General features: G+C 68.3%; 57 protein-coding genes and 1 tRNA gene (1 of these 58 only partly in view). 18 read left to right on the top strand and 40 right to left on the bottom strand.

Annotated features, from left to right (window positions below):
• Nucleotides 1–411 carry the start of a flavodoxin-dependent (E)-4-hydroxy-3-methylbut-2-enyl-diphosphate synthase gene (gene ispG, locus ACIOTO_RS17160; protein WP_181156187.1) on the bottom strand. The gene continues 741 nt to the left of window position 1, outside the view, so 411 of the gene's 1,152 nt are visible here — the first part of the coding sequence; its start codon is at nt 409–411; its stop codon lies beyond the left edge, outside the window.
• 60 nt (nt 412–471) lie between these two features.
• Between ispG and ACIOTO_RS17155 the strand changes: the two genes are divergently transcribed.
• Nucleotides 472–1,098: a pyroglutamyl-peptidase I gene (locus tag ACIOTO_RS17155; RefSeq protein ID WP_400858706.1), complete on the top strand. Its 627-nt coding sequence runs from the start codon at nt 472–474 to the stop codon at nt 1,096–1,098.
• A 171-nt stretch (nt 1,099–1,269) separates the two neighbouring features.
• Nucleotides 1,270–3,153, top strand: a complete 1,884-nt coding sequence (locus tag ACIOTO_RS17150; protein WP_400858705.1) for a chorismate-binding protein — start codon at nt 1,270–1,272, stop codon at nt 3,151–3,153.
• A gap of 26 nt (nt 3,154–3,179) precedes the next feature.
• On the opposite strand, the gene ACIOTO_RS17145 is transcribed toward ACIOTO_RS17150, so the two are convergent.
• The gene (locus ACIOTO_RS17145) at nt 3,180–4,493 is read right to left on the bottom strand and encodes a M50 family metallopeptidase (protein ID WP_400858704.1); all 1,314 of its coding nucleotides are present in this window, start codon (nt 4,491–4,493) and stop codon (nt 3,180–3,182) included.
• Between the two features lie 65 nt (nt 4,494–4,558).
• Here ACIOTO_RS17145 and ACIOTO_RS17140 point away from each other — a divergent pair, with 65 nt between their 5' ends.
• The 3 genes from ACIOTO_RS17140 (at nt 4,559) to ACIOTO_RS17130 (ending at nt 7,646) form a co-directional block, all read left to right on the top strand.
• The gene (locus ACIOTO_RS17140; RefSeq protein WP_400858703.1) at nt 4,559–5,143 is read left to right on the top strand and encodes a hypothetical protein; all 585 of its coding nucleotides are present in this window, start codon (nt 4,559–4,561) and stop codon (nt 5,141–5,143) included.
• A 109-nt stretch (nt 5,144–5,252) separates the two neighbouring features.
• A complete protein-coding gene (locus tag ACIOTO_RS17135) occupies nt 5,253–5,930 on the top strand; it encodes a YcnI family protein (RefSeq protein ID WP_400858702.1) in 678 nt (225 codons plus the stop codon).
• A 93-nt stretch (nt 5,931–6,023) separates the two neighbouring features.
• Nucleotides 6,024–7,646 carry a Mur ligase family protein gene (locus tag ACIOTO_RS17130; RefSeq protein ID WP_400858701.1) on the top strand — a complete coding sequence of 541 codons (1,623 nt, stop codon included), beginning with the start codon at nt 6,024–6,026 and terminating at the stop codon, nt 7,644–7,646.
• Nucleotides 7,647–7,685: 39 nt separating this feature from the next.
• Here ACIOTO_RS17130 and dxr read toward each other — a convergent pair whose 3' ends face one another.
• The 4 genes from dxr to ACIOTO_RS17110 all read right to left on the bottom strand — a co-directional run bounded on the left by dxr (nt 7,686) and on the right by ACIOTO_RS17110 (nt 10,600).
• Nucleotides 7,686–8,768: a 1-deoxy-D-xylulose-5-phosphate reductoisomerase gene (gene dxr / locus ACIOTO_RS17125; RefSeq protein ID WP_400858700.1), complete on the bottom strand. Its 1,083-nt coding sequence runs from the start codon at nt 8,766–8,768 to the stop codon at nt 7,686–7,688.
• A 37-nt stretch (nt 8,769–8,805) separates the two neighbouring features.
• Nucleotides 8,806–8,973 (bottom strand): FKBP-type peptidyl-prolyl cis-trans isomerase, encoded by a 168-nt coding sequence (locus ACIOTO_RS17120; RefSeq protein WP_400858699.1) that lies wholly within the window; start codon nt 8,971–8,973, stop codon nt 8,806–8,808.
• A gap of 229 nt (nt 8,974–9,202) precedes the next feature.
• Nucleotides 9,203–9,451, bottom strand: coding sequence for a hypothetical protein (locus ACIOTO_RS17115; RefSeq protein WP_136025635.1), 249 nt, complete (start codon nt 9,449–9,451; stop codon nt 9,203–9,205).
• A gap of 192 nt (nt 9,452–9,643) precedes the next feature.
• Nucleotides 9,644–10,600 carry an FKBP-type peptidyl-prolyl cis-trans isomerase gene (locus ACIOTO_RS17110; protein ID WP_400858697.1) on the bottom strand — a complete coding sequence of 319 codons (957 nt, stop codon included), beginning with the start codon at nt 10,598–10,600 and terminating at the stop codon, nt 9,644–9,646.
• A 123-nt stretch (nt 10,601–10,723) separates the two neighbouring features.
• Between ACIOTO_RS17110 and ACIOTO_RS17105 the strand changes: the two genes are divergently transcribed.
• Nucleotides 10,724–11,524, top strand: coding sequence for a 1-acyl-sn-glycerol-3-phosphate acyltransferase (locus ACIOTO_RS17105; protein WP_029261851.1), 801 nt, complete (start codon nt 10,724–10,726; stop codon nt 11,522–11,524).
• A gap of 18 nt (nt 11,525–11,542) precedes the next feature.
• Here ACIOTO_RS17105 and ACIOTO_RS17100 read toward each other — a convergent pair whose 3' ends face one another.
• Nucleotides 11,543–12,037, bottom strand: coding sequence for an OsmC family protein (locus ACIOTO_RS17100; RefSeq protein ID WP_029261852.1), 495 nt, complete (start codon nt 12,035–12,037; stop codon nt 11,543–11,545).
• Between the two features lie 67 nt (nt 12,038–12,104).
• Between ACIOTO_RS17100 and ACIOTO_RS17095 the strand changes: the two genes are divergently transcribed.
• On the top strand, nt 12,105–13,100 hold the full coding sequence (locus ACIOTO_RS17095) for an asparaginase (protein WP_400858696.1): 996 nt from the start codon (nt 12,105–12,107) through the stop codon (nt 13,098–13,100).
• 50 nt (nt 13,101–13,150) lie between these two features.
• On the opposite strand, the gene ACIOTO_RS17090 is transcribed toward ACIOTO_RS17095, so the two are convergent.
• The 17 genes from ACIOTO_RS17090 to prmC all read right to left on the bottom strand — a co-directional run bounded on the left by ACIOTO_RS17090 (nt 13,151) and on the right by prmC (nt 29,870).
• Nucleotides 13,151–15,889, bottom strand: a complete 2,739-nt coding sequence (locus ACIOTO_RS17090; protein ID WP_400858695.1) for an FtsK/SpoIIIE domain-containing protein — start codon at nt 15,887–15,889, stop codon at nt 13,151–13,153.
• A gap of 57 nt (nt 15,890–15,946) precedes the next feature.
• Nucleotides 15,947–16,744 (bottom strand): PP2C family serine/threonine-protein phosphatase, encoded by a 798-nt coding sequence (locus ACIOTO_RS17085; RefSeq protein WP_105709735.1) that lies wholly within the window; start codon nt 16,742–16,744, stop codon nt 15,947–15,949.
• 81 nt (nt 16,745–16,825) lie between these two features.
• Nucleotides 16,826–17,809 (bottom strand): aldo/keto reductase, encoded by a 984-nt coding sequence (locus tag ACIOTO_RS17080; RefSeq protein ID WP_400858694.1) that lies wholly within the window; start codon nt 17,807–17,809, stop codon nt 16,826–16,828.
• Between the two features lie 89 nt (nt 17,810–17,898).
• A complete protein-coding gene (locus tag ACIOTO_RS17075) occupies nt 17,899–18,681 on the bottom strand; it encodes a large exoprotein (RefSeq protein WP_400858693.1) in 783 nt (260 codons plus the stop codon).
• Nucleotides 18,682–18,794: 113 nt separating this feature from the next.
• Entirely contained in the window at nt 18,795–19,541 is a 747-nt protein-coding gene (locus ACIOTO_RS17070; RefSeq protein WP_400858692.1) for a YaaA family protein, read from the bottom strand.
• 75 nt (nt 19,542–19,616) lie between these two features.
• Nucleotides 19,617–19,877, bottom strand: a complete 261-nt coding sequence (locus ACIOTO_RS17065) for a F0F1 ATP synthase subunit epsilon (protein WP_017830988.1) — start codon at nt 19,875–19,877, stop codon at nt 19,617–19,619.
• Nucleotides 19,878–19,879: 2 nt separating this feature from the next.
• Entirely contained in the window at nt 19,880–21,334 is a 1,455-nt protein-coding gene (atpD, locus tag ACIOTO_RS17060; RefSeq protein ID WP_017830989.1) for a F0F1 ATP synthase subunit beta, read from the bottom strand.
• A 21-nt stretch (nt 21,335–21,355) separates the two neighbouring features.
• Nucleotides 21,356–22,252 (bottom strand): F0F1 ATP synthase subunit gamma, encoded by an 897-nt coding sequence (locus ACIOTO_RS17055; protein ID WP_029261860.1) that lies wholly within the window; start codon nt 22,250–22,252, stop codon nt 21,356–21,358.
• 19 nt (nt 22,253–22,271) lie between these two features.
• The gene (gene atpA, locus ACIOTO_RS17050) at nt 22,272–23,912 is read right to left on the bottom strand and encodes a F0F1 ATP synthase subunit alpha (protein WP_029261861.1); all 1,641 of its coding nucleotides are present in this window, start codon (nt 23,910–23,912) and stop codon (nt 22,272–22,274) included.
• A gap of 47 nt (nt 23,913–23,959) precedes the next feature.
• Nucleotides 23,960–24,751: a F0F1 ATP synthase subunit delta gene (locus tag ACIOTO_RS17045; RefSeq protein ID WP_400858691.1), complete on the bottom strand. Its 792-nt coding sequence runs from the start codon at nt 24,749–24,751 to the stop codon at nt 23,960–23,962.
• On the bottom strand, nt 24,751–25,305 hold the full coding sequence (locus tag ACIOTO_RS17040) for a F0F1 ATP synthase subunit B (protein ID WP_029261863.1): 555 nt from the start codon (nt 25,303–25,305) through the stop codon (nt 24,751–24,753). The genes ACIOTO_RS17045 and ACIOTO_RS17040 overlap by 1 nt, the downstream gene beginning before the upstream one ends.
• Before the next feature lie 27 nt (nt 25,306–25,332).
• Nucleotides 25,333–25,569, bottom strand: coding sequence for an ATP synthase F0 subunit C (atpE, locus tag ACIOTO_RS17035; protein WP_017830994.1), 237 nt, complete (start codon nt 25,567–25,569; stop codon nt 25,333–25,335).
• Nucleotides 25,570–25,612: 43 nt separating this feature from the next.
• Nucleotides 25,613–26,332 (bottom strand): F0F1 ATP synthase subunit A, encoded by a 720-nt coding sequence (gene atpB / locus ACIOTO_RS17030; RefSeq protein ID WP_258134098.1) that lies wholly within the window; start codon nt 26,330–26,332, stop codon nt 25,613–25,615.
• Nucleotides 26,333–26,541: 209 nt separating this feature from the next.
• On the bottom strand, nt 26,542–27,060 hold the full coding sequence (locus ACIOTO_RS17025) for a hypothetical protein (protein WP_029261865.1): 519 nt from the start codon (nt 27,058–27,060) through the stop codon (nt 26,542–26,544).
• Nucleotides 27,060–28,229 (bottom strand): MraY family glycosyltransferase, encoded by a 1,170-nt coding sequence (locus tag ACIOTO_RS17020; RefSeq protein ID WP_029261866.1) that lies wholly within the window; start codon nt 28,227–28,229, stop codon nt 27,060–27,062. The genes ACIOTO_RS17025 and ACIOTO_RS17020 overlap by 1 nt, the downstream gene beginning before the upstream one ends.
• Nucleotides 28,226–28,957 (bottom strand): L-threonylcarbamoyladenylate synthase, encoded by a 732-nt coding sequence (locus tag ACIOTO_RS17015; RefSeq protein WP_400858690.1) that lies wholly within the window; start codon nt 28,955–28,957, stop codon nt 28,226–28,228. Before ACIOTO_RS17015 ends, ACIOTO_RS17020 begins: the two co-directional genes overlap by 4 nt.
• A gap of 52 nt (nt 28,958–29,009) precedes the next feature.
• Nucleotides 29,010–29,870 (bottom strand): peptide chain release factor N(5)-glutamine methyltransferase, encoded by an 861-nt coding sequence (gene prmC, locus ACIOTO_RS17010; protein ID WP_029261868.1) that lies wholly within the window; start codon nt 29,868–29,870, stop codon nt 29,010–29,012.
• Nucleotides 29,871–29,970: 100 nt separating this feature from the next.
• On the opposite strand from prmC, the gene cysK reads away from it, so the two are divergent.
• Both cysK and epsC read left to right on the top strand, forming a co-directional pair.
• Complete coding sequence (gene cysK, locus ACIOTO_RS17005) at nt 29,971–30,909, top strand: cysteine synthase A (protein ID WP_029261869.1); 939 nt, start codon at nt 29,971–29,973, stop codon at nt 30,907–30,909.
• A gap of 7 nt (nt 30,910–30,916) precedes the next feature.
• Complete coding sequence (gene epsC / locus ACIOTO_RS17000; protein WP_029261870.1) at nt 30,917–31,486, top strand: serine O-acetyltransferase EpsC; 570 nt, start codon at nt 30,917–30,919, stop codon at nt 31,484–31,486.
• Nucleotides 31,487–31,507: 21 nt separating this feature from the next.
• Here epsC and ACIOTO_RS16995 read toward each other — a convergent pair whose 3' ends face one another.
• The 6 genes from ACIOTO_RS16995 to lysA form a co-directional block, all read right to left on the bottom strand.
• Nucleotides 31,508–31,915: a hypothetical protein gene (locus ACIOTO_RS16995; RefSeq protein WP_400858689.1), complete on the bottom strand. Its 408-nt coding sequence runs from the start codon at nt 31,913–31,915 to the stop codon at nt 31,508–31,510.
• 28 nt (nt 31,916–31,943) lie between these two features.
• Entirely contained in the window at nt 31,944–33,023 is a 1,080-nt protein-coding gene (gene prfA, locus ACIOTO_RS16990) for a peptide chain release factor 1 (RefSeq protein WP_029261872.1), read from the bottom strand.
• Between the two features lie 11 nt (nt 33,024–33,034).
• Nucleotides 33,035–35,041, bottom strand: a complete 2,007-nt coding sequence (rho, locus tag ACIOTO_RS16985) for a transcription termination factor Rho (protein WP_400858688.1) — start codon at nt 35,039–35,041, stop codon at nt 33,035–33,037.
• Between the two features lie 143 nt (nt 35,042–35,184).
• Nucleotides 35,185–36,147 carry a homoserine kinase gene (thrB, locus tag ACIOTO_RS16980; protein WP_400858687.1) on the bottom strand — a complete coding sequence of 321 codons (963 nt, stop codon included), beginning with the start codon at nt 36,145–36,147 and terminating at the stop codon, nt 35,185–35,187.
• A gap of 2 nt (nt 36,148–36,149) precedes the next feature.
• Nucleotides 36,150–37,454: a homoserine dehydrogenase gene (locus ACIOTO_RS16975; RefSeq protein ID WP_105709726.1), complete on the bottom strand. Its 1,305-nt coding sequence runs from the start codon at nt 37,452–37,454 to the stop codon at nt 36,150–36,152.
• Between the two features lie 21 nt (nt 37,455–37,475).
• A complete protein-coding gene (lysA, locus tag ACIOTO_RS16970) occupies nt 37,476–38,894 on the bottom strand; it encodes a diaminopimelate decarboxylase (RefSeq protein ID WP_105709725.1) in 1,419 nt (472 codons plus the stop codon).
• A 148-nt stretch (nt 38,895–39,042) separates the two neighbouring features.
• Between lysA and ACIOTO_RS16965 the strand changes: the two genes are divergently transcribed.
• The 4 genes from ACIOTO_RS16965 to ACIOTO_RS16950 are packed head-to-tail and all read left to right on the top strand — an operon-like array spanning nt 39,043 to nt 42,341.
• A complete protein-coding gene (locus ACIOTO_RS16965) occupies nt 39,043–40,089 on the top strand; it encodes a YihY/virulence factor BrkB family protein (RefSeq protein WP_105709724.1) in 1,047 nt (348 codons plus the stop codon).
• A gap of 56 nt (nt 40,090–40,145) precedes the next feature.
• Nucleotides 40,146–41,045, top strand: coding sequence for an alpha/beta fold hydrolase (locus ACIOTO_RS16960; RefSeq protein ID WP_400858686.1), 900 nt, complete (start codon nt 40,146–40,148; stop codon nt 41,043–41,045).
• A complete protein-coding gene (locus ACIOTO_RS16955; RefSeq protein WP_262000760.1) occupies nt 41,023–41,607 on the top strand; it encodes a TetR/AcrR family transcriptional regulator in 585 nt (194 codons plus the stop codon). The genes ACIOTO_RS16960 and ACIOTO_RS16955 overlap by 23 nt, the downstream gene beginning before the upstream one ends.
• Nucleotides 41,604–42,341, top strand: a complete 738-nt coding sequence (locus ACIOTO_RS16950) for an alpha/beta fold hydrolase (protein ID WP_400858685.1) — start codon at nt 41,604–41,606, stop codon at nt 42,339–42,341. The genes ACIOTO_RS16955 and ACIOTO_RS16950 overlap by 4 nt, the downstream gene beginning before the upstream one ends.
• A gap of 19 nt (nt 42,342–42,360) precedes the next feature.
• On the opposite strand, the gene ACIOTO_RS16945 is transcribed toward ACIOTO_RS16950, so the two are convergent.
• Together ACIOTO_RS16945 and argS are read right to left on the bottom strand one after the other, a co-directional pair.
• Nucleotides 42,361–43,209: a DUF2993 domain-containing protein gene (locus ACIOTO_RS16945; RefSeq protein WP_372467083.1), complete on the bottom strand. Its 849-nt coding sequence runs from the start codon at nt 43,207–43,209 to the stop codon at nt 42,361–42,363.
• A gap of 40 nt (nt 43,210–43,249) precedes the next feature.
• Nucleotides 43,250–44,914 carry an arginine--tRNA ligase gene (argS, locus tag ACIOTO_RS16940; RefSeq protein ID WP_400858684.1) on the bottom strand — a complete coding sequence of 555 codons (1,665 nt, stop codon included), beginning with the start codon at nt 44,912–44,914 and terminating at the stop codon, nt 43,250–43,252.
• Nucleotides 44,915–45,006: 92 nt separating this feature from the next.
• Here argS and ACIOTO_RS16935 point away from each other — a divergent pair, with 92 nt between their 5' ends.
• A complete protein-coding gene (locus ACIOTO_RS16935; protein WP_262000756.1) occupies nt 45,007–45,822 on the top strand; it encodes an SGNH/GDSL hydrolase family protein in 816 nt (271 codons plus the stop codon).
• A gap of 16 nt (nt 45,823–45,838) precedes the next feature.
• Nucleotides 45,839–45,911, top strand: a tRNA-Arg gene (locus ACIOTO_RS16930).
• A gap of 101 nt (nt 45,912–46,012) precedes the next feature.
• On the opposite strand, the gene ACIOTO_RS16925 is transcribed toward ACIOTO_RS16930, so the two are convergent.
• The 3 genes from ACIOTO_RS16925 to ACIOTO_RS16915 all read right to left on the bottom strand — a co-directional run bounded on the left by ACIOTO_RS16925 (nt 46,013) and on the right by ACIOTO_RS16915 (nt 47,130).
• Complete coding sequence (locus ACIOTO_RS16925; RefSeq protein ID WP_081860039.1) at nt 46,013–46,312, bottom strand: DUF2188 domain-containing protein; 300 nt, start codon at nt 46,310–46,312, stop codon at nt 46,013–46,015.
• The gene (locus ACIOTO_RS16920; protein ID WP_105709719.1) at nt 46,312–46,644 is read right to left on the bottom strand and encodes a sugar ABC transporter ATPase; all 333 of its coding nucleotides are present in this window, start codon (nt 46,642–46,644) and stop codon (nt 46,312–46,314) included. The genes ACIOTO_RS16925 and ACIOTO_RS16920 overlap by 1 nt, the downstream gene beginning before the upstream one ends.
• Nucleotides 46,645–46,785: 141 nt before the next feature.
• Entirely contained in the window at nt 46,786–47,130 is a 345-nt protein-coding gene (locus ACIOTO_RS16915) for a hypothetical protein (RefSeq protein WP_400858683.1), read from the bottom strand.
• 277 nt (nt 47,131–47,407) lie between these two features.
• On the opposite strand from ACIOTO_RS16915, the gene ACIOTO_RS16910 reads away from it, so the two are divergent.
• On the top strand, nt 47,408–48,361 hold the full coding sequence (locus ACIOTO_RS16910) for an HAD family hydrolase (protein WP_400858682.1): 954 nt from the start codon (nt 47,408–47,410) through the stop codon (nt 48,359–48,361).
• A gap of 56 nt (nt 48,362–48,417) precedes the next feature.
• On the opposite strand, the gene ACIOTO_RS16905 is transcribed toward ACIOTO_RS16910, so the two are convergent.
• Genes ACIOTO_RS16905 through ACIOTO_RS16895 form a run of 3 tightly spaced genes read right to left on the bottom strand, consistent with a single transcriptional unit; the run spans nt 48,418 to nt 50,644 of the window.
• Entirely contained in the window at nt 48,418–49,803 is a 1,386-nt protein-coding gene (locus ACIOTO_RS16905) for a hypothetical protein (RefSeq protein WP_400858680.1), read from the bottom strand.
• Nucleotides 49,804–49,860: 57 nt separating this feature from the next.
• A complete protein-coding gene (locus ACIOTO_RS16900; protein WP_400858679.1) occupies nt 49,861–50,208 on the bottom strand; it encodes an SHOCT domain-containing protein in 348 nt (115 codons plus the stop codon).
• 1 nt (nt 50,209) lies between these two features.
• Nucleotides 50,210–50,644 carry a DUF6325 family protein gene (locus ACIOTO_RS16895; RefSeq protein ID WP_400858678.1) on the bottom strand — a complete coding sequence of 145 codons (435 nt, stop codon included), beginning with the start codon at nt 50,642–50,644 and terminating at the stop codon, nt 50,210–50,212.
• Nucleotides 50,645–50,871: 227 nt separating this feature from the next.
• Between ACIOTO_RS16895 and ACIOTO_RS16890 the strand changes: the two genes are divergently transcribed.
• Both ACIOTO_RS16890 and ACIOTO_RS16885 read left to right on the top strand, forming a co-directional pair.
• Nucleotides 50,872–51,258, top strand: a complete 387-nt coding sequence (locus ACIOTO_RS16890; RefSeq protein ID WP_029261891.1) for an SHOCT domain-containing protein — start codon at nt 50,872–50,874, stop codon at nt 51,256–51,258.
• A 22-nt stretch (nt 51,259–51,280) separates the two neighbouring features.
• Nucleotides 51,281–51,706 carry a DUF6325 family protein gene (locus tag ACIOTO_RS16885; RefSeq protein WP_400858854.1) on the top strand — a complete coding sequence of 142 codons (426 nt, stop codon included), beginning with the start codon at nt 51,281–51,283 and terminating at the stop codon, nt 51,704–51,706.
• Nucleotides 51,707–51,737: 31 nt separating this feature from the next.
• Here the strand turns inward: ACIOTO_RS16885 and ACIOTO_RS16880 are convergent, their stop codons facing one another.
• Entirely contained in the window at nt 51,738–54,194 is a 2,457-nt protein-coding gene (locus ACIOTO_RS16880; protein WP_400858677.1) for a LuxR C-terminal-related transcriptional regulator, read from the bottom strand.
• A 148-nt stretch (nt 54,195–54,342) separates the two neighbouring features.
• Nucleotides 54,343–55,410 (bottom strand): DUF998 domain-containing protein, encoded by a 1,068-nt coding sequence (locus ACIOTO_RS16875; protein WP_400858676.1) that lies wholly within the window; start codon nt 55,408–55,410, stop codon nt 54,343–54,345.
• Nucleotides 55,411–55,542 lie beyond the last annotated feature (132 nt).

Below are 55,542 nucleotides of genomic sequence, written 5' to 3'. Positions count from 1 at the left end.
GGCTTTGGCGGCTGCCGCGATCTTGCCGACGTTGCCGTCGAACTCCCGGATGTTTCCCGGGTTTACACGAACGGCGCCACAACCGGCGTCGATCGCGGTGTAGATGTAGCGCGGCTGGAAGTGGATGTCGGCGATCACCGGGATCTGGCTCTTCATCGCGATGATCTTCAGGGCGTCCGCATCGTCTTGGTGCGGCACGGCGACACGAACGATCTCGCAGCCCGATGCCGTGAGTTCGGCGATCTGCTGCAGCGTCCCGTTGATGTCGGTCGTCTTCGTGGTCGTCATCGACTGCACGCTGACGGGAGCGTTGCCGCCCACGAGCACCTTGCCCACTTTGATCTGCCGAGACTTCCGGCGGGGGGCGAGGACTTCGGGGATCTTCGGCATTCCGAGGTTCACTGCTGGCACCCCTCAAGCCTACGCCGCCAGGATGCAAGTGGGCTGGACGGACGCACCTACGCTGGACCCATGGCGCTCATTCTTCTGACGGGCTTCGAGCCCTTCGACGGCGCATCCCGCAACCCGTCGGCCGATGCCGTGCACGCGGTCGCCGCCGACTACGACGGTCCGCACGAGCTCGTCGTCGCGACACTGCCCGTCGCTTTCGAGTCATCCGCGCGACGCCTCCGCGCGGTGATCGACCGGCACTCCCCCGACGCCGTCATCGCCACCGGGCTCGCCGGCGGGCGTCCGCAGATCGCGGTCGAGCGCATCGGCGTGAACCTGATGGACGCGCGCATCCCCGACAACGACGGCGCCCAGCCCGTCGATGCCGCCTGCGAACCCGATGGTCCCGCGGCCCGCTTCGCGACCCTTCCGGTCAAGCACCTGGTCCGGACTCTCACCGCGCACGGGCTGCCGGCGCAGCTCTCCCTGTCGGCGGGTTCCTACGTGTGCAATCACGTGCTCTACACCGCACTGGGCGCTGTCTCGGCCGACACCGTCGCAGGGTTCGTGCATCTTCCGTGGTCGACGAGCACCGCACCGGCGGAGGCTCCGCATCTCCCCGACGAGGTGTTGGCGCGTGCGGTGCGCCTCGTCGTGGATCATGCCCTCGACGCGGAGCTCGAGGAGCCCGGCGGAAGCATCTGGTGACGTCACCGCACCGAACCCGGCACCGGCGATGTGGTAGTTTCGGCCCCATGCTCGCGAACTTCACCTGGTGGCCCGCCTTCTAGGCGGTGTGTTCGCGTTCCCACGAATCCAGACCGCCTCCCGGGCGGTTTTTTCGTTGCGCCGAGCCGGAGCCTTGCACAGGAGACATCGATGACCCTCTCACGACTCGCCGAGCTCAGCGCCGACCCGGCAGCATCCTTCGTCCTGATCGCCCGCGACGGTGCCGACACCGTCGAACTGCTCAGCGGCGATGTGGTGGATGTCGAGCTGCTCGCCGACATCCCGCTCACGATCGACGGCGCCCCCCGCGAGATCTTCGCGATGGTCCCCTATCGTCAGGTGCGCGAACGCGGATTCGTCGCCCAGGACGACGGCGCTCCGCTGCGATGCGTCATCGTCGACGAGCATCTCCACCTGGCGACCTCGGAGCTGCTCGCGGCGCTCCCGACGGATCCCGTCCCCCTGCACGACGACGGGTTCGACATCGCGGATGCGGAGTATGCGGCGATCGTCGAGAAGGTCATCGCGGAGGAGATCGGTCGCGGCGAGGGCGCGAACTTCGTCATCCGGCGCGACTTCACCGCGGACATCGACATGGACGACCGGACGGCGGCGCTGACCTGGTTCCGCGCCCTGCTCACGCACGAACGCGGCGCGTACTGGACGTTCGCCGTCTTCACCCCCGGCCACATCGCCGTCGGCGCGAGCCCCGAGGCGCATGTCGTCGCCCGCGAGGGCGTCGTCACGATGAATCCGATCTCCGGGACGTTCCGTCACCCCGCAGGCGGGGCCACCAAAGAGACCCTGATCGACTTCCTCGCCTCCACCAAGGAGACCGAGGAGCTGTTCATGGTCGTGGATGAAGAGCTGAAGATGATGAGTGCCGTGTGCTCCGACGGTGGACGGATCACCGGTCCGCACCTGAAGGAGATGTCGCGACTCACGCACACCGAGTACATGCTGCGCGGACGCAGCACCCTGGACCCGCGCGACATCCTGCGCGAGACGATGTTCGCACCGACCGTGACCGGGTCCCCGATGCAGAACGCCTGCGCCGTGATCCGACGCCACGAACGGAAGCCTCGCGGATACTACTCGGGCGTCGCCGCACTGTTCACCCCGAACGCGGACGGCGGACACGACCTCGATGCGCCGATCCTGATCCGCACCGTGTACCTGCAGGACGGCGCGCTCAGTGTGCCCGTCGGTGCCACCCTGGTTCGTCACTCCGATCCGCAGGGAGAGGTCTCCGAGACCCATGGAAAGGCCGCAGGGGTGCTGGGTGCGATCGGTGCCATCGACCGGGACCGCGTGGCCGAGGCGCGCAGCGATGCCGATGCGCCGGCCGAGGAGCGTGCTCTCGCCGATGATCCCCAGGTCGCCGCGCTGCTCTCTTCACGCAATGCGCGCCTGGCCGAATTCTGGCTGAACCCGCAGGGCGAGGAGTTCACCGGCCCGTTCGTCGGACGCACCGCACTGGTCGTGGACGCGGAAGACCGGTTCACGACCATGCTCGCCCATCAGCTCCGTCACCTCGGTCTCACCGTGACCATCGCCGGATGGAGCGAGGTGCAGGATGCCGACCTCGATGCCGCCGACCTCGTCGTCGCGGGCCCGGGCCCCGGGGACCCCCGGGATCTGGAGAACCCCCGGATCGCCCGGATGCGCGAGGTGGTCGCCCGTCGCCTCGATGCAGGAGCCCCGTTGCTGGCGGTGTGCCTCAGCCACCAGATCCTCGCCGACCGACTCGGGGTGGCGCTGACCCCGCTCGACGCCCCGCATCAGGGCCTGCAGAAGTCCGTCCCGGTGTTCGAGGAGAATGCCTCGATCGGCTTCTACAACACGTTCACCGCACGCGTCCTCCCCGAGACGACGACGGTCGGGCCGGCAGAGGTCTCGGCCGATGCCGCCTCCGGCGACGTGTTCGCTCTCCGCGGTGCCCACTTCGCATCCGTCCAGGGACACCTCGAGTCGATCCTCTCGCGCGACGGCATCCGTACGCTCGAGCGCCTCGTGTCGCACGCATTCGCCTGAGCGCGCTCGGCGCCACCCCGGGAAGGTCAGCCGAGGAGACTCACCGGATTGAAGAGATCGGCGATCAGGAGCAGTGCGCCCATCGCGATCAGCAGTACCGCGACCACGACCGTCAGCGGGACGAGTTTCGTCGCATCGACGGGTGCAGGCGGCGGTCGGCGGAAGATCTTCGCCCACGCGCGCTTGATACCGTCCCAGAGAGCGACGACGATGTGACCGCCATCGAGCGGAAGCAGTGGGATGAGGTTGAACACGAAGAGGGCGATGTTCAGTGATCCCAGCAACTGGAGCAGGATCGCGAATCGATTGAGGATGGGCGCATCCGTCGCCGCCACCTCGCCGGCGAGCCGGCCGACGCCGACCACGCTCAGCGGTCCGTTCGGATCACGCTCGCCTCCGGTGACCAGGGAGACGCCGATGTCCCAGAGGCGAACCGGGAGCGTCACGATCAGCGAGGCGACCCTGCCGACGTTGTCGACGGCCATCTGCGGTCCCGCGCTCAGCGGTTGCTGCACGTAGCCCATCTGCGAGCCCATGCCGACGTAGCCGACCTCCTTGACCACGGGCTCACCGGAGTCGTCGAGGACGGGCTGTCCTGCCGCATCCGTGATCGTGCGCTCCGCAGCGATCGGCGTGATGCTCAAGGTCTGTTCGGCACCGTCGCGGAGCACCACCATGTCAAGGGTCTCGCCGGGAGCCGCCTGGACGATCGCCGTCGCTTCGGCGAAGTTGGACACGGGCTGCCCATCGACCGAGACGATCACGTCGCCCGGCTCGATCCCCGCTTCGGCCGCCGGGGACTCCGGATCCTCCGGAGTGCATTCGGTCTGGGTCGAGCCCGCCGGCACCACGCATTCCGTGACCGAAGCGATCGTGGTCGTGCCCTGCTGCAGGCCGATTCCGGAGAGCAGGATCGTGAAGATCACGGTCGCGAGCAGCAGGTTCATCACCGGCCCGCCGAGCATCACGATCACGCGCTTCCACACGGGCAGGCGGTAGAAGACGCGATCCTCGGCCCCTTCGGCGATGGTCTCGTCGTTCGCGGATCGGGCGTCCTGGATGAGCGATCGGAATACACCGGACGCGGGTCCCGAGCTCTTCGAGGGCGGGTACATCCCGGACATCGAGATGAAGCCACCCAGCGGCAGCATCTTGAATCCGTACTCGGTCTCGCCGATGCGCTTCGACCACAGGCGCGGTCCGAAACCGATCATGTACTGGCCGACGCGCACGCCGAAGAGCTTCGCGGGGACGAGATGGCCGACCTCGTGCAGACCGATCGAAAGGCCGAGGCCGATCAGCATGAAGAGGATGCCGCCCAGATAGAGCAGGAATTCCACGTGCCAACGCTACTGCCCCCAGCTAGGAATCCGCCCGACGACGCGGGCGCGGCTAGGGTGGAACCGTGAATGCCCGGCAGCTGCGACTCGTACGCGCCGCCGCCGTCTCATCCGTCGCGACACTGCTCGCCGCGCTCTCGCACACGTTCGGCGGCGGTGCCGCACCGCATCCGCTGCTGATCCTCGCGGTCGCGACCCTGCTCACACCGTTCTCGGCCCTGCTCGTGGGGACCAGACAGTCACGCGGTCGCGTGGCATCCGCCGTCTTCGTCGCGCAGGCCGCGTTTCATCTGCTGTTCCAGGCGCTGGGAGCGCCGACCGGCGCCGACGCGCTCGGCGGCGTCGGCCACGCCCACCACCTGAATCTCGATCTGCTCGGGCCCGCGACATCGGAGACATCCCTCAGCACGACGATGCTGCTCGCGCACCTCGCCGCCGCCGTGCTCACCACTGTGCTGGTCTGGCACAGCGAGACACTCCTGAGGAGCATCGTGCGGTGGGTCGAGGCGATGTTCCGGCGCGCCGCCGCAACTGCGCCCGCACAACACCGCCGACCGCCCCGCCTGCGCTCCACTCTCCTGCCTTCCTTCGATGCCGCCGTCGCGGCTGCTGTGCCCCGACGCGGGCCTCCTGCGCTCTTCCGCGACTGATCCACACGGATCCGTCGCACCGGAGTCGGCCGCCGTCCTGGCGGAACAACCCCCTCGCCGGGTGCGCCGTCGTCGCGCGCCCGCTTTTTCGAGCACCAGGAGATTCTTCATGTCCCGTACCACCCGTACCCGCACCCACCGCGCAGCCCTCGCCACCGCCGGCATCCTCGGTGGCGCCGTCCTCGCCCTCGCCGTCCCGACGATGGCGGGCGCGCACGTCGGCGTCAGCCCCGATGAACTCGCCGCCGGAGACCATGGCGTGCTCACCTTCTCGTTCTCGCACGGATGCGACAACTCCCCCACCACGGCCCTCCGCATCACGATGCCGGACGGACTCGCCTCCGTGGCGCCGACGATGGACGGTGACTGGAACATCGAGGTCGAGCGCGGTGACGACGGCCTCGTGAGCGCAGTCACCTACACCGCGCTGACGCCCGTACCGAACGATCTCCGCGGGGCGGTGAGCATGTCCGTCGGGCTCGACGAGAGCACTCCGGAGACGCTGGCCTTCCCCGTCGTGCAGGAGTGCGTCGACGGCGCGACCGAGTGGACCCAGCTCGCCGAGAAGGGAGAGGACCCCCACAGCCTGGACGCACCGGCACCGGTGGTCTCCGTCACAGACGCCGCGACCGACGGCCACGGTGATCATGGCTCCGCTGGATCGGCAGACGAGGCAGCGGCGACGACGACGACCGATCCGCTGGGGATCGCGCTCGGAGCCGGCGGACTCGTCGCCGGGATCGCCGCACTGATCGTCGCCGTCCTCGCCTACCGCCGCCGCGCCTGACGCCGTCCGACTCCTTGCGCACCCCCACGCGGGCGCGCAAGGAGTCGTGCCGCAGAGGTGTTCACCGTGCCGTCGTGAGATCATGGATCCGACATGTCGATTGAACAACAACCGAGCCTGCCTCCCGTGCTCCGCCCCGCGAACCCGCCCCGGCGTGAGCTGTCCGAACTCGCTTCCCGTTTCGCCCGCAGTGTGCGCGGCGACATCGACGGGATCGCCCTCTCCGGCATCACCCTCGCCACCGCGGATCTTCGCCCGGGCGAGGCCTTCGTCGCGATCAGGGGCGTCAACAGGCACGGTGCGGATTTCGCCGTCGCCGCTGCCGAGAAGGGCGCGGTCGCCGTCATCACCGACGAGCCCGGCGCTGCGATCGCCGAAGCTGCGGGGCTGCCGATCCTCGTGGTCGACGACCCGAGGGCGGTCCTCGGCGACCTGAGCGCCTGGGTGTACGGCACCGGCGCAGATGACCCGCTTCCGCTGCTGTTCGCCACGACGGGAACGAACGGGAAGACCAGCGTCTCCCACCTGCTCGAGGGCATCCTCGACCAGATCGGTGTCGTCACGGGGCTCTCATCGACCGCCGAACGTCACATCGCCGGTGAGGTCATCGTCTCGCGGCTGACGACCCCCGAGGCCTCCGAGATGCACGCACTCCTGGCCCTGATGCGCGAGCGCCAGGTCGAGGCCGTGGCGGTCGAGGTCAGCGCTCAGGCTCTGTCGCGCCACCGTGTCGACGGCATCCGATTCGACGTCGCCGGCTTCACCAACCTCAGCCACGACCACCTCGACGACTACGCCGACATGGAGGAGTACTTCGAGGCGAAGCTCCCGCTCTTCCGGCCGGACCGCGCCAAGCGCGGCGTCATCTGCCTCGATTCGCCGTCCGGCGCGATCGTGGTCGACCGCTCCGAGATCCCCGTCGTGACGGTGGGGACGCCCTCGATCGCCGACGACCCCGAGGCGGCGGCCGCCGCGGACTGGGTCGTCGTCATCGACGACGAGCGTGCGGCGGGCACCACTTTCACGATGACCGGCCCCGCAGGCTCCCTCACGACCACGGTCCCGGTGATCGGCCCGCACATGGCCGCGAACGCCGCGCTCGCGATCGTGATGCTCCTCGAGGGCGGCTACGACTGGCAGCGCATCGTCGATGCTCTCGCCCGCGATGAAGGCATCCGCGCCTATCTCCCCGGCCGTACCCAGCTGGTGTCCGGGGAACGCGGGCCTGCGGTGTTCGTCGACTTTGGCCACTCCCCCGACGCGTTCGAGAAGACGCTCGCCGCCGTGCGCCGCGTGACACCGGGCAAGGTGCTGATGCTCTTCGGCGCCGACGGCGACCGTGATGCGAGCAAGCGGTTCGACATGGCGCGCACCGCGGTCGAGGGCAGTGACATCCTCGTCGTCACCGACCATCACCCGCGCTTCGAGGATCCGGCCTCCATCCGGGCGACGCTGATCGAAGGTGCACGCAAGGCGCGACCGGATGCTGAGATCCACGAGGCCTCGCCGCCCGAGAACGCGATCATCACCGCGGTCGCGCTCGTGGGCGACGGCGACGCGATCCTCTGGGCAGGCCCGGGCCACCAGGACTACCGCGACATCCGCGGGGTGCGCACGCCGTACTCGGCGCGCGAGCTGGCACGCAGGGCTCTGCGCGCCGCAGGCTGGCCGGTTCCCGAACCCCGCTGGCCCGTTCCCTACGCCGACGAGGACTGACCCGGGAGCCGGGGCGGCAGACGTCGCTCCGGGTTCGGCTCAGCTCGCCGCGATCATCCGGTCCGCGGTCGCGCGCGCCCAGGCTTCGGCTGCGGCGAGCGTCTCCACGGTGAGCACGTCGGGTGCATCATGGGCGTCGAGGACACGCGCGATCGTGTCGACGATGCCCAGGAACGACAGCCGACCCTCGTGGAACGCGTTCACCGCCTGCTCGTTCGCCGCGTTGTAGACAGCGGGGAAAGTACCGCCCGCGCGGCCGACGGCCTTCGCGAGTGCGACCGAGGGGAAGGCCTCGCCGTCGAGCGGCTCGAACGTCCACGACGACGCCGTGGTCCAATCGAGCGGTCGTCCGACGCCTCCGACGCGGTGCGGCCAGTCCAGCCCGAGTGAGATCGGGAGTCGCATGTCGGGCGGTGAGGCCTGGGCGATCGTGGAGCCGTCGATGAACTCGACCATCGAGTGCACGATGGACTGCGGATGCACGACCACCTCGATGTCGTCGTAGGCGACATCGAACAGGAGGTGCGCCTCGATGACCTCGAGCCCCTTGTTCACGAGCGTGGCCGAGTTCGTCGTGACCATGCGTCCCATGTCCCATGTCGGGTGCGCGAGGGCCTCCGCGGGGGTCACATCGGACAGTTCTGCACGCGTACGACCGCGGAACGGGCCACCGGATGCCGTCACCACGAGGCGACGCACCTCGGCGTGGGTGCCGGCGAGCAAGGCTTGCGCCAGCGCCGAGTGCTCGGAGTCCACCGGGACGATCTGTCCGGGTGCGGCGGCGGCGAGTACCAGATCGCCGCCGACGATCAGCGACTCCTTGTTCGCCAGGGCCAGCGTGCGTCCTGCCTTCAGCGCCGCGAGAGTCGAGCCGAGTCCGATCGAGCCGGTGATGGCGTTGAGCACGACATCGGCCTCGACATCGCGGACGAGCTGCTCGGCCTCGTCCGCACCGAGCGCCGTGTCCTCGACCTGGAACTGCGCGGCCTGCTCACCCAGCATCTCGGCGTTCGAGCCGGCGGCGAGGCCGACCAGTTCGAACCGACGAGGATTGGCGCGGATGACATCCAACGCCTGGGTGCCGATGGAGCCGGTGGAGCCGAGGACGATGATGCGACGCATGACGCCAGCCTAGGACACGTCCTCGTCGCCGCCGTGACTACTGCTGGACAGGCGTGGTGGCGAGGATGTCGACGACGAAGACGAGGCTCTCCTTCTGGAGCTCGTGACCCTCGCTGGCACCGTAGCCGTCCGACGGCGGCATCACGACGACGACCTGAGAGCCGACCTTCTGACCTTCGAGCGCCTTCTGGAAGCCCGCGACCACACCCTTTGTCCTCGAACGTCGCGGCCTGGCCTACCGCGCTGCCCCATGGGGTGCACCACACGCCAACGCGGGGTGTCGCGCTCCGCACCGTCGTGAGCAAGCGACAAACTCGTAGGTGCGCGGGCAGCAGACGGCTCTAGTTCAGCGGTCGGCAATTCTGATGAAGCGGGAATCGCGAACTAGGAACGTCAGTGAGACAAGGTCGAACCCTGCCTCACGCGCGTAGGGGCTACTTCGTTTCGTACCAAAAGCTCCACGGCGAGTCGAACACGCCGTTGAAGGTGCAACGACTCGCGACGTTGTACCCCTGCACCTTCAGAGTCGCCTTGCCGATATTGCACTCAAACTCGGTCTTATAGAACGCTGAGGACTCGCGGATCGTGCCCGCCTGCGCGGCGGCAGGTACCGCGATGATCGCTCCTGCAAGCAACAAAGAAATACCGAAAGCACCCACGAGCCCCGCGCTCTTCTTGCTCATCCGCGACATGTTGAACTCCCTCAATCCAGGAATATACAGTATGTCCAAGGGTAGCATGTTAGATGACAGGTGACCTCCGGGGGTCGACAAAAGCGACAGCTTCCCGACGAATGACCTCGCCTCCGTGTTTCATCCCAAGGATGCAATGGCCGGGCCATCTCGGCGGCTCGCGGTTAAGCCAACCGCACCCGCCTACTGCTGGACAGGGGTGGTGGCGAGGATATCGACGACGAAGACGAGGCTCTCCTTCTGGAGCTCGTGTCCCTCGGTCGCACCGTAGCCGTCCGACGGCGGCATCACGACGACGACCTGAGAGCCGACCTTCTGTCCCTCGAGCGCCTTCTGGAAGCCCGCGACCACACCCGTGGTCTGGAACTGCGTCGGGGCGGCGTCGCGGCTCCAGCTGGAATCGAACTCCTTGCCGTCCGACCACTTGACGCCGAGGTACTGAACAACCACGAGGTCACCGGAGCCCACTGTGGCCCCATCACCTTGCTTGAGGACGGCGACGTTCGTCTCGGTCGGTGCGTCCCCGTCCGGGATCTTGACGGAGGGCTTGCCGTTGTCATCGAGCTTGACGGTCGGCATGCCCGGGGTCGGGTCGACGTCCTTGCCGGTCGCCACCTCGGGGAGCTGCTCGACAGCCTCGGCGTACACGACTTTGGCGGTACCACCCTCTCCGAAGACCTTTCCGGGAAGCGCGAGAACCACCTGAGTACCAAGCGGCTGGCACTCGAGGGCTGCGATGAACAGTGACGCACTGTTCTGGTCGAGCAGGACGGAGGCTTCTCCTCCCTCGCTGCGAGCGGAAGAGTCGACGACCTCGCCCGTCGCCGCATCGACGATCTGGAACTTCACACCCACGAGGTCGTTCGCGACGACCTCGTCACCATCTCCCTCGGAGATGATGGTGCGCTCGACGTCAGCGAAAGGCGCGTCCGCGGGCACGGTGACCTTCGCGTCGAGGCCCTTTCCCTCGACGACGACCGCGTCAGACGTCTCGCCCGGCTGCGCGTCCAGCAAGCACTCACTCGACGCGGTCGGGCTCGGCGTACCGGAGCTCGACGGCGCGGAACTGCCGGAGCAGCCTGCGAGCAGCAGAGTCGCCGCGGCGACGGTGGACAGAACGATGAGCGGACGCTTGCGCACAGTGAGACCTCGGGATCGCGGGTGGGAACCTCCATCCTGCCGTATAGCCCTTTGCCCCCGCTGGGAGGCACGGCGCGACTCTTCATTCCCACGCCGGCATGGATCCGGGAGTAACCTGCTCTGATGACCTCTGAGCAGTCCGTCGAGCCCGAATCCTCGTCAGAAGAGGAATCCTCGTCGTCAGATGAGACTGCCAAGCCCCGTCACGCCGGGTTCGCCTACACACTCGGACGCAGTCTCATCACTCCGCTGGCGCGGCTCGTGTACCGGCCGAAGATCGAGGGCCGCGAGAACGTTCCTCTGACCGGGCCCGTCATCTTCGCCAGCAACCACCTGTCATTCATCGACTCGATCGCGATCCCGGTCGCCGCACCCCGGCCCGTGCACTTCCTCGCGAAGTCGACCTACTTCGAAGGCACCGGCTTCCAGGGCTGGATGAGCAAGACCTTCTTCGAGTCGATCGGTGCCATCCCCGTGCGCCGCGGTGCCGGCCAAGCGGCTCTGGATGCTCTCGACCTGCAGCGTCAGCTCCTCGACGAGGGACTCGCCGTCGCGCTCTACCCGGAGGGCACGCGCTCCACCGATGGCCGCCTCTACAAGGGGCGTACCGGGGTCGCGTTCCTCGCGCTCCAGACGGGCGCCCCCGTCGTGCCGGTCGGGCTGATCGGGACGGACAAGGTGATGCCGGTCGGGGCGAAGATGCCTACGCTCTCCGAGCGCATCACGGTGCGATTCGGGGCGCCACTCGATCTGTCACCGCACGGACCTGCGACCAGCGGGCGTGCGCGGCGCCTGGCGACGGATGAGATCATGGCTGCGATCCACGCTCTGTCCGGTCAGGAACTCGCCGGAGCGTACAACGAGGCTCCTGCGCAGGGCACGATCGAGAAGATCAAGCAGGCGCTCCCGCACGAGCGTCGCTGACACCCGTGCCGCGCTGACTCACTCGACGGCGCGAACGGTCGCCTCGTGGCGCACCGGGAAGTTCATCGAGTTCGCGATGAAGCACCATTCGTTCGCCTGCGCGTGGGCCCGCTCGGCCGCCTCGATCATCGACGCGTCCGCCACGACGACCTCGGGCCGCAGCATCACCTCGACGAATGCCCCGCCGCCCTTGCCGTCTTCGCGCATCATCCCGCTCGCGTCGTCGCGGTAGGAGACGACGACCACCCCGGCCGTCACGCACGCGTGCAGGTACGAGAGCAGGTGGCACTCGGAGAGTGAGGCGAGCAGGAGGTCTTCCGGATTCCACCGCGAGGGATCGCCGCGGAACGGCTTGTCCGCCGATGCGAGCAGCTCCGGCTTGCCGTCGACTTCGATGGTGACTTCGCGGCGGTAGTCCCGGTAGCCGGAGGTACCCGTACCGGTGTTTCCGGTCCAGACCGAGGTGAGCGCGTAGTGATGTTCGCCGAGGGCGCGGGGGGTCGACTCTGCCATGTCTTCAGTCTGCCAGGGGCCGCCGACCCGAGGTGAGCGATGGCGTGCCCGGCGCTAGAGTTGACGGGTGCTGGAGACTCTCACCGTTCAGGATTCCGTGGAACTCGCCGTCGTCGAACGGAGTGGATTCGTCGAATCGCGTCACGCCGGCGCAGCGATCGTGCTCTCTTCCGATGGTGACATCGTCGCCCGCCACGGCAACCCCGACGCGTTGATCCTGCCCCGCTCGAGCCTCAAGCCCCTGCAGGCGGTGGCCTGCATCACAGCAGGTGCGGTGCTCGAGGGCGAACAGCTCGCGATCTCCACGGCGAGCCATGTCGGCACCGACCGGCACGCCTCCGTCGTTCGCGACATCCTCACCGAAGGCGGGCTGACCGAGGACGACCTGGCGTGCCCGGCGTCCTGGCCGAGTGATTCGGCGACGCGCGATGACCTCGTCCGCGAGCACGGTGAGCCGACGCGCGTGCGGATGAACTGCTCCGGAAAGCATGCCGCGATGCTGCGTGCGTGCGTGGCGACCGGTTGGCCGACCACCGGCTATCTCGACCCAGCGCATCCGCTGCAGGTGCACATTCGCGACGTCGTCGAGCGTCTCACGGGCGAGAAGGTCGCCCACACGGCGATCGACGGGTGCGGGGCGCCGGTCCACGCGATGACGCTCACCGCCCTCGCGCGGGGCATCCACCGCATCGGCACCGCCTCCGACCGCTCGCCCTTCGCCCTTCATCGCGTCGCCGGTTCGTTGGTGCGGGCGGTGCGAGAGAGCCCGTGGACGATCGAAGGACCGGGCCGCCCCGACACGATCGCGATCGAGAAACTCGGAGTCTTCACCAAGCACGGCGCCGAAGGCGTCATGGTGATGGTCGCCCCGAACGGCACGACCGTCGCATTGAAGATGCTGGACGGCGCGACGCGCGCGTCGACGATCGTGGCGGCGACGCTCCTCGAGCGCGCAGGGGGCCTGAGCAGCGCTGAGGTCGCGACGCTGTCGGAGGCACTCCCCCTCACGGTTTCGGGCGGCGGCTCGATCGTCGGCGCGATCCGTCCCGGCGCCGGTATCTGACGCACCCGTCATTACCGAGCCGAGCCGAGCCCAGCCGAGACTCTCACTGCTCATCGCGGCGACAGTGCAGGAAGGACGACGCGACGCGGCGCTCCGGCACCACGGACGGACCAGGCTCGGCCGGCGTGGGTGCGCGCGTACGGCGGGAGTTCCCGCACGCCCGCGAGCTGACGGAGATCGGACTGCTGCTCGGCACGGATCAGCACTTCGCCCTCCCCTCGGATGCGCTGCCACAACGGCCAGTTGCGCTGCCACACCTCCGCGTCCCCCACGACGAGGCAGGGACGGTCGCGCTGTGTCGGCTCCACCCCGGCAGCGATGACCTCGCACCCCGGATGCGCCGCACGCAGCATCTCTACGACCGAAGCAGCTCCGGCGGTCACGACGGCGGTGATCGCGCACGACGGCGCCCAGGCCGGAGGCGTGACGGGAGCAGCGGGAACCTCCGCGTGTTCCGGGACCCATGCCAGCTGCACCTCGCGGTCGCCGATGTGGGCACGGCCGGGAGAGCGGTCGCGGATGTATGACGAGGCCTCTCCCCCGGCCGCGAGATGCTCCACTCGGCTCGGCATCCGAAGCAGCGCTCGTCGCGGCAGAGCATCGATCAGTCGTCCCAGCGGGCCCGCCGCCCTTGTCGCCGCCAGCACGAAGGTGGTCTCCCCGCGGCCGCGGAGAAGCTGCTCCCACCGTTGCGTGTATTGCTGACCGTACTCGGGGGGAAGAGTCGAGAGCACCCCGTCGATGTCGTCGCCGAGGACGAGCGACGGCATCCGTTCACTCCCCACGGCCCACGCCGTGAGGAGGTCCCACGCCGCCTCGGGGTCGTTCGGCACCCACGCGGCATCAGGCCACTGCGCAGCCAGGGCCCGCAAAGCGGTGGAGCGACCCGACCCCGGCGCCCCCAGCAGCACGATTCCTCGATCCTGCCCACAGCGCAAAAGCTCGAGTGGCTGAGTTTGGCGGGCGGGTTCGTCGGCTCGCCCGAGCACGATGGCATCCGGACCCAGCGCGGCAGAAGCGACGAGGTCCGCGAGCGGGATCCGTGTGGGAAGCGCGGCGAGCCACGGGCTGCGGGGCGGATCGGCCGCCGCCCACCGCAGCCCCACCGCTCGCAGATCCGCGGGACTCGTCAGCGCGATGCGGATCGCCGACGGCTCGGGGTCGGCCGGACGGCGCACGAGAGCGAGGCCCCGCGACTCCCCTCCGCCGGGGAGTTCCGCCGCGGCGTCCGTTCCGATCATGCGCCTGCTGTCCGCGGCATCCCCGACCCGCAGACTGACTCGGAGCGGACAGTTGGCCGCCAGCGCATCCCTCACGACTCCGGCAGCGCGTTGTGTGCCGAGGATGAGGTGCATGCCCAGCGCCCGCCCCCGTGCAGCGACGTCGGTGAAGACAGCCCCCAGGTCGGGATGCTCCGCCAGCAGCGCCGCGAATTCATCGACGACGATGACCAACCGTGGCATCCCCACCTCTCGAACGTCCCGAGCACCGGCTTCGGCGAGAACGCCTTCCCGGCGGCGAAGCTCGGCGGTCAGACTGGAGACGCCTCGCCGGGCACCGCCCTCATCGAGATCCGTGATGACCGCTGCGACCTGCCGCAACCCGCGCAACGGCTCGAATGCGGTCCCCCCTTTGAAGTCCGCGAGCACGAACGTCACTCGGTCCGGCCCGTAGACCGCGGAGATGGCGGTGACCCAGCTGACCAGAAGCTCGCTCTTGCCGGTGCCCGTCGTTCCCGTCACGATGGCGTGAGGACCGTCTTCGACGATGTCGACGACCAGCTGTCCGTGCTCGTTCCGACCGATGGCGGCGGCCAGACCGCCGCCTGGTCGTGGCTGCTCCAGCTCGTGCAGAACGACGGAGTCGGGAAGCACATCGATCTCGCCGGCCGCCGACGCATGCTCGCGAGCGATGATCCCCGCTTGTGCGCGTGAGACGCACTCGACGGAGACGACGGCGGTGCCCTGAGGGGTGCGCAGCCGGGCACGTCCTGGTTCGATGATGTCGATCACCGTCGTGATCCCCGCCGGAACCTCGGCGTCGGCCGGCGCCAACCAGACCACGGCATCGGCATCCATCCGGATCGCGTCGCCCGACCCGATCCCGACCCGGAAGCCACCCCTGCGCGCGCGCCGCGCATGCGGCAGCGCGTCCAGCCCACACTCGCGGAGTTCAGCGCCCACGAGCGACAGCTGCGCCGCGCTGAAGCGAAGACTCAGTTGCAGCAGGAGCGCGCGCGCCGCGGCGACGATCACCGGCCGCGCGCCGCGCAGACACACTCCTCCGCCCAGCGGCACGACGATCGGGGCGTCGTCGAGCACTCCGCAACGGTCGCGGAACTCACGACCACGACCGTCTTCGCCCCCGCTGCACCGGATTCCGCTCGGCGCACTCCCGGCCCCCACCACGAGGGCGGTTGCACTATCCGGCGACTCCGCTCCACGGAGAGGAGGCTGCAGGAGACTCGCCGCGGTATCGGGGTGGCGGAGCCACCGGGTCTCACGCTCCTCCCGGTGGCGGAGTACGAGTTCGGCCTCGGCCGCCGCCCAGTCCTGCTCGGACTGCGCAGCGCCGCGCCGACGTTCACGTCGCCGGTTGCGCGCCGCGTCCGCGAACGATGCCACGATCATCAACGGTCCCAGCGCGGCGAAGCACAGCGCGAACACGGATCCGGTGATCAGCCAGAGCACGACCCCTGCAGCTATCGGAACGATCGCCGCCATGAAAGGGAGTGGAGCACGGCGCAACGGCACCGGGGCCGACGGGAGCACGATCGGGAGGGGTTCCATGCGTCCAGTGGATCGCATGCCCTTCCGGAGAACGGCGCTGTCCACAGCGCCCCGCGGCTACTCCGTCGTGTCTTCGATTGGGGAGGACGAGTCGTCCTCGTCTTCAACCTGCACGATGATGAGTGTCACGTTGTCACGCCCGCCATTCTCCAACGCCGCGGCGAGCATGGCGTCCACACTGTGGCCCGGGTCGCGGTGCTCCCTGAGGAAGTGCTGGATCCCGTAATCGGTGAGCTCCTTGGTGAGCCCGTCGGAGCAGATGACGAATCGATCGCCGGCGCGCACGTCGATCGTCACGTAGTCCGGCGCCGTGAGCTCGCTCGCACCCACCGCCCTCGTGATCACGTTGCTGTACGGGTGCCCTTCGGCCTCCTCGGGACTGAGCTTGCCCGCCGTGATCAGCTCCTGCACGACCGAATGATCTGTCGTGACCTGGACGAGGCGGTCATCGCGAAGAAGGTAGACACGGGAATCCCCGATGTTCAGAGCCACCCACTGGGCTTGATCGCCCGTGATGGCGAAGAAGACGCCGGTGAGAGTGGTGCCGGTGCCCTCGTCGGTCGTCTCGGGGTGGTCGGCGATGTCGCCCACCGCCTGTTCGAGCGCTTTCTCGATCGCAGGACCGTTGACATCGCCCGCGGAGACGACGGCTTGAAGCCGCTCTACCGTGCTGCGGCTCGCGATCTCTCCACCCGCGTGGCCGCCCATGCCGTCCGCGACGACGAACAGGGGGAACTCCGCAAGGAACGCATCCTGATTCGTCTCTCGACGACGACCGAGATCGGTGACCCCTGCCCAGGACAGCAGCAATGCGCGCTGCGCAACCGTGACGCGATGCGTCTTCGTCTCAGCCACGTGCTGCCTCCGATGGATCTGCGACGGGTCGGGCGTCCGCAGGATACTCACACATCGTAGTAGAACTCCCCCGCACCGCGGTCACACCCGGGCGCCCGGGTCGGCCGGCAGAGGGAACAGCTCGTCGATGATCTTCTCGTCTTCGACGCTCGGCCGCCACGAATCACCCGCTGCCGCGTTCGCTTCGACCTGCTCGGGTGTCGTCGCACCGGCTATGACGCTGGAAACCGCCGGCCGCGAGAGAAGCCAACCGAAGGAAGCCTCCAACATCGTTATGCCGCGCTCGTCGCAGAAGTCGCGGAAGGTGTCGATGGCATCCCAGGGCGCGTTCTCCCAGACATGGCGACGCGTGGACATGATGCGGCTCGAGGCCGGTCCCCCGTCGCGCGTGAACTTGCCCGAGAGGAGTCCGTTGTGCAGCGGGAAGTACGGGAAGAAGCCCAGGGCGTATCTCTCCACGGCCGGCAGCACCTCGCGTTCGGCCGCGCGCGCGAGCAGGGAGTAGTGGTTCTGTGCGGAGATGAATCTGCCCGAAGATCGCGCGCGGGACGTGAACTCCGCTTCGGCGATCTGCCATCCGGTGAAATTCGAGTGCCCGTAGTAGCGGATCTTGCCTTCACGCACGAGCTCGTCGAGGGCGTCCGTCGTCTCGGCGATCGGCGTCTCCGGGTCCGGCAGATGCAGCTGATACAGGTCGATCCAGTCGGTTCGAAGCCGCCGCAGCGACTCCTCCACCGCCCGCCGGACGTAGCGGCGAGAACCACGGGCCGCGGGGAACTCGTAGCCCATGTCCCGTTCCTGGCCGAACTTCGTGGCCAGCACCACACGGTCTCGACGCCCCTCGAGGGCTTCACCCATCAGCGCCTCACTCGCGCCGGCCACCGCACCGTACATGTCAGCGGTGTCGAAGAACGTGATGCCGTAGGCGAGTGCCGCATCGATCACCTCTCTCGTGCCGGAGAGCGTCTCGGTCACCGTCCCCGCTCGACCGAAGTTGTTGCAGCCGAGGCCGGTGGATGACACGAGAAGACCGGAAGCGCCCACTCGGCGCTGAGACAAGACCATGCCCTCCACGTTAGCGGGCGTGTCGGAACGGTGACCAGCCAGGACAGCACAGAGCCCCCGACCGAAGTCGAGGGCTCCGTGTCAGATGATCACGCCGGAGGCTGAGTGGGATCGCTCGGCGGTGCCGGCGGAGCAGCGGGCGGTGCCGGCGGAGCCGCAGGCGGTGCAGTGGACGGCGCGGGCGGAGTGGTCGGCGGTGCCGCCGGAGGTGCCGGCGGGGTGGTGGGCGGCACCGGCGGGACGGGCGCACCCGTGGCCGGAGCAGCAGGCCCTGCAGGCGGAGCGTAGCCGGGCTGAGCGGGCGGGGCGTAGCCCTGCGGTGCCGGAGGGGCGTACCCCTGCGGTGCGCCGTATCCGGGAGCAGCGGCGGCGGGCTTGGGCTGAACCGGAATGCCCTGCCACACCGTGTTGTCACCGAGGAATCCGTTGTTCGCCCAGGGCGCGGGAACGATGTTCGGGTTCCAGCGCGACTTGTCGAAAGCGTTGATGCCGAGCCAGATCAAGGCACCGATACCGGGGATCAGGCCCAGGAGGATCCAGACGGCATCCTTCTGCAGTTTGAGACCCACGCGCCAGGCGACGATCACGATGACCGCGACATAGGCGATCCACGAGATGTAGTTCAGGATCGGAATGATGTTGATCACGATGGCGCCGAGCATCACCCACGGCGACACATCGCCGAGCTTCGCGAGGATCATGGCGTTGTAGACGGGCACCCACGCTCGCCACTTGCCCTCGACTCCGGCCTTCTCGAAGATCTTCATCAGGAACAGCGACGAGAGGACGTACCCCGCTATCGCGAAGATGAAGCCGAAGACGATCAGGATGCCGAAAACGGCCAACGAGCCTGTGTCGTAATAGTCGTACATGGTCCCCTCCGGATCCAATATTCGGCACGGGTCGCGCCGCGTGACAACCATAGCGGGGAGACCACAGGCGAGCAAAGACCCACGCGGAAGCGGTCATGCGCGGACTTGCGCGGTCACTCGTGGACGACGAGCTCCAGAACACCCGGCTGCTCCGTGTCACGCAGCACGACGCCTCGGCTCTCGGCCCAGCGCCGGAGGGAGCGGAGGGAAGCCACACGGGGCCGATCTTCGGCGAGGGCACGCACGAGCAACCCCTTGGACTTCTTGTTGAAGTGGTTCAGCGCCCGGCCGTGCTCAGTGACGACGCGGACATAGGCGGAGGGCACAGTGTCGGGCACAGGCCCCAGCGCCACATACGCCTCACTTCGCAGATCGAGCACGAAGGACGGTGACGCCTCCGCGATCGCCGCTGACGTGGCCTCCGCCCAGTGCTTCCGCAACCCAGGGAAGCGCGGCAGCGAAGTCCCGGCGGCCAGGCGATAGGTCGGCACCGCGTCCAGCGCACCGACGGGACCGAGAGGTGCACTGTGGATCCAGACGTGCTCCCCCAGCCACCGACGCGATGCTTCGGAGAGACCGCGTGCATCGAGCGCATCGAAGAGCACGCCCGTGTATCGATCGATCGCGGGCATCGTGGGCGCCGTCCGTAGCCGCCGGTTGTGCGCGATCTCGCCCATCTGGCGCTCGCTCAACTTGAGCACGCGTCGCGAGACCTCTTCGTCGGCTGCGAGGTCGACGAGGGCATCCAGCACGGCGGATCGATGCGCACTCAGCGACGGCAGCGAGAGGGAGGCGATGTCGAGCGGGACATCATGACCGCCCTCGCGCTTCGTCTCCGACGGCGGAAGCAGGATCTTCATGGAACCTCGGTGAATGCAGACGCGTCCGCCTCGGGACCCGAGGGGCACCGAGGCGGACGCGTCGAAACGGAAATGCTAGGCGATGAGAGCCGCGTTGCCGGCCACGATCGTCAGGGTGTCGCCCTCCATGGAGAGGAACCCGTCCTGCGCGTTGGCCAGCACCTTCGTGCCATCCGACTGCGTGATGCGGACCTGGCCCTCAGCGAGGATGGCCAGCACCGGCTCATGGCCGGTCATGAAGCCGATCTCGCCCTCGACGGTCTTGGCGACCACGAGGCTCGCCTCTCCCGTCCAGACCTCCGCATCCGCGGAGACGAGGCTGACGTGGAGCGCCATGGTCAGCCGTTCTCCTTCTGGATCTTCGCCCACTGCTCTTCGACGTCGGAGATGCCACCGACGTTGAAGAAGGCCTGCTCGGCGACGTGGTCGAAGTCACCGCGCGTGATCGCATCGAAGGACTCGATGGTCTCCTTGAGCGGGACGGTCGAACCCTCGACACCGGTGAACTTCTTCGCCATGTAGGTGTTCTGCGAGAGGAACTGCTGGATGCGACGTGCACGCGACACGACGATCTTGTCTTCCTCGGAGAGCTCGTCGACACCGAGGATGGCGATGATCTCCTGCAGTTCCTTGTTCTTCTGGAGGATCTGCTTGACCGTCGTGGCGACGCGGTAGTGGTCCTCGCCCAAGTAGCGGGGGTCCATGATGCGCGACGTCGAGGTCAGCGGGTCGATGGCCGGGTACAGACCCTTCGAGGCGATCTCACGAGAGAGCTCGGTCGTCGCGTCGAGGTGGGCGAACGTCGTCGCCGGAGCCGGGTCGGTGTAGTCATCGGCCGGCACGTAGATCGCCTGCAGCGAGGTGATCGAGTGACCACGCGTCGAGGTGATGCGCTCCTGGAGCACACCCATCTCGTCGGCGAGGTTCGGCTGGTAACCCACGGCGGAGGGCATGCGGCCCAGCAGCGTGGAGACCTCGGAACCGGCCTGCGTGAAGCGGAAGATGTTGTCGATGAACAGCAGCACATCCTGCTTCTGCACGTCACGGAAGTACTCCGCCATCGTCAGGGCCGACAGGGCGACGCGCAGACGCGTTCCCGGCGGCTCGTCCATCTGGCCGAACACCAGGGCGGTCTTGTCGAAGACGCCCGCTTCTTCCATCTCGTGGATGAGGTCGTTGCCCTCACGGGTGCGCTCACCGACACCGGCGAACACAGACACACCACCGTGGTCCTGCGCGACGCGCTGGATCATCTCCTGGATGAGGACGGTCTTGCCGACACCGGCACCACCGAACAGGCCGATCTTTCCACCCAGCACGTACGGGGTGAGGAGGTCGATCGACTTGATGCCGGTCTCGAACATCTGAGTCTTGGACTCGAGCTGGTCGAAGTTCGGCGCCTTGCGGTGGATGGGCCAGCGCTCGGTGACCTCGATGGTCTCGCCGGGCTCGAGGTTGAGCACCTCGCCGATGACGTTGAACACCTTGCCCTTGGTCACGTCGCCGACGGGGACCGAGATGGCCTCGCCGGTGTCGCGGACTTCCTGGCCGCGGACGATGCCGTCGGTCGGGTTCAGGGCGATGGCGCGGACGAGGTCGTCGCCGAGGTGCTGTGCGACCTCGAGCGTGATCTCGGTGGACTCTTCGCCCATCGCGATCGTGGTCTTCAGCGCGTTGTAGATGTCGGGGATCGAGTCATGAGGGAACTCGATGTCGACAACCGGACCGTTGACGCGTGCGACGCGCCCGACGACCGCGGTCGCCGGCTGGTCAGCCGGAGCGGTGAGGGTCATTTTCGTCTCTTTCCTGATGGTCTATTTGCTCGAGAGGGCGTCGGCGCCGCCGACGATCTCGGCGATCTGCTGCGTGATCTCCGCCTGGCGCGCGTTGTTGCGCAGGCGGGTGTAGTCGGTGATGAGCTTGTCGGCGTTGTCGCTGGCCGACTTCATCGCCTTCTGCGTCGCGGCCTGCTTGGCAGCAGACGACTGCAGGAGAGCGTTGAAGACGCGGCTCTGGATGTACACCGGCAGGATCGCATCGAGAACGGTCTCGGCATCCGGCTCGAACTCGTACAGCGGGTAAACGGTGTTACCTGCTTCCGACTCATCGGCTTCCGTGATCTCCAGCGGGAGCAGGCGCACGGACTCGGGCGACTGCGTCATCATGCTGACGAAACGGTTGTACACGAGGTGGATCTCGTCGACGCCGCCGTCCTGTCCCCCGCGGGAGAAGGAATCGAGCAGCGTCGCGGAGATCTCCTCCGCGGTGTGGAACGACGGGGTATCGGTGTCGCCGGTCCACTCCGCAGCGGCAGCGAGGCGTCGGAACTGGAAGTATCCGACGGCCTTGCGACCGATGAGGTAGAAGACCGGCTCCTTGCCCTGCTCGCGCAGGAGCTCCGCCACCTCGAGACCCTCACGGAGGATCTGCGAGTTGAAGGCTCCGGCGAGACCGCGGTCCGACGAGAAGATCACGACCGCGGAGCGGGTGATGTTCTCGGACTCGCGGGTCAGCGGGTGATCCACGTTCGAGTGCGTCGCGACGGCAGACACGGCCCTCGTCACGGCTCGCGCGAAGGGTGTGGACGCCTTGACGCGTGCCATCGCCTTCTGGATGCGCGAAGCCGCGATGAGTTCCATCGCCTTCGTGATCTTCTTGGTCGTCTGAGCAGAAGAGATCTTCTGCTTGTAGACCCTGAGTTGAGCGCCCATATGTCAATACCTCACGCGGTTACGCGCGACGACCCTTGACGATCTTCTCCTGGTTGACGTCCTCAGCCTCGGCTGCAGCGTGCTCCTCGTGGCCGGGAGCGCCGATGCTGGCGCCCTTGCCACCCTGGAACTCCAGGATGAAGGCATCCGTCTGCTTCTCGAGCTCGGCGACCGTGGCGTCATCGAGGACGTTGGTGTCGCGGAGCGTCTCGAGAACCTTGGTGTTGCGACGCAGGTAGTCCAGGAGTTCGCGCTCGAAGCGCAGGACATCCGAGACCTCGATCGTGTCGAGCTTGCCGTTCGTTCCGGCCCAGATCGAGACGACCTGCTCCTCGACGGGATACGGGGAGTACTGCGGCTGCTTGAGCAGCTCGGTCAGACGCGCACCACGGGAGAGCTGACGACGCGAAGCCGCGTCGAGGTCGGACGCGAACATCGCGAACGCCTCGAGGGAGCGGTACTGCGCGAGCTCCAGCTTCAGCGTTCCGGAGACCTTCTTGATCGACTTGACCTGCGCGTCACCACCGACTCGCGAGACCGAGATACCCACGTCGACCGCCGGACGCTGGTTGGCGTTGAAGAGGTCGGACTGGAGGAAGATCTGGCCGTCGGTGATCGAGATCACGTTGGTCGGGATGTATGCCGAGACGTCGTTGGCCTTGGTCTCGATGATCGGGAGACCCGTCATGGAACCTGCGCCGAGCTCGTCGGACAGCTTCGCGCAACGCTCGAGCAGACGCGAGTGCAGGTAGAAGACGTCACCCGGGTATGCCTCGCGGCCCGGCGGACGGCGAAGGAGCAGGGACACGGCACGGTAGGCCTCGGCCTGCTTCGACAGGTCATCGAAGATGATGAGGACGTGCTTGCCGCCGTACATCCAGTGCTGACCGATGGCCGAGCCCGTGTAGGGGGCGAGGTACTTGAAGCCGGCGGGGTCGGATGCCGGAGCCGCCACGATCGTGGTGTACTCCAGGGCTCCGGCCTCTTCGAGCGCGCCCTTCACCGAAGCGATGGTCGAGCCCTTCTGGCCGATGGCGACGTAGATGCAGCGGACCTGCTTGTTGACGTCGCCCGACTCCCAGTTGGCCTTCTGGTTGATGATCGTGTCGATCGCGATGGCCGTCTTGCCGGTCTGGCGGTCACCGATGATCAGCTGACGCTGGCCACGGCCGACGGGGATCATCGCGTCGATCGCCTTGATGCCGGTCTGCATCGGCTCGTGCACCGACTTACGCTGCATGACGCCGGGCGCCTGCAGCTCGAGAGCGCGGACGCTCTCGGTCTCGATGGCGCCCAGGCCGTCGATCGGGGTACCAAGCGGGTCGACCACGCGGCCGAGGTAGCCGTCGCCGACCGGGACCGAGAGGACCTCGCCCGTGCGGGTGACTTCCTGGCCGGCCTCGACACCGGTGAACTCGCCGAGGACGACGACACCGATCTCGTGCTCGTTCAGGCTCTGTGCGAGTCCCTTGGTGCCGTCGGCGAAGATGACGAGCTCGTTCGCCATGACGCCGGGAAGTCCCTCGACGTGCGCGATGCCGTCTGCGGCGTCGATGACGGTGCCGACCTCGGTCGCCCCGGCCCCGGAGGGCTCGTATGCTGCGGCGAAGTCCTTCAGCGCGTCACGGATGACGTCGGGGCTGATCGATAGTTCTGCCATTGTCTTCCCTTTGTATCTGGGTGCGCGGTTCCCCGCGCGAAGTCGTGTTAGCCCGCGAGCTTCTGGCGAAGGTCTGCGAGTCGTGCGGAGATGCTGCCGTCGATGACGTCATCGGCGATCTGCACGCGCAGACCTCCGACCACGGCAGGGTCGATGACGACGTTGAGGGACACCTGGCCGTCGTAGCGACGAGACAGCGAGTCACTGAGACGTGCTCGCTGCGCATCGGTGAGCGGAGCCGCGGTGTGCACCGTGGCGACCACACGACCGCGCTGGCTGGAGACGATGCTCATCGCCCGGTTCAGCAGTCGCCGCACGCGGCGCTCACGCGGCTGACGTACGAGCGACGTGATGATCAGCGTCGACGCAGCGCTCGTGGAGCCTTCGGCCAGGAGGCGCTCGACGAGCGCACCCTTGGCGTCTTCTCCGCCGAGGCGGCTGCCCAGGGCGAGTTCGAGCTCGGGGTTGGCGGCGATCACGCGGGAGAAGCTGAAGAGCTCCCCCTCGATGTCCGCGCCCGGCTCGGCGATCGCAGCAGCGCGGATCGCGAGCTCCTCGACACCGTCGACGAGCTCACCCGCGTTGGACCAGCGCTCCGCGACGACCGTCTTCAGAACGCTCTGAGCGTCTGCGGAGAACCCGCCGAACACCGCGGCGACGACGTTCTGTCGTGCCGCGGCGGGAGCAGAGGGATCAGCAAGCGCGCCGCTCAGCTGAGACGACCCGCTCACGGCACGCGCGGCAGCGAGGAGCTCCCGTGCGGTGTCGAGAGTGACGCCCTTCGCTGCGGCAAGCGTCTGGATGGATGCCGCGAGTGCCTGAGTGGTCGCGCTGCCCATTACTGAGCCGCCTTCTCGGATGCCTCGAGGTCGGCGAGGAAGCGGTCGACGACAGCCGTCGCACGGGCGTCGTCGGAGAGCGTCTCGCCGACCACGCCGCCGGCGAGGTCGATGGCGAGTGTCCCGACCTCGCTGCGCAGCGAGACGAGAGCGGTCTGCCGCTCGGCCTCGATCTGCGTGTGCGCGGTGGCGGTGATGCGTGCGGCCTCGGTGGACGCGGCATCCTTCGCCTCAGCGACGATCTTCTTGCCGTCCTCACGGGCGGCCTCGCGGATCTCTCCGGCCTCGGTACGCGCCTCAGCGAGCTGACGCGTGTACTCCTCGAGTGCCGCCTCCGCCTGCTTCTGCGCCTCGTCGGCCTTGGCGATGTTGCCCTCGATGGCGGCGGACCGCTCGTCGAGCATCTTCGTGAGCCGGGGAAGGGCGACCTTCCAGACCACGATGAGGATGACGATGAACCAGAGGCCCGACCAGATGATGTCGTACCAGGCAGGGATGAGGGGGTTGTTCGGCTCACCCTCTGCTGCGAGGTTCGTGACAAGAGCGTTCAGCATCCTGTCTCCTTCAGAAGTCGGTGAGGATTACGGGAAGGGGATGAATGCGACGGCGATGCCGACGAACGCAAGCGCCTCGGTGAAGGCGATACCGATCCACATGAGGACCTGGAGACGACCGGCCAGCTCGGGCTGACGGGCGACGCCCTCGATGGTCTTGCCGACGACGATGCCGACGCCGATGGCCGGGCCGATGGCTGCGAGGCCGTAGCCGACAGCTCCGAGGTGACCGTTGATTTCAGCGAGAACCGTAGTAGCGTCCACGGGGTTTTCCTTTCGTTGGGTGGGAAGGCTGATGCCTGCCCGCTCAGTGCTCTTCTGCGACCGCGAGCTGGATGTAGACCGCGGTGAGGACGGTGAAGACATATGCCTGGAGGACGGCGACCAGGATCTCGAAGAGAGTGAAGGCGCCGCCGAAGGCGAGGGTTCCGACACCGAGCGCGGCCCAGCCGCCGCCTGCGGTGAAGAAGAAGAACTGGGTCGCGGAGAACGCGAGGACCAGGATCATGTGCCCCACGACGAGGTTCATGAGAAGACGCAGCGTCAACGTGACCGGACGCAGGATGAACGTCGAGATGAGCTCGATGATCGCGACGATCGGCATCGCGGCGACCGGCACGCCCTGCGGGAACAGGGAGTTCTTGAAGAACTTGAGGCCGTGGCGCTTGATTCCCGCGTAGATGAAGGTCACGTAGCTGACCACGGCGAGCGTCAGCGGCACCGCGACGATCGCCGTTCCCGGCATGTTCAGGAACGGGATGATTCCCGTGATGTTCATGAACAGCACCATGAAGAAGATGGTGGTGAGGATCGGCAGGAAGCGATCGCCGTCCTTGCGACCGAGCATGTCGTGGGCGACGTTGGTTCGAACGAAGCCGAGCCCCATCTCCACCAGGCTCTGGAAGCGTCCGGGGACGACCTTCATGCGGCGGGTGCCGAGCCAGAGGATGAGAACCACGGCGATCACCGCGAGCAACTGGACCAGGTGGATCCGGTTGACGGGGATCGGGCCTACGTGGAAGAGGATCTCCGGAAAGAAATCGTCGATCGAAGGGCCGTGGAACTCGCCGTCGGAGGCAAGTCGGGGGGTCAGGGTCGCAGCAAGATTAAACAGCGCGGGCTCCAGCTTCGGGGCACCGGTCTAAACCGGGGCGACGATGGTCGGTGTGCAATCAGCGCAAGCGCTCGCGGGCGAGCGGCGGGCACGTTTCAACAGTATCAGAATCTGAGGGTCCCCTAAGACCGCGGGCCGCCGTCGACGGGTCCTTCGTCGATGTGATTCGCGTTGCCGGGGGCGCGGTCCTCTGGCACCTCGGTCGGCAGCGTGGTGTCGCTCACGTTCGGCAGTCGCATACGAGTGAGCACGATCACATCGATCGCGAGGGACATCAGCACGCCGGCCACGATCGAGAGGAAGAACACCATCGGCTCCAGCCACGGCTGACCCGCGAGCAGGATCATCGCGACGACGAACAGTCCGAGCTTGAGGAGCCAACCACCCAGGACGATGGCGAAGAACAGCTGAACGTAGATCGGGTCCCCGTACCAACGGTTGGCGATGAGGATGCTGATGCCGGTGATCGCCAGGAACACGGCGGCCAGCAGCACGCCCAGCAGCCCGCTGACGAGTCCCTCTCCCCCGGCGACGGCATAACCGACACCGCCCGCGACGATCGCGAGTACCGCGGTGGCGACCGCCGACCAGATGAGGGTGCGACGCAGGATCGGCGTGCTGGAAACGGGGCTCGGGCTCATCAGGACTCCACGGGTGTCGGGTCGGTGTCGGCGGCCGCTGCGCTCTTCCTGCGGCGGGTGGGGCTCAGGGTGACGACGAGGCAGGCGGCGATGCCCACGACGCCGAAGCCGACGCCGGGAAGGTACTGGCCGGGCCAGTCCTCCCGTGCACCGACGTACATCAGCAAGACGGCGAGCGAGATGACGGCCGTCCATGCGTAGAAGATGAGGACAGCGTCGCGGTCGCGGTGGCCGAGGTCCAGCATCCGGTGATGCAGGTGCTTGCGATCGGGTGAGAACGGCGACCGGCCGGCGCTCATGCGTCGGAGCACCGCCAGACCGAAGTCGAGCAGCGGCAGCAGCACCACCAGCAGCGGCAGCAGGATCGGGAGGAAGGCACCGATCAGCTGCGAGCGGCCGAGGCGCTCGGGGTCCAGAGCCGACGGATCCATCTGGCCGGTGATGGAGATCGCCGACGTCGCCATCAGCAGGCCGATCACCAGAGCACCCGAGTCGCCCATGAACAGCTTCGCCGGACTCCAGTTCAGCGGTAGGAAACCGAGGCAGGCGCCGATCAGGACCGCGGCGAGGAAAGTGGAGAGGTTGAAGTAGCTCGAGGCTCCGGAGTCACGCGTGAAGATGTAGGAGTACGCGAAGAACACGCCGTTCGAGATGAGACACACCCCGGCGACCAGCCCGTCGAGTCCGTCGATGAAGTTCACTGCGTTCATCACGATGACGATCGCGAACATGGTGATCGTGATGCTCAGCCAGCTGGAGACCACGATGAGGTCCCCGAACGGCAGCGACAGGATCTGCAGTCCGCCGCCCACGGTGATGAGCCCGGCGGCCAGGAATTGCGCGCCGAGCTTGATCATCCAGTCGATGTCCCAGAGATCGTCCACCACGCCGATGATCGCGATCAGCAGCGAGGCGCCCAGGATCGACCACATCGTCTGCGGGGGGATCCAGATGCTCTGGAAGAACGGGTTGATCGCCGAGAACCCGAAGGCGGCGGCGATGCCGAGGAAGATCGCCACACCGCCGAGGCGGGGCGTGGGCGTGGTGTGCACGTCGCGCTCGCGGATGCCGGGGTACAGCTTGAACCGGAGGCTGAGTCGCCAGACCGCCCAGGTCAGCGCGAACGTGATCGCTGCCGTGAGGATGACCGTGGCGAGATACTGCTTCACGAATCCGCGTCCTGCGGCTCCTCCGCATGCACATGCTCCGCGTCCTGCGGCTCCTCGGGTTCGAGCAGATCGCCGAGCACCTCCTGCAGCTGCTCGCGCGTCACCGCACCGTCTCGGAGGATGCGAACAGTGCCGGGCTCGGCATCCGCACTCCGACGAACCAGAGACGTGGCGTCGACGATGGTGGAGGCGATGCCGTCCTTGCTCAGACCATCGGCGAGGTACACGGCGACGCTGTCGCCCAGCATCTGCTCCGCGTCCGAGGCCGAGATGGCGGCGGGCTGGCCGGTGAGATTGGCGCTGGACACGGCGAGCGGTCCGGTCTCGGCCAGCAGCTCCAGTGCCACGCGCCCCTCCGGCATCCGCACCGCGACCGTCCCGAGCGTCTCCCCGAGATCCCACACCAGAGAGGGCTGGGCGGGGAGCACGATCGTGAGACCGCCGGGCCAGAACGCGTCGATGAGACGTTCGACAGGCTCCGGGACGGACTCGGCCAGGGCTGCGAGCGTCTCCTTCGTGCCGATCAGAACGGGCGGCGGCTGATCACGGCCGCGCCCCTTCGCATCGAGCAGCCGCTGGACGGCGGCCGGGGAGAAGGCGTCGGCAGCGACGCCGTACACGGTGTCTGTGGGCATCACGATGAGTTCGCCGCGGCCGATCGCCTGGCGCGCATGGCGCATGCCGGCGAGCAGCTGCGAGTCATCGCGGCAGTCGAAGATGGTTGACATGACGGTTCGATTCTATGCGGCGCGGGGGCTGCAGATGCTCAGAGGGAGCTGATCAGGGCCTGAGCGCCGTGGTGGTGCGGTCCCGCAGGGTGAGGTCGCGATGCGTCGCCGGAGCGCGCCAGCCGTCCGCGGCGAGGATGTCCCTGATCGATTCCCCCTGCAGCTCGCCGTGCTCGATGACGAGAAGACCACCGGAGTGCAGGAGTGCGAGCGCCCGAGAACTGAGCACTCGCACGATGTCCAGGCCGTCCTCTCCCCCGTACAGCGCCATCGCGGGGTCGAAGAGTCGCACCTCCGGATCCCGCGGGATCGCGGCGTCCGGCACATAGGGCGGGTTCGAGATGACGACCGATGCCGTGCCGTCGAGTTCGGGGAAAGCCTCCCCCAGATCGGACAGCACGAGCGTCAGGTTGTCGACGCCGGCGACGTTCCGGCTGGCCCACGCGTGCGCCTCCTCGGACAGCTCGGCGGCGAAGACACGGGCGTGCGGCACCTCCGTCGCCATCGCGAGAGCGATCGCACCGCTGCCGGTGCCGAGGTCCACGCCGATCGGCTCGGGCTCCGCGGAGTTCAGCAGCGCATCGATCGCATACTGCACCACCGTCTCGGTCTCCGGCCGCGGGACGAACACACCGGGCCCCACCGCCAGCTCGAGGTGGCGGAAGGGGGCGGTCCCGGTGATGTGCTGCAGCGGCTCGCGCGCGACTCGGCGCGTCACCAGAGCCTCCAGGGCGCCCGCCGTCTCGTCGTCGACGTCGTCGCCGCGGATGACCGCGGCCTGCACCTCGCCGCGTCGCCGACCGAGCACGTGGCCCGCGAGCAGCTCTGCGTCGACCAGAGGATCGGGGACGCCGACGTCGGCCAGGCGCTGAGCAGCGGCACGGACGAGCGCCGCGAGAGAGGTGTCGGACATGGGTTCCAGCGTAGAGCGCGCACGGCTGTCACAATGCCCCCGCCCACAGGGCCCTCCCCTAGGCTGGACCGGCAGCGACCCCCGCACAGGAAGGCTCCTCATGCCCGGCATCCACTCCGACATCACGACCGCTTTCGGCAACACGCCGCTCGTGCGTCTGAACCGCGTGACCGAGGGCCTCGGGGCCACCGTGCTCGCCAAGCTCGAGTACTACAACCCGGCATCGAGCGTGAAGGATCGCATCGGCATCGCGATGATCAACGCCGCAGAGGCATCGGGCGAGCTGAAGCCCGGTGGCACGATCGTGGAGTCGACGAGTGGCAACACCGGCATCGCACTCGCGATGGTGGGCGCCGCCCGCGGTTACCGGGTCATCCTGACGATGCCTGCCTCCATGTCCAAGGAGCGCCGTGTGCTGCTCAAGGCCTTCGGCGCGGAGATCGTGCTCACCGATCCCACCAAGGGCATGAGCGGTGCGATCGAGGAGACCAAGCGCATCGTCTCGGAGACGCCCGGCGCGATCTGGATCCGTCAGTTCGAGAACCCCGCCAACCCTCAGATCCACCGCGAGACCACGGCGCAGGAGATCCTCCGCGACACCGACGGTGCGGTCGACATCTTCATCGCTGGAGTCGGCACCGGCGGGACGGTGACGGGAACCGGGCAGGCCCTCAAGGCCGCGAAGCCGGGCATCCAGGTCATCGCCGTCGAGCCCAAGGACTCCCCTGTGCTCAGCGAGGGCCACCCCGGACCGCACAAGATTCAGGGCATCGGGCCGAACTTCGTCCCCGACGTGCTCGACCGCGATGTGCTCGATGAGATCATGACCGCGGAGTTCGACGAGTCGCTGCGGGTCGCCCGGGAGCTCGCCGCGAAAGAGGGCCTGCTCGTCGGCATGTCGTCCGGCGCGGCCGTCGCCGCGGCGCTCAAGGTCGCCGCGCGCCCCGAGAACGACGGCAAGACCATCGTCGTCGTGATCCCGGACACCGGTGAGCGCTACCTCTCCACCGCGCTGTTCGAGGACCTGCGCGAAGACTGAGACGTCGATGGGCATGATCGGACGAATGCGCGAGGACGTCGCGGCGGCTCGCCTTCGTGACCCCGCCGCACGCAGCTCCGTCGAGGTCGCTCTGCTGTACCCGGGGCTCCACGCCATCTGGGCGCACCGCGTCTCGCACGCGCTCTGGCGACGCCGACTGCGATTGCTCGCGCGCGCGGGCTCGCAGCTGTCGCGCTGGCTGACCGGGATCGAGATCCATCCCGGCGCGCGCATCGGCCGTCGGTTCTTCATCGATCACGGCATGGGCGTCGTGATCGGCGAGACCAGTGTGATCGGCGATGACGTGATGCTCTACCACGGCGTGACTCTCGGCGGACGGACGCGCACCTCCGGCAAACGCCACCCCACGCTCGGCGACGGAGTGGCGGTCGGTGCCGGTGCGAAGGTCCTCGGCCCCATCACGATCGGCCCCGGCTCCGTCATCGGTGCGAACGCCGTGGTCACCCGTGATGCTCCGGCGGACAGCATCCTCGTCGGGGTTCCGGCGAAGCCGCGCCAGCGCAATACCGGCGAAGACACCAGGGCACTGCTCACCGCACCGGACTACGCGATCTGACCGGCGTCGGGCCCCGACGGCCTAGCGGCGTGTGGTCTTGACGGCCTCCGCCTTCTTGCGAAGGAAGATGAGAGGAAGCAGGACGCTGCCGAGAGCGGTGATGAGCCACACGATCACCGAGCCGAGAAGCCAGCCGGTGAGGTCGGTGATGCGCAGCCCTCCGATGGGCAGCAGCACCACGATGATGAGCGAGATCAGCGTCGAGAAGATGCCGATGCCGCCCATGAGCACGGGCGCGTAGCGCGTGGCCATCTTGCCCACCCACGGCGCGAGGACGCTCTGCAGGATCGCGAAGATCAGTATGCAGATGACGAAGCCCCACCACTTGTCCCACTCGATCTGGAACCCGTCGAGGGCGAGGTCGGCGGCGATCAGGCCGAGACCGGCCGACACGACGTACATGAGGCCGCGGAACAGAAGTGTGATCACGGCCCGAGCATAGCGCTCAAGCGGCGCGTCAGGAGTCGGAACCGACCGCGGCGAGCCGCGCTTCCTCGTCTGCCGTGATCGCACTCTCGATCAGCGGATCGAGCGCTCCGTCCATGACCTGATCGAGGTTGTACGCCTTGAAGCCCGTGCGGTGATCCGCGATGCGGTTCTCGGGGAAGTTGTAGGTGCGGATGCGCTCAGAGCGGTCCATGCCTCGGATCTGCGATCGGCGGGCATCGGATGCCGCGGCGTCCAGCTCCTCCTGCTGACGCGCAAGCAGACGGGCACGCAGCACGCGCATACCCGCCTCGCGGTTCTGCAGCTGGGACTTCTCGTTCTGCATCGACACGACGATGCCGGTCGGCACGTGAGTGATGCGTACCGCGGAATCGGTCGTGTTCACCGACTGCCCACCCGGACCGGACGAACGGAACACATCGATCTTGAGGTCGTTCTGGTCGATGTGGATCTCTTCGGGCTCGTCGACCTCGGGGAAGACGAGCACGCCGGTCGTCGACGTGTGGATTCGCCCCTGCGACTCCGTCGCGGGCACACGCTGCACGCGGTGCACGCCCCCCTCGTACTTCAGGTGCGCCCACACGCCCTGGGCGGGGTCGGTCGAGGATCCCTTGATGGCGACCTGAACATCCTTGTAGCCGCCGAGGTCGGACTCGTTGCGCTCGAGCAGCTCGGTCTTCCACCCCTTGGACGCCGCGTACTGGATGTACATGCGCAACAGGTCGGCGGCGAACAGCGCAGACTCCGCGCCACCCTCCCCCGCCTTGATCTCCATGATCACGTCGCGGGCATCGTCCGGGTCGCGCGGGATCAGCAGGCGCCGCAGGCGTTCCTGTGCGGTCTGCAGCTCCTCTTCCATCGCCGGGATCTCGGCCGCGATCGACTCGTCCTCCCGCGCGAACTCGCGCGCGGTCTCCAGATCATCGGTCGCCGCGATCCAGGCCTCATACGCGGCGACGATGCGAGAAAGCTCGGCATAGCGACGGTTCACGCGCTTCGCACGGGCAGCGTCGGCGTGCACCGCCGGGTCGGAGAGTTCCTCCTGCACCCGGCGATGCTCGTCGATCAGAGTCTGGACGGACTCGAACACGGCTCAGCCGCTCAGCGGATGTTGTTGTCGTGCCCGTGCGCGCCCGAGGGAAGCGTCGGGATCGACTTCTGCATCTGCACGAGGAACTCGACGTTCGAGTTGGTCTCCTTGAGCTTGCCGAGGACCACCTCGAGAGCCTGCTGCTGGTCGAGGCCGGCGAGGGCACGACGCAGCTTCCACGTGATCTTGACTTCGTCAGCCGAGAGCAGCATCTCTTCGCGACGGGTGCTCGACGCGTTCACGTCGACCGCAGGGAAGATGCGCTTGTCGGCGAGGGCGCGGGACAGGCGCAGCTCACTGTTGCCGGTGCCCTTGAACTCCTCGAAGATGACCTCGTCCATCTTGGAACCGGTCTCGACCAGCGCCGTGGCGAGGATCGTGAGGGATCCGCCGTTCTCGATGTTGCGCGCCGCTCCGAAGAACCGCTTGGGCGGGTACAGCGCCGACGCGTCGACGCCACCGGAGAGCACGCGGCCCGATGCCGGGGCAGCCAGGTTGTACGCACGGCCGAGGCGGGTGATCGAGTCGAGCAGCACGACGACGTCGCGTCCGAGCTCGACCAGTCGCTTCGCACGCTCGATGGCGAGCTCGGCGACCGTGGTGTGGTCTTCGGCCGGACGATCGAACGTCGAGGCGATGACCTCGCCCTTGACCGAACGCTCCATGTCTGTGACCTCTTCGGGGCGCTCGTCGACGAGCACGACCATGAGGTGGACCTCGGGGTTGTTCTGCGCGATGGCGTTCGCGATCTGCTGCAGCACGATCGTCTTGCCCGCCTTGGGCGGCGCGACGATGAGACCGCGCTGGCCCTTGCCGACCGGGGCGACCAGGTCGATGATGCGCTGGGTGAGCTTCTCGGGGGCCGTCTCCATGCGGAGGCGCTCCTGCGGGTACAGCGGGGTCAGCTTGCCGAACTCCACGCGGGTGGCGGCGTCGTCGACCGACAGACCGTTGATCGAGTCGACCTTGACCAGCGCGTTGTACTTCTGACGACCCTGCTGCTCGCCCTCGCGAGGCTGCTTGATCGAGCCGACGACCGCGTCGCCCTTGCGGAGGTTGTACTTCTTCACCTGGCCGAGCGAGACGTACACGTCGCTGGGGCCGGCGAGGTATCCGGTGGTGCGCACGAACGCGTAGTTGTCGAGCACGTCGAGGATGCCGGCGATCGGGATCAGGACGTCGTCCTCACCGATCTCGGTGTCGAACTCGTCGGTCGGGACGCCGCTGCGACGCTTGTTGCGCTGACGGTTGCGGTTGTTGCCGCCGGCCTGATCGTCATCGGTGGCGGGCTGTGCCTGCTGCTCCTGCGCTGCGCCGTTCTGACCACGCCCACGGTTGCGGCTGCGGCTGCGGTTGCGACCGCGGCCACCCTGCTCCTCGCCTCCGTCGGAGTCGTCGTCGCTGTTGTTGTTCTGCGCGTCGTTCTTCTGCGCGTCGTTGTTCTGCGCGTCGTTGTTCTGCGCGTTGTTCTTCTGCGCGTTGCTGTTCTGCGCGTTGCGGCCCCGTGCGTTGCCGTTCTGTGCGGGCTCAGCGGCGGCGGCGTCGGATGCGGTGTCCGCAGCGGGCGCTGCATCCGCAGCTTCGGCCTCGGGGGCTGCGGTCTTCTGGGCGCCACGGCGCCCTCGGCCGGTCGACTTGGGTGCCGACTCCGCCGGCGCTTCTGCCGGAGCGGCATCCGCGGCCGGTGCCTCTGCCGGAGCCGCTTCTGCTGCTGGGGCCTCGGCGTCTGCCTTCTTGGCACGGCTGCGACGCGGTGCCTTCGCCTTGGGCGCGGCCTCCGTGGTCTCGGCCGACGCCTCGGCGGGCGCGGCTTCGGCCTTCGGCGCAGCCTCGGTCTTCGACGCGGGCTTCTCGGCCTTCGCCGCCTCGGCCTTCGCTGCCGCCGTGGCGGTGCTGGCGCGGCGTGGTGCCCGCTTGCGTGCCGGTGCGGCCTCGGTCGCGGGTGCTTCGGAAACCGAAGCGGACTGGTCGTTCTGGGTCTCGGAGAGGTTCTCCACGAGTACTCCCTTATATGTCATGGGGAATGAGCGTTGAACGCACACAACGGGTGCTGCGCGCGATCGCACGGGCTGACGCTCTGCGCCAGCCAGCCTCGGCACTTGTGCCACAGGGATTTGCGTGCGGGTCTTGCAAGAGTTGCAATGGGGCCAGATTCACGTAGTTACGTGGAGCCCTCCGCTCGAGTCCCCACTGTACCACCACGCACGTCGACGGCGAGCAGGAGCGCCTCCCACGGGGTGTCGGTGACTCGATCGGCCAGCTCCACCGCGTCTTGACGGCTGCCCGGCCCGTCGGCCAGCACGAGCACACTGGGGCCGGCGCCGGACACGACGGCCGCGAAGCCCGCCTTGCGCAGCGCCTGCACGAGCCGCTGGGTCTCGGGCATCGCCTCGGCGCGGTAGTCCTGGTGGAGTCGGTCGGCCGTCGCGTCGAGCAACAGCTCCGGACTCTGCATCAGGGCCGCGATCAGCAGCGCAGAGCGCGAGACGTTGAACACCGCATCCGCCGTGGAGACGTGCGGAGGCTGCAGCGAACGCGCCTGCGAGGTCGACATCGTGTAGGCGGGGACGAGCACGAGCGGCGAGACGCCGCGGTGCACGAGCAGCTTCTTGTGCTGAGGCCCGCGCTCCCCCATCCACGCGATCGTCAGTCCGCCGAACAGGGCAGGGGCCACGTTGTCGGGGTGCCCCTCCAGCTCGGTGGCGAGACGGAGGAGGTCGGCATCGTCGATCTCGACGTCGCCGTCGAGCAGTCCCTTCGCCGCGAGCACGCCGGCAGCGACAGCCGCACCCGAAGAACCGAGTCCGCGACCGTGCGGCACGCCGTTCTCGGCGATGATGCGCAGGCCGGGCATCGGACGGCCCGCGTCGGCGAACACGTACGCGATCGTGCGGACGATGAGGTTCGACTCGTCGCGCGGGATCTCGGCAGCACCGGAACCGGTCACCTCGATCTCGAGTTCACCGGCCGGCAGCGCCGTGACCTGCAGGGTGTCGTAGATGCTGAGCGCCAGGCCGAGCGTGTCGAATCCGGGTCCGAGGTTCGCGCTCGTGGCGGGCACCCGCACCTCGACGGTGCGGCCTTCGACGGGGTTGCCCTCGGCGGGGGCGAGGGCTGACGCCATCGTCACTCGCCTTCCACCCGGAGCACCGAGACGACCCGGGCGACGACCGCGCTGTCGGCGAGAGCGTCGACCGTGGCGCTGAGAGCCTGCTCCGTCGCGCGGTGCGTGCCGATGATCAGGCGGGCGGTCGGCTCGTCTTCTCCCTCGACGGTCTGCACGACCGTCGCGACCGAGACTCCGCCGTCGCTGAGGATTCCGGCGACCGTGGCGAGCACGCCCGGCGCATCCGCGACCTCGAGGGTGATCTGGTAACGGGTGGTCACGTGTCCGATCGGGACGACCGGAAGGTTGGCCCTGGTCGACTCGCCGACCCCGACGCCGCCGGCAATGTGACGGCGGGCGGCGGAGACGACGTCACCCAGCACGGCGGAGGCGGTCTGGACACCACCCGCTCCTGCGCCGTAGAACATCAGTGAACCGGCGGCCTCGGCCTCGACGAAGACGGCGTTGTTGGCGCCGTGCACGGATGCGAGGGGGTGCGAGTTCGGCACGAGCGCCGGGTAGACGCGCACCGAGATCGACTCGGCACCGTTGGCCTCGATGCGCTCGCACACCGCGAGCAGCTTGATGACGAAGCCCGCAGCGCGGGCCTCCTCGATCATGGACGGCGTGATCGAGGTGATGCCCTCACGGTAGACGGCCTCGAGCGGCACGGCGGTGTGGAACGCGAGGCTCGCGAGGATCGCGGCCTTCTGCGCGGCGTCGTAGCCCTCGACATCAGCGGTCGGGTCGGCCTCGGCGTAGCCCAGGCGCTGGGCGTCGGCGAGCACGTCGGCGAAGTCGGCGCCCTCGGAGTCCATCCGGTCCAGGATGTAGTTCGTGGTGCCGTTCACGATGCCCATGATGCGCACCACTCGGTCGCCGGCGAGCGAGTCGCGCAGCGGGCGGATGATCGGGATCGCTCCGGCGGCTGCGGCCTCGTAGTAGACGGACGCGCCTACACGGTCGGCGGCCTCGAACAGCTCGGGGCCGTGCGTGGCGAGCAGGGCCTTGTTGGCCGTGACGACGTCGGCGCCGGAGCCGATCGCCTGCAGGATGCTGGTGCGCGCCGGCTCGATGCCGCCGATCAGCTCGATCACGATGTCGGCGCCCAGGATCAGCGACTCGGCGTCGGTGGTGAAGAGCTCCTTGGGCAGGTCGACGTCACGCGGAGCGTCCACGTCGCGCACGGCGATGCCGGCGAGCTCCAGTTCCGCACCGGCACGGTCGGCCAGCTCGTCGCCGTGGCGCAGCAGGAGCGCCGCGACCTGCGAGCCGACCGCTCCGGCACCCAGCAGTGCCACACGAAGTCGTCGGTATTCAGTCATGGTTGCTCCTTCGGAGGTGGGTCATTGGTCTCCCTCGGGGGCTTTCGCCCCGTCGATGCCCGCGTCGCGGGCGAGCACGTCGTCGACGGTCTCGCCGCGGACGATGACCGTCGAGTGTCCGTCGCGCACGGCGATCACCGGCGGACGCGGTACGTGGTTGTAGTTGCTCGCCAACGGGACGCAGTATGCGCCGGTGGCCGGCACGGCGAGCAGATCGCCCGGCACCAGATCGTCTGGCAGGTACTCGTGGTCGACCACGATGTCGCCGGATTCGCAGTGCTTGCCGACGACCCGACTGAGGCGAGGCTCACCGGACCCCGCGCGCGAAGCGAGGCGCGCCGAGTACTGGGCGCCGTACAGCGCAGGACGCGCGTTGTCGCTCATGCCGCCGTCGACGCTCACGTACCGGCGCACGGCACCCGTCGCCACGGTCACGTCCTTGGTGGTGCCGACCTCGTAGAGGGTGACGCCCGCGGTGCCGACGATGGCACGGCCGGGCTCGAACGACAGGGCGGGAACGGGGATGCCGCGTGCGGCGCACCCCTCCGCGACCGAGGCGACGATCGCATCGGCGAGTTCCTCGATCGGGGTCGGGTCGTCGACGCGCGTGTAGGCGATGCCGAAGCCGCCGCCGAGGTTGAGCTGCGGGACCGGACCGCCTTCGAGCAGAGTGGCGTGCAGGTCGAGAACGCGGGACGCGGACTCGCGGAAGCCGGCGACGCCGAAGATCTGCGAACCGATATGACAGTGCAGCCCGGCGAACACCAGACCGGGGATCTCGCGGATGCGCGCGACCGCCTTCTCTGCCTCCGGGAGCGGGAAACCGAACTTCTGGTCCTCGTGGGCCGTGGCGAGGAAGTCGTGGGTCTCGGCGTGCACGCCGCTGATCACGCGGACCAGCACGCGCTGGCTCGCACCGGTGCGCGCCGTGATCGCTGCGAGCCGTTCGATCTCGATGGCGCTGTCGACGATGATCGTCCCGACGCCGACCTCGACGGCACGCTCGAGCTCGGCGACCGACTTGTTGTTGCCGTGAAAACCGAGCGAAGCCGGCGCGACGCCGGCGGCGAGGGCGACTGCCAGCTCTCCCCCCGTGCAGACGTCGACGCGCAGCCCCTCGTCGACCATCCAGCGTGCGATCGTCGTGCACAGGAACGCCTTGCCCGCGTAGTACACCTGCGCGGTGGTGGAGTTGGCGGCGGCGGCGCGATCGAATGCGAGTCGGAACCGCCGTGCGCGCCCGCGCACCTCGTCTTCGTCGAGCACGAGCAGCGGCGTGCCATAGGTGCGGGCGAGGGCGGTGGCGCTGACACCGGCGATGTCGAGTACCCCATCGGCATCGCGCACTGCGGATGCCGGCCAGACGCCGTCGGCGAGGTCATTGGCGTCATCGGGCACAGTGAGCCATTCCGGAGCGAGCGAATCGGCAGGGAGAAGCACTGATCACCAATCGTGGGAAGGATCTCGGGCGGGGTCGCACACATCGAGGTTGACCCGATTCTAGGGCACCGGCCGCGTCTCCCTGGTCATGGTGACGCGCCGCGTCAAGCCCCTGCAACAGCCCGTCTCCGCCTCCTAGGGTGGGGGCGTGGCGAACACTGAAACGACGAAAGACTCCTCCGCGCGTCCGGGGCTGATCCCCCGCATCACCGGACCGGTCATCGCGTGGGCTCTCGCGCGCCGGCCGGTACGCGCGGCGCTGTTGTACACCGAGCGCCGGGGACCGATGCTCGCCGACAGTGTCACCTATCGCGCGCTGTTCAGCGTGTTCGCGGGGGTGCTTCTGGGCTTCTCGATCGCGGCTCTGTGGCTCGCCGGGAACCCGGTGGCATGGCAGGCGATCATCGACGCCGTGCAGTCGGCCGTGCCCGGGCTCATCGGCAAGGACGGTGTGATCAAGACGAAGGACCTCCAGGCTCCCGCGTCCCTGTCGCTCGCCGGGATCATCTCGCTCATCGCTCTCGTCGGCGCGGCACTCGGTGCCATCGGCTCGCTCCGCACGGCCGTGCGGGTTCTCGCGGGCACGCTGCAGGACGACATCCTCTGGATCTGGGTGATCCTCCGCAACCTCGCACTGGCCATCGGCATCGGCCTGGCGTTCATCCTCTCGGCCGCCGTCACCTTCGTCGGACAGCTGGGTGTGTCGTGGATCGCTGACTTCCTCGGGCTACCCGCGGATGCGCCGGTCGTGGCCTGGACCGTGCGCCTGCTCTCCCTCGTCGTCGTGTTCGCTCTCGACACGGCGATCATCATCGGCGTGTTCCTCCTCCTCTCCGGGGTGCGACCGTCGAAGCGGTCTCTCTGGTCGGGAGCGCTGCTCGGCGCCGTGGGACTGCTGGTCCTGCAGGAGCTGTCCGGACTGTTCGTGGGAGGCGCGACGAGCAACCCGCTTCTCGCCTCCTTCGCCTCGCTGCTCGCGCTGCTGATCTGGTTGAACTTCTCGGCGCAGGTGATGCTGTTCGCGTGCGCGTACATCGTGACGGCCGAAGAGGAGAAGTCCGATCGCGTGCACGCCCGCTTCGCAGCGACGACCTTCGTCCAACGACGCCTGCAGCGCGCCGAGGTCGACGTCAAGGTCGCCACCGCGGAACTGCGCGCCGCGCAGGAGGCCGCGTCCGCCGAGAAGTCGGCCTAGCCCGCGCGTCTTCGTTGTGACCAGATCAGCTATTCTGGTCACAACGAGAGGACGACATGGACGCCCACCGCACAGTCATCGAACTCCCCCACGCCACGGTGTCAGCGCTGGAGTGGCGGCCGGTCGCGGAGACCGGCATCCCGGTGCTGCTCCTGCACGGCGGCGGAGCCGACAGCGCCGAGCTCTCCTGGGGCGAAGTCGGACCGGCCCTCACGCAGGCGGGGCACCGCGTCATAGCGCCGGACCATCCCGGCTTCGGACACAGCCCCCGGGCCGACTGGCCGCTCACGCAGGAGCTTCTCGTCCGACACGTCGGCGAGCTCGTCGACACACTCGCACTCAGCGACTACGCGATCGCCGGGCTCTCCCTCGGCGGAGGGATGACGGTCGGGCACCTGCTCGATCAGCCCGGCCGCGCTCGCACCGCCGTGCTCCTGGGCTGCTACGGTCTGATGCCCCGCCTCGCCGACGGTTTCCGCGGTCGCATCACCCATCTGATGTCTTTCCTCCTACTGCGCTCCGGGCTGCTGGGCGCGATGACCCGTTCGTACGCACGGAACCGCCCCGCAATGGAGCGCGGACTCCGCGATCTCGTGCGCAACCCGCAGGCGCGCACTCCCGAGCTCGTCGATGCGGTCCTCGCCGAAGCCGCCGGCGGCTCGAGCCTGGAGACGTTCGGCCAGTGGCAGCGCGATCAGGTGCTCTGGAATCGACTGCGAACGGTCTACACGGATCAGCTCGCGAGCATCCGCACGCCCACGCTGCTGGTGCACGGCGATCGCGACACCGGAGTCCCCCTCGCTCGCATCGAGACGGCAGCCGAACTGCTGCCATCGGCGACCTTGGAGGTCGCGCACGGCGCCGGCCACTGGGTGCAGCGCGACCGCCCCGACATCGTCATCCCGGCGATGCTCGAACAGCTGAGGAGTGCCGATGCCCCGACCACGCGTTCCTGACCGACGCGCGCGCATCCTCGATGCGGCCCGAACACTCGTGCTCGCGCACGGCTTCGATGCCATGAGCGTCGCCGCCATCGCCGAGCGCGCCGGCATCGCCAAGGGTGCCGTGTATCTGGAGTTCGCCGGCAAGCGTGAAATCCTCGACGCCCTGCTGCTGCAGGGCAACGTGCGCATGGCCGACCGGGTCCGAAGCGAGCTGGGTGACCATCCTCGTCTCAGCGACGCCTGTCGGGCGACGGCTCGGGCGCTGCTCGACGACCCGCTGATGACCGCTGCGTTCCTCGACGATCGGGGCATCCTCGGCTCCCACGTGATGGAGGAGACCGATGGTCGCTACCGCGAGCGTCATCAGCGGGTCGTGCAGTGGTTCCGTGAGCTGCAGGAGCGCGGGCTGATCGTCACGGATGTCGATCCACGCACACTTGCTCTGGCGCTGTCGAGCACGACGATCGGACTGCTGTCGGCGGCACGACTGCTCGGTCCGCTCGACCCCGCCCTGCTGGAGGGCACGATCGACACCATCGGGCGGATGGCCGCGGCCTTCGAGACGGAGACATGATGCACCTGGAGACCTTCGGGCGTGCGGGCGAACCACCGCTGCTGCTCCTGCACGGCGGGGGCGTCGCCGGATGGATGTGGGAGCCGATGCGCGCCCACCTGCCTCCGCAGGCGCGGGTGCTGGTGCCGGACCTCCCGGGTCACGGGCGCAGCGCGGCGGAGGACTACGCCTCCCACCACGACACCGTCGAACTGCTCACGCAGATCCTCGAGGGCGAGGGCCGCCCGGCCACGGTCGCGGGCTTCTCGCTCGGTGCACAGCTCGCCGTGCTGCTCGCGGCTCTGCGACCCGACCTCGTCGAACGGGTCGTCGTGATCAGCGCACAGGCCGTGCCCCTGCGCATGACCGGACCGACTCTGGCACTGCTCGGCGCGACCGCAGGGCTCGCGAAGAACGAGAAGTTCGCGCGATTGCAGGCCCGGGAGCTCTTCGTACCGGAGTCGCACATGGCCGACTACCTGCAGACATCGTCGGCCCTTTCCCGGGAGACGCTGCTCACCTCGGTCGAGGAGAACCTGCGATTCGTGCCGCCTGCGGACTGGGCGACATTCCCCGGGTCGGCACTGATCCTGGTCGGAGCCGCGGAGAAGAAGCTCATGAGGCGCTCGGCCGCGGCGCTGCACGCAGCACTCCCCCAGAGCACGATCGAGGTCGTCGACGGCTGCGGACACGGCATCCCGCTGCAGAGACCCGAATGGCTCGCGCGGCGCATCACGGAGGCACGCGGCGGATGACCGTGCTGCTCCGAGCGGTTCAGCTCGGACAGACGCCCTTCTCCTGCAGCGACGTGTCGGTGACGATCGCGCCGTCGACGTCGATGTCGATCACTGCTGCGCCGTCGACGATCTCCAGCCCGGTGAGGGTGAGTCCGGCCGGCAGCTGATCGGCGATGCACACCCGCTGCGGTTGTGTCAGGCCCTCGCCGAGCGACCCCAGCGTCGAGCCGACCTGGTCGAGGTCGATGTCGAGTCCGCCGATGCTCGCAGCGACCGGCGTGAGCTCCAGGTCGCCCTCCACGGCACCGGGCGTGAGGGTCAGAGAGAGCGGTACAGCGGCCCCGAAAACGCTGATCGAGCCGCTCACCGTCGCGTTCGGCGCCGCGAACTCGACCGACTCGACGGGCAGCTCGGTGCCGGCGAGCAGGGAGGTGAACTCCGCCTGATCGATGCGGATCGTGCCTGCGGCTCCGCCGAGGTCGCCGCCGCGCAGCGGGACTCCGGTCGCGGTGACGTCGGCCGCCCCCGTGATGCCCTCCAGCGTCACCGAGTCCGTCGACAGGTGCAGGGTGTCGAGGGAACCGCCGATGAGCTGCGGGAGCAGCAGGCCCTGCGTCTCCACGTCGAGCTGCTGATCGGCGGGGAGATCCAGCTGCTCGATGACGATCGACCGCACGATCCCCGGGAGCACCGCGCGCGCGATGAACTCGGCGGCGACCACGAGCAGCGCCAACACGACCACCACGATCAGCAGCACCCACGGCCAGCGGCGGCGTGTGCGCGGAGCGGCATCGGCCTGCTGATCGGCGCCGTCCCTCGGGATCACGAGCGTCGGATGCTCGGCCGAGGCGTCCGGATACGGCAGGGTGTGGTTGTCGTCGCTCATGCCTGCCATCCTGCCGTACCCGACCGGACGGACGCGCGCATCACATGCGCTCGGGGGCGCGCACTCCGAGGAGATCGAGACCGTTGCGGAACACCTGACCGGCGGCGTCGTTCAGCCACAGACGCGTACGGTGCACGGTCTCGACCGGATCGTCACCCTGCGGGATCACACGGCAGTTGTCGTACCAGCGGTGGTAGAGCCCTGCGAGCTCCTCGAGGTAGCGGGCGACGCGGTGCGGCTCACGGACCTCGGCGGCGAATGCGACGATGCGGGGGAACTCCTGCAGCGCTCCCAGCAGGGCGGCCTCGGATTCATGCGTCAGCGTCTCCGGCGCGAACTCCGAGCGATCCACGCCCGAGTCGGCCGCATTCCGCGCGACGTTGTGCGTGCGGGCGTGGGCGTACTGCACATAGAAGACCGGGTTGTCGTTCGTGCGCTTCTGCAGCAGCTCGGGGTCCAGATCCAGCGGTGAGTCCGCGGGCGAGCGCTCCAGCGAGTACCGCAGCGCGTCGGTGCCCAGCCAGTCGAGCAGGTCGTCCATCTCGATGATGTTGCCCGCGCGCTTGCTGAGGCGGGCGCCGTTGATCGAGACCATCTGCCCGATCAGTACCTGGACGTTCTTCTCCGGGTCTTCACCCGCTGCTCCCGCGACCGCCTTCAGACGGTGCACGTAGCCGTGGTGGTCGGCGCCGAGAAGGTAGATCTTGTTCTGGAAGCCGCGGTCGCCCTTGTTCAGGTAGTACGCGGCGTCAGCGGCGAAGTAGGTGTACTCGCCGTTCGAGCGACGGATCACGCGATCCTTGTCGTCGCCGAAGTCGGTCGTGCGCACCCAGACGGCGCCATCCTCATCGAAGACGTGACCCTGCTCGCGCAGACGGTCGACGGCCTGATCGATCAGGCTCGTGCCCGATGCATCCTTCGCGTGCAGCGTGCGCTCGGAGAACCAGACATCGAACGGCACGTTGAATCGATCGAGCGAGCTCTTGATCTCGGCGAGCTGGAACTCGTAGGCGAGCTCGAGCGCGACGGACGACTGCTCGCTCTCAGGAAGCTGCAGCAGGTCGGGACGCGCCTCGAGCACCCGGCCGGCGAGTGTTGCGATGTACGCACCGGGATAGCCGCCCTCGGGCGTCGGCTCGCCCTTGGCAGCCGCGAGGATGGAGACGGCGAAGCGGTCCATCTGCGCTCCGGCGTCGTTGATGTAGTACTCGCGCACCGCACGCGCGCCGCTTGCGAGCAACAGACGAACGATCGAGTCGCCGAGCGCCGCCCAACGGGTGTGCGCGATGTGGAGAGGCCCGGTCGGGTTCGCGGAGACGAACTCGACGTTCACGCTGACGCCCTCCTGCGACGTGTTCGTGCCGTAAGCCGTGCCGGCGTCGACGATGACCTTGGCCAGCGCACCCGCGGCGGCGGCATCGAGACGGATGTTGATGAACCCGGGGCCGGCGACCTCCGCGCTCGCGATGCCGTCGACAGCGGCGAGACCGTCGGCGATCTGCTGCGCGAGCTCGCGCGGGTTCATACCGAAAGGCTTCGCGAGCCGCATGGCGATGTTCGATGCCCAGTCGCCGTGGTCGCGGTTGCGCGGACGCTCCAGCACGATGTCCTTCACGGAGACTCCGAGCGGCTCGCCGGGACGTCGTTCCTCGGCGATCGGAGCGAGGACGGCGAGGACAGCGGCGGCGAGGGATTCGGGGTTCATAGCCCCCTCAGTTTACGGGTCGGCGACCGGCCGTCCGACGGCGCGGGGCGCGCGGAATTCGCAATCGGCGCGCAGTGATCTACTCTCATCCCATGAAGGCCCCCGCCACCCGTCGTCGACTGCGCACCGCAGGGGTCGCCATCGCCCTCCTCCTCGCCGTCGCGGCAGGCGTCGTCGGCATGTGGCGACCATGGACGCCACCGCCCTCCGCCGCCCCCGTGGGAGCCCCGGCCGCGGCCGCCGGCACGGCCTCCGAAGCCATCGCGCCGGCTCCCCTCACACTGCCGGACCACCCGACCGTTCTGGTGTTCGGAGACAGCTGGACCTACGGCTCGGCGGCGACCGTCCCGACGCTCGGCTACGCGTACCTCCTGGCCGATCTGATCGGCGGCGAGACGATCGTGAACGGCGTCCGCGGCAGCGGTTACCTCAAGCCCGGCCTCGACGGCCCGACCTTCGGAGAGCGCATCGCGGCACTCGACCCCTCGCTCGCACCCGACCTCGTGATCATCCAGGGCTCGATCAACGACCGGGCACAGGGCGTCGAGGGTTACCGTGAGGCCGTGACCTCGGCGTGGGACGCCCTGGCCGCCACGTATCCGGACGCGGTCATCGTCGTGCTGGGACCGGCACCGCACGAGCTGCCGGTCGGGGCTGCGACCGCGCGCATCGACACGGATCTCGGCGAACTCGCCGGGGCCCGCGGCTGGTGGTACCTCTCCCCCATCGCCCGGAACTGGATCACCGAGCAGAACTACCTCGATGTGATCGACGTCGAGGTGGGGCGCAAGCATCCGTCCACCGACGGCCACCGGTATCTGGCAGAGAAGCTCGCCGCAGCACTCGAAGAGCTGCGCGCCGCGCCGGTCACCGAAGCGGGTGGGTCGGAGACGACCCCCGACGAGTGATATTGTCGATCGGTACGCCTCCGTAGCTCAGTGGATAGAGCGCCGGTTTCCGGTACCGTAGGTCGCAGGTTCGACTCCTGTCGGGGGCACACAGACCAACTGCACAACGACGAAACCCCGCCTGATCCAGGCGGGGTTTCGTCGTTGTGCACGTGGCGACGCCGACGGCTGACGCACTCCCTCACGCGGATCAGCCGGACGGGTTCTCCAGCGGGAACCCGTTCTCGTCCGTCGTGTCCGTCCCCGCCCCGGTGGAAGGCTTCTCCCCCACGACAGCCACATCATCCTCCGGCGCACCGCCGTCGGTGATCGTTCCCGTCGGCTCGCTGTCTTCGACGACGTGCTTCGCGCCGCGCTCCGCGGCGAGCGCCTCACCCTCCTCGATCGCCTCGTCGCGGCTGCTGTAGCTGCGCGAGAGTTCCGGAGCGCTCTCGACCTCATTCACCCACTGGCCGTTCTTCGACCTCGTGACTATCCGCAGCGCGTTCATCAGATGTCTCCGGTCCCGAGGTCGCCCTCGCCGTCCTCACCGATTTCGGCAAGGAGGGGGTCGTCCCCCTGGCTCTCCGGCTGCAACGCGGATCGGGGAAGGTCATCCGCGGGTACCTCGTCGTCTGGAGCAGCGAGCTCATCCGGGTCGGCGCCCGTGGCGGTCGCCGGGTCGAGCACATCGTCGGTCGCCCCTCCATCGAGCGCCGTCGTCTGCTCCCACTCGGCCTGAGCCGGGTCACGGCCGTCCCCGACGGCTGTGGCATCCGCATCGCGCAGCGGCTGCACGGCATCCGCTCCGACTTCCGAAACGCCATCCGGTGTCGATTCCATCTCTCCTCCTTCGTCTCGGCGTCTTCGTCGCCGAATCGGCGACCACGATCAGTCTCACCCGACCGGACGATGAGGAGCAGGGGGTTGAGCGCACCGGACGAAGCGGCTATCTTCCGAACCGCCCGCGCGTCACCCACCTCGTCACATCAGGGCGGAGTCGTACCCGTCCGGCGACTCCGGCTCGTCGCCCGGCTCGAACGCCGGTCCGGCCTTCGGCGTGAGCGCGTGCGCACGCGCGAGCAGTCGTCTCGCTGCGCCTTCGTCGTCATCGAGCTCCGGTGCCAGGCCGGCGTCGACCACGGCGATGGGAAGCATCGTTCCGAGCGCAAGACGGACGTACGAACGCTCGCCGCCCGACCCGACGATGGGGATGTCGACGACGTCGGTACGTCGCTCCTCCGTCAACGCCAGCCAGTACTGCACCACCGCATCGGCCGTCGCGTCGCCGGTCAGATAGCTTCCGACCTGGGTGATGAGTGTCTTCATGGTCACTCCCTCGACTCGTCCGGATGCTTCGCCGCCGGGTCCGTGGCGGCGCTTTCACACTAGGTGGAGCCATCCCCGCACATGACCCCCTTGCGATTTCGGCCTCGCGGTGATTCAGTACGGATCCTCGACCGACGGTGACCCGGCTGGAAGTACACATGGCGGCCCTACGGTCGACGGCATCGCCCCCACCGGGTGACCGATGACTGTGCGACGACACCGCGGGTGCGACCCTGGAGGCGATTGCCGCCCACTCATCGAGACGCGAGGACCCGACATGACCGATCACAGCTCTCTCCCCTCCTGGCGCGACACCCGGACGCGCAGAGACATCGAGGCCTTCGTCGCCTCCGTCACGGAGGGCCCGGATGCGGTGCCGGTCGAGGAGCGCATCGCCGTGTTCGACAACGACGGCACACTGTGGTCGGAGAAGCCGATGCCCACGCAACTGCACTACGTGGTCGAGCAATGGCGCTCGGCTGCGGAACGTGCGCCGGAGCTCGCGGAGCGGCAACCGTACCTCGCCGCGGTGAGCGGCGACTTCGGCTGGCTGAGCACGGCGATCGACAAGCACTACAGCGGTGACGACTCCGATCTGAAGACCATCATCCAGGCGCTCGTCGGCCTCACCGATGGAATGAGCGTGGAGGACTACGCGCTCTCTGTCGGGGAGTTCTATCGCACGGCGCAGCATCCGGCCCTGAAGCGGCCGTACGCCGACGCTGTGTACCAGCCGATGGTCGAGCTGCTCCGGTATCTGGAGGGGCACGGCTTCACCTGCTACATCGTGTCGGGCGGCGAGCGCGACTTCATGCGACCGATGACGCAGGCCAACTACGGCATCCCGCCGGAGCGCGTCGTGGGCTCGGCATTCGGTCTCACCTGGGACGGCGCCGACGCGACCGTGAAGTACTCGTCATCCCTCGCATTCTTCGACGACGGGCCCGAGAAGCCGGTGCGCATCTGGAGCCGCATCGGCCGTCGGCCGCTGTTCGCCGGCGGCAACTCGAACGGCGACACGGCCATGCTCGACTTCGCCCGCAAGGGACCCCGCCCCGGATTCGCGATCCTGATCCACCACGACGACCCCGACCGCGGCGACGCACCCTACGACGCGGGCGCGGAGAAGGCGCTCGCTGCCGCCGACGACGCCGGGTACACCGTCGTGAGCGTCAAGGACGACTGGGCGACGGTGTTCCCCCAGGCCGCTTCAGAGGTCGACGGCGCCTGAACGACGCAGGAGGATGCCCGGGAGCGCGGCTCTCCGGGCATCCTCCGCGTGGCCGCTCACGAAGCGGCGGTGACCACCGGAGATTCCGGGTCGGCGGTCTCGATCCCCATGCCATCCGTCTCGGGCGTCCCCGGGGCATCCAGGGGATCCGCCTCCGCGGTCGGGCGCCGCAGCAGCTCGATCAGGATCATGAAGACGATCAGTCCGATCGTCACGCCGACCACCGTCCCGAACGAGACGGGTCGCGTCACGATCAGGATGAGCAGTGCGAGAGCCATGCCGACGATGACGATGGGTCCGTGGAACCTATCCACCGCGAGACCGAATCGTCCAGTGGACAGTCCCCGTCGCTCCCAGGTCCCGCGCACCGCGGAGAAGCCGCTCTCGAGGACACCACGAGTGGCCCCGGCGCTGCGGCTCGAACCGGCGAGCCACGCCCACACCGCGATGAGCACGCCGACCATCGCCAGCGCGACGATCGTCGAGCTGAGCAGCGAGGTGACCTCGTCGAACAGGGCTTGTGCGGCGGCCGACGTCATGATCGACGGGCTCACGGCCCCGATGAAGAACGTCCGCCCGATGCCCATGCCTGCGGAGAGCAGGAGGAAGGCGACCGCGAACGCGGCACTGGTCCAGAAGAGCGCGCGCGGGCGGTTCCGGGCGATCAGGATGCCGGCGACCACGAGGCCGAGCACGACCCAGGGCAGCCAGAACCCTGCGGCGACGGCGATCTGGTAGACGGTCCGCACGAGCACCAGAGCGTCCGCCTGGGCGATCGGGATCGATCGGTCGATCTCCGGGATCAGATCGGCGAAGCCGACACCGCGCTCGGTCAGCACCGACTTGACCCGCTCGACGACGAGGCCGAGGTCGATCGAGAGCACCCCGTCGTCCGCCAGCTGCAGCGCGGTGTCCGGGCTGTTCTGCATGATCGCGACAGCGCGCTCGTGGGTGAAGCGCAGCGACTGCGCCCAGATATCGGCGAACTGGTCCGAGGCGACGACGTCGTGGATCACCCCGTCGACGAGGGATGTCAGTCCGCTCGCCGCCGGCGCCTCCAGGAGGGTCAGCGCCGATGCCGCGCGCGGCGGCAGATCGAGCTCGCGTAGTCCGTCGAACACCTCGCCGACCACAGCCGTGAGGTCGACCTGCTCCTGGATAGCGGCGCTGGCCTGAGCGGCGACGAAGTCCTGCACGTCCGGATCCTCGGCCAGGGGCGCGAACGTCGCCACGAACCGATCGGCGTCGACCAGCTGCAGGCGCGCCCACGTTCCCATCGCCGCGATCGGCGCGAGCAGCACCGCCACGGCGAGCACGATTCCGGCGACGATGCTCCTGCCCACCGGTCGTCGACGAGGCTTCTCGCGGGTCTCGCTCTTGAGTGTCTGGTTCTCCTGTTCGAGGAGGAGCACCCGGGCTCGCAGATCATCCAGTTCGCTCATTAGCTCTCCTCCTCGTGGGGTCGCGTCGCTCGCGTGTGCCGACGACGGCCAGGCCTCTCAACTCAGGAGCTTCTGCTTCGCCGCAGCGAACTCCGTCTCGGACAGCACTCCGGCGTCCTTCAGCGACGCCAGCTGCTGCAGCTTCGCGATCAGATCATCCGTCCCGGCCGGCGCACCCGCCTGTACCGGCGGAGCCGAATACTGGGCTGCCGCGTTCTGCGCGGCGGCGTCGACCTGCGCCTGCTGCTGAGCGGCTTCGTACTGCTGCTGCTCGTACTGCCCCTGCGCACGCTCCTGCTGATGCCGTGACATCGCACCGCCGACCGCCGACGCCGTTCCCGCCACCACGGCGGTCCTGGCGGCCAGTCCGATCAGTCCGGGGCGACCGAATCTTCTCAAGGGCATGTCATTCACCTTCCTGATCGAGGATGTCCATCATGGCGTTCACGACGGGTGCCGGTACGCGCTCACTGCGGAGCACCTGACCGCCGGAGGCGGCGAGGTTCTGCGCGAGCGTGCGGGCGAAAGCGAGTTCCAGGACGACGACGGCAGCGGACTGACCGGGGGCGAGAGCGCTCGCGAGGGCCTCCACGTCCTCTTCGCCGGCCAGCCCGGCGGCGATCGGCTCGAAGTCGTCGAGTCCGAGGGAGTCGTCATCCGTGTCGAGCTCGACGATCTCCACTTCCCCTGCCGCCGACTTCGACAGCAGGACGAAGTCGAGCAATCGCACGACCCCGCTGTCGACGAGGTCGGTCAGCGCGCGGAACGTCGCCGGGTCTGGACGATCGCCCTCGAACCCGACGAGGTAGAACTCGGCGGGGCCGAATCGGAAGTCATTCATGGAGTGTCCCTTCTCCCGGCGACGACGTACCGGGACTCTGCGGCCATGTTCGCACTGCCGCGATCGGGGCGATCGCCGCCCTCACCCCGATCGGATGAGAACTTCGTCGTCCGGCGGCTCGACCTGCTGGGCACGGGGGTCGCCCGCTAGGGGTGAGCGGCTTTCCCGCGCCCGTGGAGGCACTGTCACTATCGCCGTACGCAGTAACTCAACGAAAGGGGTCCGAAGTGTCCATTTGGGAAAGCTTCTGGGACATCATCTGGTGGTTCTTCTGGGTCTTCGTGTTCATCTCCTACCTGATGGTGCTCTTCAACATCGTGGCCGACCTGTTCCGGGATCACGCCCTCAACGGGTGGTGGAAGGCCGTGTGGATCATCTTCCTCATCTTCGTGCCCTTCCTCACGGCGCTCGTCTACCTCATCGCACGCGGCAAGGGAATGGGCGAACGCAGCGTCTCGGCGTACCGGGAGCAGCAGCACGCTGCCGACTCCTACATCCGCAGCGTCGCCGGATCCAGTCCCAGCGATGAGATCGACAAGGCGTCGAAGCTCCTCGCGGCGGGAACGATCACTCCCGACGAGTTCGCCGCCATCAAGACGCGCGCGCTGAGCTGACATCGTGGCTGAGGTGGTCGATATGTCCCTGCAGGCGCTCGGCGACGTCGAATTCGTCGTCGTGCGCCTGGAGGACGACCGCCTCAGCCCCGACATCCTCGAAGCCCTGCTCCGACAGGTGGAGAGCGGCGCCATCCGCCTTCTGGACTTCCTTCTCATCCGCCGGCTCGGCGCGGATGACTGGCACCTCATCGAGATCGACGCCGATGAGTTCACCCTCGCCGGTCTCGGTCTGGACACCCCGGGTCTCGTCTGCGAAGACGACGCCCGGCACTTCGCATCCGGGCTCCCCATCGGCTCCCTCGCAGCACTCATCCTCGTCGAGCCGACCTGGAGTGAGTGCTTCTCCCGCGATGTCGACCGTCGGGGTGATCGGATCCTCGCGACCCAACCCATCCCCGCCTCGATCGCGAACACGGTTCTCGCATCGGCGCTGCGCCAGCCCTGACGCGTCGGCGGGCGCGGAACGCGGCGCGGGGTCAGACGGTCGTCCGCACGGCCTCTCGGCGGGAGGACACCCCGAGCTTCCGGTAGATGGCGCGCTGGTGGGTCTTCACCGTGTTGATCGACACGGCCAGCTCCCGAGCGATCTCGTGCAGTGTGCGCGCCGTCTGCAACTGCTGGAACACATCGCGCTCCCGCTCCGAGAGCGTCTCCACCAGCGAGCCGGCGGCGTCGTTGGCGAGGCATCGACCGATGAAGTCCTCGAACTGCGTGCCGAAATGCACGTGCTCGCCCAGCAGCTTTCGCACCGCCGCCTCACGCGGTCCGAACGGCAGCCGGATGTTCTCCCCGGAGGCGACCGCGACCGCGGCTTCGCACAACTCGTGCGCCTCGTCGTGGTGCCCGGTGTGACGGCGCAGCACGGCGGCGGTGATCAGGGTCGCGGTCTTCACGTACGACACCTCGCTGAACGCCCGCAGCGATCGCAGCATCTCCAGAGCTGCGGGGTAGTCACCGGCGCGGCGCAGCACACCGGCGAGCGTGACGTTCACGACCGGCAGGTCCGGGCAGTGGATGTACTTCCTGGCGATCCGCAACGCGCGGTCCTGTCGACCGACCGCCTCCTCGAGAACCGCGACGGACGATTCCCGAAATGCCGGCCAGGAGATACCGTGGACGACCTCGAGCGGGATGTCCTGCACGCCGATCGCCGCGCGACGGCATGTCGGGACATCACCGGTCTCAGCCGCCGTGTACGCGATCATCATCCGCGCCACGCCGGTGAAGGAACGGTCGGAACTCCCGTTGGCGATCACCGTCCCGAAAGCCCGCATCGCTTCATCGAACTCCCCCGACCAGTACGCGACGTACCCGGCGGCTGCGGCGGCGCTTCCTCCGGCGTAGGTGCTCCAGGGAAGACTCACGTCATCCTCATGATGTGCCGCGGCCAGCGATGACCTCGCATCGACGAGGCGACCCGCCCAGGTCTGGCCGAAGGCGAGATGCCCCAAGGACCGCTTCGCGAGTTCGCGATCGCCGGAGCTCTGCGCCTCCCTCGCCGCGGCCGAGAAGTACTCGAGCGGGATCATCGGGTTACCGCGGTGCCGGATCTCGGTCCACCCGAGGAGATAGTTGAGTGCCGCGCGGTCTCCGAGCTCGGTCGAATCCGCGTCGAGGAGCATCTGCCGCACCTTCGCACTCGCTTCAGCGACCTCTGACCGCTCGTCGGTGATGAACAGCCGCGCGATCTGCAGGACCGCGGGCTCCGTCCCGTCGCCGGTGCGCGCGATCATCGCCTCTGCGCGCCGGAAGAGCTCGCGCGCGACGCGATGGTCGCCGAGCACATCGCTTGCGCACGCACGCACCAGGAGCACCTGCGCGTCGTCGGGCGTACGGCGCAACATGTCGATCGCCGTCTGCTCGATCTCCGCCGCGCGGGCACCGACCACGAGGCCGAGCCAGTGGTGCAGCAGCGTCTCCCTCGCGATCTCCGCATCTCCCGCACGAAGCGAGTGCGCGATCGAGGCGGTGGGGTCCGTCGCCTCGAGCGCGATGGCGGCGCGGCGATGGCAGGCCGCAGCCCGAGCGGTGTCGAGCGCGACGATGTCGGCGCACTGCTTGGCGAACGAGGTGTGCCACCGGTAGACGACGCCGTGCGGACCCTCGAAACGATCGAGGAAAAGACCGAGCCGCACGCACGTCTCCAGCAGCTCTGCCGCATCCGGACGTTCGGTCACGGCGGCGGCGAGCTCGGGAGTCAGCTCGCCGCAGACGCTGCCGTCGAGCACGAAGTCGGCGATCTCGGCCGGCAGCGCCCCGAGCACGTGTTCGCGGACGTAGGTCCCGAGGAAGCTCGACGCGCTCTGTGCGCGGGCGTCGGGTCGGGCACCGCCGATCATCATGAGCCGCACGGCGATCGGCCACCCTCTGGACTCCGCGAAGATCGTCTCGGCAGCGAGCCCGGCTCCGTCTGCGGTGCGCAGGAGCTTGACCTCCGGGGCCGTGAAGCTGAGCGTGTCCACACCGACGAAGGAAGCAGGATGCGTGAGTCGATGCCGCGAGAGGGTGACCTCGAGCAGCGTCGTCCCGACCAGCACGACTTGGAGATTCTCGGGTGCCTGCTCCGCGAGCATGCCGAGGAGCCCGGTGCGCCAGCTCTCACCGGCGCGGTGCGCGTCGTCGACGATCAGGTGCATGGGGGTGTCGATCGCCTCGAGGGCGCCGCAGATCTCCTGATAGGCATGCTCGGGATCGTCGAGGTCCCGCGCGAGTGCGAGTGGACGCCCCGCACGCTCGGCGCCGACGAGCAGAGCATGCACGACGCCGTACGTCAGACGCGAAGGGTCGGAGTCGAAGGAACTGAGGCTGAGCCAGGCGACCTGCTCGAGCCCGGAAGCCCAGTCGGCGACCGCGGTCGTCTTGCCGAAGCCACTCGGCGCGCTGACGACCGTCAGCGGGTCGATCGCCGCTGCATCGGCGATCGCGGTGCTCACCCTTTCCCGGCGGATGGCACCCGGTTGGGGCCCCGGTGGGCGGAAGCGCACCACGGGTCCCGGCGTCGTCGATCGTACGGGGGGCGACATGGCACCAAAGCTAGTGGCGTCGGCGCCCCGCCCTCAAGGGCATCCTCCGGGTGATCTTTCAGTCCGCGAGACCTCTCCCGGCGTCGCGTTTGAGTGCGTCGGCGGTGCGGATGAACAGGATGATCCACGTGAAGACGACCGTCCCCGCCACCAGCTCGACCGCGGTCAGGGTGTAGTAGCCGACGGCGAAGAACACCGCGAGCAGCAGGATCAGAAGGGTGAAGACGTAGCCGACGAGCAGGAACGTGCGCGAGACGCCCGGCACCCACCACCGGACGGCGATGATCAGCACCGCGTAGGCGACCACCATCCCCGAAGCCACCCCGGTGTGCAGGGCGAAGTGCTCATCCACGGGGAACACCCCCACCAGACCGAGGAAGATGCCGACGATCACGAGGCACGTGCGCACCGAGGCGGCCCCGCGCGGATGAGGCGTCGGAATCCCCTTCGTCGCGTAGCGGGCCAGCGTCGTCACCAGGATCCCGGCGACGGTCAGGGTGAGGTTGAAGGCCCGGGCGGAGAGGTCGTCCGTCATGCCGAGAGCGCTCAGGTTCTCCTTCCACCACTGCGGGTCGCTCGCCGTGAGCATGCTCGCGAGCACTCCCAGCACGAGGAACACGGCGAGAACCGTGGCCAGCAGCTGCAGGTCGAGGTGCGTGGCGGAGTAGTAGGTCACGTATGCGGTCAATGCGGCCGCGGCACCGGCCAGCATCAGCACAGGTACCGGGAACACCGCAGCGCCGATGAGTCCCGCCTCGACGATCGTCGCCGCCAGGGTCCACCCGAGTAGCGCGATCATGGCGTGCGCGAAGGCGAACGCGGCGATGTCGACGATGTCGAGCACCCCGAGTCGGCCGCGCCGCGCCGGGTCGGCCGCGATGACACGCCCGAGCACGAAGACGACGATCGCCGTCACCGCCGACATCAGCGCCGCGAACTGTCCGAGCGAGTCGGGACCCGCGATCGGCGCGGACTGCAGCCGGAACACGGGCAGTGCGACGAGGGCGGCGAGGACGAACGCGAAGATCGAGATCTGGAGCCCGATGGCTTCCCGAGCGCGCTCTCGTGTGGCCCCGCGGGAGCGGGCTTCCGTGAGGAGATCGTGGCCTGCTGGCGTCGACGACATGAGCTCAGTCTCCTTCTCCGCTGCACCACCGGCGAGAGCGGCTCATCCCTTCGGGGCGATGCGGCTCCGTGAAGCGCGCCCGATGGACTCCCCGAGCAGGCCGTCCTGCCCTGCCGCACGTGTGTCGCGCCG

The sequence above is a fragment of the Microbacterium sp. NPDC087592 genome (assembly GCF_044743585.1).
Taxonomy (GTDB): Bacteria; Actinomycetota; Actinomycetes; order Actinomycetales; family Microbacteriaceae; genus Microbacterium.
This window is presented reverse-complemented; position numbering and strand designations above follow the sequence as displayed.

What these genes read in the sequence shown, in the direction of transcription:
- ACIOTO_RS17155 (WP_400858706.1), top strand. Translation starts at nt 472, where the DNA reads ATGGCGCTCATTCTTCTGACGGGCTTCGAGCCCTTCGACGGCGCATCC.
- ACIOTO_RS17150 (WP_400858705.1), top strand. Translation starts at nt 1,270, where the DNA reads ATGACCCTCTCACGACTCGCCGAGCTCAGCGCCGACCCGGCAGCATCC.
- ACIOTO_RS17135 (WP_400858702.1), top strand. Translation starts at nt 5,253, where the DNA reads ATGTCCCGTACCACCCGTACCCGCACCCACCGCGCAGCCCTCGCCACC.
- ACIOTO_RS17130 (WP_400858701.1), top strand. Translation starts at nt 6,024, where the DNA reads ATGTCGATTGAACAACAACCGAGCCTGCCTCCCGTGCTCCGCCCCGCG.
- dxr (WP_400858700.1), bottom strand. Translation starts at nt 8,768, where the DNA reads ATGCGTCGCATCATCGTCCTCGGCTCCACCGGCTCCATCGGCACCCAG.
- ACIOTO_RS17115 (WP_136025635.1), bottom strand. Translation starts at nt 9,451, where the DNA reads ATGAGCAAGAAGAGCGCGGGGCTCGTGGGTGCTTTCGGTATTTCTTTG.
- ACIOTO_RS17105 (WP_029261851.1), top strand. Translation starts at nt 10,724, where the DNA reads ATGACCTCTGAGCAGTCCGTCGAGCCCGAATCCTCGTCAGAAGAGGAA.
- ACIOTO_RS17100 (WP_029261852.1), bottom strand. Translation starts at nt 12,037, where the DNA reads ATGGCAGAGTCGACCCCCCGCGCCCTCGGCGAACATCACTACGCGCTC.
- ACIOTO_RS17090 (WP_400858695.1), bottom strand. Translation starts at nt 15,889, where the DNA reads ATGGAACCCCTCCCGATCGTGCTCCCGTCGGCCCCGGTGCCGTTGCGC.
- ACIOTO_RS17080 (WP_400858694.1), bottom strand. Translation starts at nt 17,809, where the DNA reads ATGGTCTTGTCTCAGCGCCGAGTGGGCGCTTCCGGTCTTCTCGTGTCA.
- ACIOTO_RS17075 (WP_400858693.1), bottom strand. Translation starts at nt 18,681, where the DNA reads ATGTACGACTATTACGACACAGGCTCGTTGGCCGTTTTCGGCATCCTG.
- ACIOTO_RS17070 (WP_400858692.1), bottom strand. Translation starts at nt 19,541, where the DNA reads ATGAAGATCCTGCTTCCGCCGTCGGAGACGAAGCGCGAGGGCGGTCAT.
- ACIOTO_RS17065 (WP_017830988.1), bottom strand. Translation starts at nt 19,877, where the DNA reads ATGGCGCTCCACGTCAGCCTCGTCTCCGCGGATGCGGAGGTCTGGACG.
- atpD (WP_017830989.1), bottom strand. Translation starts at nt 21,334, where the DNA reads ATGACCCTCACCGCTCCGGCTGACCAGCCGGCGACCGCGGTCGTCGGG.
- ACIOTO_RS17055 (WP_029261860.1), bottom strand. Translation starts at nt 22,252, where the DNA reads ATGGGCGCTCAACTCAGGGTCTACAAGCAGAAGATCTCTTCTGCTCAG.
- atpA (WP_029261861.1), bottom strand. Translation starts at nt 23,912, where the DNA reads ATGGCAGAACTATCGATCAGCCCCGACGTCATCCGTGACGCGCTGAAG.
- ACIOTO_RS17045 (WP_400858691.1), bottom strand. Translation starts at nt 24,751, where the DNA reads ATGGGCAGCGCGACCACTCAGGCACTCGCGGCATCCATCCAGACGCTT.
- ACIOTO_RS17040 (WP_029261863.1), bottom strand. Translation starts at nt 25,305, where the DNA reads ATGCTGAACGCTCTTGTCACGAACCTCGCAGCAGAGGGTGAGCCGAAC.
- ACIOTO_RS17025 (WP_029261865.1), bottom strand. Translation starts at nt 27,060, where the DNA reads ATGAGCCCGAGCCCCGTTTCCAGCACGCCGATCCTGCGTCGCACCCTC.
- ACIOTO_RS17015 (WP_400858690.1), bottom strand. Translation starts at nt 28,957, where the DNA reads ATGTCAACCATCTTCGACTGCCGCGATGACTCGCAGCTGCTCGCCGGC.
- prmC (WP_029261868.1), bottom strand. Translation starts at nt 29,870, where the DNA reads ATGTCCGACACCTCTCTCGCGGCGCTCGTCCGTGCCGCTGCTCAGCGC.
- cysK (WP_029261869.1), top strand. Translation starts at nt 29,971, where the DNA reads ATGCCCGGCATCCACTCCGACATCACGACCGCTTTCGGCAACACGCCG.
- epsC (WP_029261870.1), top strand. Translation starts at nt 30,917, where the DNA reads ATGGGCATGATCGGACGAATGCGCGAGGACGTCGCGGCGGCTCGCCTT.
- rho (WP_400858688.1), bottom strand. Translation starts at nt 35,041, where the DNA reads ATGACATATAAGGGAGTACTCGTGGAGAACCTCTCCGAGACCCAGAAC.
- thrB (WP_400858687.1), bottom strand. Translation starts at nt 36,147, where the DNA reads ATGGCGTCAGCCCTCGCCCCCGCCGAGGGCAACCCCGTCGAAGGCCGC.
- ACIOTO_RS16975 (WP_105709726.1), bottom strand. Translation starts at nt 37,454, where the DNA reads ATGACTGAATACCGACGACTTCGTGTGGCACTGCTGGGTGCCGGAGCG.
- ACIOTO_RS16960 (WP_400858686.1), top strand. Translation starts at nt 40,146, where the DNA reads ATGGACGCCCACCGCACAGTCATCGAACTCCCCCACGCCACGGTGTCA.
- ACIOTO_RS16955 (WP_262000760.1), top strand. Translation starts at nt 41,023, where the DNA reads ATGCCCCGACCACGCGTTCCTGACCGACGCGCGCGCATCCTCGATGCG.
- ACIOTO_RS16950 (WP_400858685.1), top strand. Translation starts at nt 41,604, where the DNA reads ATGATGCACCTGGAGACCTTCGGGCGTGCGGGCGAACCACCGCTGCTG.
- ACIOTO_RS16945 (WP_372467083.1), bottom strand. Translation starts at nt 43,209, where the DNA reads ATGAGCGACGACAACCACACCCTGCCGTATCCGGACGCCTCGGCCGAG.
- argS (WP_400858684.1), bottom strand. Translation starts at nt 44,914, where the DNA reads ATGAACCCCGAATCCCTCGCCGCCGCTGTCCTCGCCGTCCTCGCTCCG.
- ACIOTO_RS16935 (WP_262000756.1), top strand. Translation starts at nt 45,007, where the DNA reads ATGAAGGCCCCCGCCACCCGTCGTCGACTGCGCACCGCAGGGGTCGCC.
- ACIOTO_RS16925 (WP_081860039.1), bottom strand. Translation starts at nt 46,312, where the DNA reads ATGAACGCGCTGCGGATAGTCACGAGGTCGAAGAACGGCCAGTGGGTG.
- ACIOTO_RS16920 (WP_105709719.1), bottom strand. Translation starts at nt 46,644, where the DNA reads ATGGAATCGACACCGGATGGCGTTTCGGAAGTCGGAGCGGATGCCGTG.
- ACIOTO_RS16915 (WP_400858683.1), bottom strand. Translation starts at nt 47,130, where the DNA reads ATGAAGACACTCATCACCCAGGTCGGAAGCTATCTGACCGGCGACGCG.
- ACIOTO_RS16910 (WP_400858682.1), top strand. Translation starts at nt 47,408, where the DNA reads ATGACCGATCACAGCTCTCTCCCCTCCTGGCGCGACACCCGGACGCGC.
- ACIOTO_RS16905 (WP_400858680.1), bottom strand. Translation starts at nt 49,803, where the DNA reads ATGAGCGAACTGGATGATCTGCGAGCCCGGGTGCTCCTCCTCGAACAG.
- ACIOTO_RS16900 (WP_400858679.1), bottom strand. Translation starts at nt 50,208, where the DNA reads ATGCCCTTGAGAAGATTCGGTCGCCCCGGACTGATCGGACTGGCCGCC.
- ACIOTO_RS16895 (WP_400858678.1), bottom strand. Translation starts at nt 50,644, where the DNA reads ATGAATGACTTCCGATTCGGCCCCGCCGAGTTCTACCTCGTCGGGTTC.
- ACIOTO_RS16885 (WP_400858854.1), top strand. Translation starts at nt 51,281, where the DNA reads ATGTCCCTGCAGGCGCTCGGCGACGTCGAATTCGTCGTCGTGCGCCTG.
- ACIOTO_RS16875 (WP_400858676.1), bottom strand. Translation starts at nt 55,410, where the DNA reads ATGTCGTCGACGCCAGCAGGCCACGATCTCCTCACGGAAGCCCGCTCC.